The sequence below is a fragment of the Mesorhizobium sp. M0621 genome, assembly GCF_040320745.1.
Taxonomy (GTDB): domain Bacteria; phylum Pseudomonadota; class Alphaproteobacteria; order Rhizobiales; family Rhizobiaceae; genus Mesorhizobium.
In genome coordinates this window covers 1-50,432 of sequence record NZ_JAMYQF010000050.1, presented here as the reverse complement: position 1 = coordinate 50,432, position 50,432 = coordinate 1, and the positions used below count along the sequence as shown (strand labels likewise).

41 protein-coding genes and 6 pseudogenes are annotated in these 50,432 nt (G+C 61.3%); 34 read left to right on the top strand and 13 right to left on the bottom strand.

Annotation, left to right across the window (positions count from 1 at the left end; all coding sequences use genetic code 11):
• Positions 1-371 precede the first annotated feature (371 nt).
• From NKI38_RS26425 to NKI38_RS26410, 4 genes and pseudogenes are all read right to left on the bottom strand, one after another.
• The gene (locus NKI38_RS26425; RefSeq protein ID WP_352662740.1) at positions 372-1,553 is read right to left on the bottom strand and encodes a phosphorylase family protein; all 1,182 of its coding nucleotides are present in this window, start codon (positions 1,551-1,553) and stop codon (positions 372-374) included.
• Positions 1,541-1,996 carry a response regulator gene (locus tag NKI38_RS26420; protein WP_352662737.1) on the bottom strand — a complete coding sequence of 152 codons (456 nt, stop codon included), beginning with the start codon at positions 1,994-1,996 and terminating at the stop codon, positions 1,541-1,543. The genes NKI38_RS26425 and NKI38_RS26420 overlap by 13 nt, the downstream gene beginning before the upstream one ends.
• Before the next feature lies 1 nt (position 1,997).
• Positions 1,998-5,558, bottom strand: a complete 3,561-nt coding sequence (locus NKI38_RS26415) for a hypothetical protein (RefSeq protein WP_352662734.1) — start codon at positions 5,556-5,558, stop codon at positions 1,998-2,000.
• Between the two features lie 542 nt (positions 5,559-6,100).
• Positions 6,101-6,763, bottom strand: a pseudogene (locus tag NKI38_RS26410) (IS110 family transposase); the annotation flags it as partial.
• Positions 6,764-6,868: 105 nt separating this feature from the next.
• Between NKI38_RS26410 and NKI38_RS26405 the strand changes: the two are divergent.
• Positions 6,869-7,458, top strand: a pseudogene (locus NKI38_RS26405) (transposase family protein); the annotation flags it as partial.
• Positions 7,459-7,712: 254 nt separating this feature from the next.
• On the opposite strand, the pseudogene NKI38_RS26400 reads toward NKI38_RS26405, so the two are convergent.
• The 5 genes and pseudogenes from NKI38_RS26400 to NKI38_RS26380 all read right to left on the bottom strand — a co-directional run.
• Positions 7,713-8,120: pseudogene (locus tag NKI38_RS26400) on the bottom strand (transposase); the annotation flags it as partial.
• 398 nt (positions 8,121-8,518) lie between these two features.
• Positions 8,519-10,111: a hypothetical protein gene (locus NKI38_RS26395; protein ID WP_352662731.1), complete on the bottom strand. Its 1,593-nt coding sequence runs from the start codon at positions 10,109-10,111 to the stop codon at positions 8,519-8,521.
• Positions 10,098-10,691, bottom strand: a complete 594-nt coding sequence (locus tag NKI38_RS26390) for a hypothetical protein (protein WP_352662728.1) — start codon at positions 10,689-10,691, stop codon at positions 10,098-10,100. The genes NKI38_RS26395 and NKI38_RS26390 overlap by 14 nt, the downstream gene beginning before the upstream one ends.
• Before the next feature lie 259 nt (positions 10,692-10,950).
• Positions 10,951-11,238: an XRE family transcriptional regulator gene (locus NKI38_RS26385; protein ID WP_352662725.1), complete on the bottom strand. Its 288-nt coding sequence runs from the start codon at positions 11,236-11,238 to the stop codon at positions 10,951-10,953.
• 97 nt (positions 11,239-11,335) lie between these two features.
• A complete protein-coding gene (locus NKI38_RS26380) occupies positions 11,336-11,566 on the bottom strand; it encodes a type II toxin-antitoxin system RelE/ParE family toxin (protein WP_352662722.1) in 231 nt (76 codons plus the stop codon).
• A 208-nt stretch (positions 11,567-11,774) separates the two neighbouring features.
• On the opposite strand from NKI38_RS26380, the pseudogene NKI38_RS26375 reads away from it, so the two are divergent.
• Positions 11,775-12,014 (top strand): annotated as a pseudogene (locus NKI38_RS26375) (ABC transporter permease); the annotation flags it as partial.
• Positions 12,015-12,154: 140 nt separating this feature from the next.
• On the opposite strand, the gene NKI38_RS26370 reads toward NKI38_RS26375, so the two are convergent.
• The 4 genes from NKI38_RS26370 to NKI38_RS26355 form a co-directional block, all read right to left on the bottom strand.
• On the bottom strand, positions 12,155-13,372 hold the full coding sequence (locus tag NKI38_RS26370; RefSeq protein ID WP_352662720.1) for an MFS transporter: 1,218 nt from the start codon (positions 13,370-13,372) through the stop codon (positions 12,155-12,157).
• A gap of 57 nt (positions 13,373-13,429) precedes the next feature.
• The gene (gene rpoN, locus NKI38_RS26365) at positions 13,430-14,866 is read right to left on the bottom strand and encodes an RNA polymerase factor sigma-54 (protein ID WP_352662717.1); all 1,437 of its coding nucleotides are present in this window, start codon (positions 14,864-14,866) and stop codon (positions 13,430-13,432) included.
• Between the two features lie 69 nt (positions 14,867-14,935).
• Complete coding sequence (locus NKI38_RS26360; RefSeq protein ID WP_352662714.1) at positions 14,936-15,469, bottom strand: peroxiredoxin; 534 nt, start codon at positions 15,467-15,469, stop codon at positions 14,936-14,938.
• A gap of 1,177 nt (positions 15,470-16,646) precedes the next feature.
• Positions 16,647-16,907, bottom strand: a complete 261-nt coding sequence (locus tag NKI38_RS26355) for a hypothetical protein (RefSeq protein WP_352662711.1) — start codon at positions 16,905-16,907, stop codon at positions 16,647-16,649.
• A 201-nt stretch (positions 16,908-17,108) separates the two neighbouring features.
• Here NKI38_RS26355 and NKI38_RS26350 point away from each other — a divergent pair, with 201 nt between their 5' ends.
• From NKI38_RS26350 to NKI38_RS26195, 32 genes and pseudogenes are all read left to right on the top strand, one after another.
• Positions 17,109-18,311 (top strand): cytochrome P450, encoded by a 1,203-nt coding sequence (locus NKI38_RS26350; RefSeq protein WP_352662708.1) that lies wholly within the window; start codon positions 17,109-17,111, stop codon positions 18,309-18,311.
• A gap of 91 nt (positions 18,312-18,402) precedes the next feature.
• Complete coding sequence (locus NKI38_RS26345; RefSeq protein ID WP_352662705.1) at positions 18,403-19,692, top strand: cytochrome P450; 1,290 nt, start codon at positions 18,403-18,405, stop codon at positions 19,690-19,692.
• Positions 19,676-19,819 (top strand): annotated as a pseudogene (locus NKI38_RS26340) (ferredoxin); the annotation flags it as partial. The gene NKI38_RS26345 and the pseudogene NKI38_RS26340, both read left to right, overlap by 17 nt.
• 168 nt (positions 19,820-19,987) lie before the next feature.
• Complete coding sequence (locus tag NKI38_RS26335; RefSeq protein ID WP_352662752.1) at positions 19,988-20,830, top strand: SDR family oxidoreductase; 843 nt, start codon at positions 19,988-19,990, stop codon at positions 20,828-20,830.
• Positions 20,830-22,173 (top strand): cytochrome P450, encoded by a 1,344-nt coding sequence (locus NKI38_RS26330; protein WP_352662702.1) that lies wholly within the window; start codon positions 20,830-20,832, stop codon positions 22,171-22,173. Before NKI38_RS26335 ends, NKI38_RS26330 begins: the two co-directional genes overlap by 1 nt.
• A gap of 145 nt (positions 22,174-22,318) precedes the next feature.
• Positions 22,319-23,308, top strand: coding sequence for a polyprenyl synthetase family protein (locus tag NKI38_RS26325; RefSeq protein ID WP_352662699.1), 990 nt, complete (start codon positions 22,319-22,321; stop codon positions 23,306-23,308).
• A gap of 176 nt (positions 23,309-23,484) precedes the next feature.
• On the top strand, positions 23,485-25,002 hold the full coding sequence (locus NKI38_RS26320) for a hypothetical protein (protein ID WP_502899388.1): 1,518 nt from the start codon (positions 23,485-23,487) through the stop codon (positions 25,000-25,002).
• A complete protein-coding gene (locus NKI38_RS26315) occupies positions 24,999-25,901 on the top strand; it encodes a terpene synthase family protein (protein ID WP_352662694.1) in 903 nt (300 codons plus the stop codon). The genes NKI38_RS26320 and NKI38_RS26315 overlap by 4 nt, the downstream gene beginning before the upstream one ends.
• 28 nt (positions 25,902-25,929) lie before the next feature.
• On the top strand, positions 25,930-27,033 hold the full coding sequence (gene fni / locus NKI38_RS26310; protein ID WP_502899387.1) for a type 2 isopentenyl-diphosphate Delta-isomerase: 1,104 nt from the start codon (positions 25,930-25,932) through the stop codon (positions 27,031-27,033).
• Positions 27,034-27,614: 581 nt separating this feature from the next.
• Positions 27,615-27,941 (top strand): helix-turn-helix domain-containing protein, encoded by a 327-nt coding sequence (locus NKI38_RS26305; protein WP_352662691.1) that lies wholly within the window; start codon positions 27,615-27,617, stop codon positions 27,939-27,941.
• Positions 27,916-29,172: a type II toxin-antitoxin system HipA family toxin gene (locus tag NKI38_RS26300; protein WP_352662688.1), complete on the top strand. Its 1,257-nt coding sequence runs from the start codon at positions 27,916-27,918 to the stop codon at positions 29,170-29,172. Before NKI38_RS26305 ends, NKI38_RS26300 begins: the two co-directional genes overlap by 26 nt.
• 474 nt (positions 29,173-29,646) lie before the next feature.
• Entirely contained in the window at positions 29,647-30,540 is an 894-nt protein-coding gene (nifH, locus tag NKI38_RS26295) for a nitrogenase iron protein (protein WP_023763052.1), read from the top strand.
• Between the two features lie 98 nt (positions 30,541-30,638).
• Positions 30,639-32,141 carry a nitrogenase molybdenum-iron protein alpha chain gene (nifD, locus tag NKI38_RS26290; RefSeq protein WP_352662684.1) on the top strand — a complete coding sequence of 501 codons (1,503 nt, stop codon included), beginning with the start codon at positions 30,639-30,641 and terminating at the stop codon, positions 32,139-32,141.
• A gap of 125 nt (positions 32,142-32,266) precedes the next feature.
• Positions 32,267-33,808, top strand: a complete 1,542-nt coding sequence (gene nifK / locus NKI38_RS26285; RefSeq protein WP_352662681.1) for a nitrogenase molybdenum-iron protein subunit beta — start codon at positions 32,267-32,269, stop codon at positions 33,806-33,808.
• Between the two features lie 56 nt (positions 33,809-33,864).
• Complete coding sequence (nifE, locus tag NKI38_RS26280) at positions 33,865-35,355, top strand: nitrogenase iron-molybdenum cofactor biosynthesis protein NifE (RefSeq protein WP_352662679.1); 1,491 nt, start codon at positions 33,865-33,867, stop codon at positions 35,353-35,355.
• A 9-nt stretch (positions 35,356-35,364) separates the two neighbouring features.
• The gene (gene nifN, locus NKI38_RS26275; RefSeq protein WP_352662676.1) at positions 35,365-36,747 is read left to right on the top strand and encodes a nitrogenase iron-molybdenum cofactor biosynthesis protein NifN; all 1,383 of its coding nucleotides are present in this window, start codon (positions 35,365-35,367) and stop codon (positions 36,745-36,747) included.
• Positions 36,713-37,210 carry a nitrogen fixation protein NifX gene (gene nifX / locus NKI38_RS26270; protein WP_352662675.1) on the top strand — a complete coding sequence of 166 codons (498 nt, stop codon included), beginning with the start codon at positions 36,713-36,715 and terminating at the stop codon, positions 37,208-37,210. Before nifN ends, nifX begins: the two co-directional genes overlap by 35 nt.
• A 17-nt stretch (positions 37,211-37,227) precedes the next feature.
• Positions 37,228-37,707, top strand: a complete 480-nt coding sequence (locus tag NKI38_RS26265) for a NifX-associated nitrogen fixation protein (RefSeq protein ID WP_352662672.1) — start codon at positions 37,228-37,230, stop codon at positions 37,705-37,707.
• Positions 37,708-37,734: 27 nt separating this feature from the next.
• Positions 37,735-38,520 (top strand): response regulator transcription factor, encoded by a 786-nt coding sequence (locus tag NKI38_RS26260; protein WP_352545596.1) that lies wholly within the window; start codon positions 37,735-37,737, stop codon positions 38,518-38,520.
• 377 nt (positions 38,521-38,897) lie between these two features.
• Positions 38,898-39,500 (top strand): universal stress protein, encoded by a 603-nt coding sequence (locus NKI38_RS26255; RefSeq protein WP_352662669.1) that lies wholly within the window; start codon positions 38,898-38,900, stop codon positions 39,498-39,500.
• A gap of 827 nt (positions 39,501-40,327) precedes the next feature.
• Positions 40,328-40,615, top strand: coding sequence for a hypothetical protein (locus NKI38_RS26250; RefSeq protein WP_352662666.1), 288 nt, complete (start codon positions 40,328-40,330; stop codon positions 40,613-40,615).
• Between the two features lie 151 nt (positions 40,616-40,766).
• On the top strand, positions 40,767-41,936 hold the full coding sequence (locus NKI38_RS26245) for a TlpA disulfide reductase family protein (RefSeq protein WP_352662746.1): 1,170 nt from the start codon (positions 40,767-40,769) through the stop codon (positions 41,934-41,936).
• A gap of 524 nt (positions 41,937-42,460) precedes the next feature.
• On the top strand, positions 42,461-42,637 hold the full coding sequence (locus tag NKI38_RS26240; RefSeq protein ID WP_352662663.1) for a DUF269 domain-containing protein: 177 nt from the start codon (positions 42,461-42,463) through the stop codon (positions 42,635-42,637).
• Between the two features lie 25 nt (positions 42,638-42,662).
• On the top strand, positions 42,663-42,866 hold the full coding sequence (locus NKI38_RS26235; protein ID WP_352662660.1) for a CCE_0567 family metalloprotein: 204 nt from the start codon (positions 42,663-42,665) through the stop codon (positions 42,864-42,866).
• Positions 42,863-43,180: a ferredoxin III, nif-specific gene (gene fdxB, locus NKI38_RS26230; protein WP_352662657.1), complete on the top strand. Its 318-nt coding sequence runs from the start codon at positions 42,863-42,865 to the stop codon at positions 43,178-43,180. Before NKI38_RS26235 ends, fdxB begins: the two co-directional genes overlap by 4 nt.
• A gap of 60 nt (positions 43,181-43,240) precedes the next feature.
• The gene (locus NKI38_RS26225; protein ID WP_352662743.1) at positions 43,241-43,528 is read left to right on the top strand and encodes an exopolysaccharide production repressor protein; all 288 of its coding nucleotides are present in this window, start codon (positions 43,241-43,243) and stop codon (positions 43,526-43,528) included.
• Between the two features lie 287 nt (positions 43,529-43,815).
• A pseudogene (locus NKI38_RS26220) lies at positions 43,816-44,791 on the top strand (1-aminocyclopropane-1-carboxylate deaminase).
• 154 nt (positions 44,792-44,945) lie between these two features.
• The gene (locus tag NKI38_RS26215) at positions 44,946-45,557 is read left to right on the top strand and encodes a hypothetical protein (protein WP_352662654.1); all 612 of its coding nucleotides are present in this window, start codon (positions 44,946-44,948) and stop codon (positions 45,555-45,557) included.
• Between the two features lie 15 nt (positions 45,558-45,572).
• Complete coding sequence (locus NKI38_RS26210) at positions 45,573-45,836, top strand: SPASM domain-containing protein (RefSeq protein ID WP_352662651.1); 264 nt, start codon at positions 45,573-45,575, stop codon at positions 45,834-45,836.
• 489 nt (positions 45,837-46,325) lie between these two features.
• Positions 46,326-47,582: a diaminobutyrate--2-oxoglutarate transaminase gene (gene ectB / locus NKI38_RS26205; RefSeq protein ID WP_352662648.1), complete on the top strand. Its 1,257-nt coding sequence runs from the start codon at positions 46,326-46,328 to the stop codon at positions 47,580-47,582.
• Complete coding sequence (locus NKI38_RS26200; RefSeq protein ID WP_352662645.1) at positions 47,575-48,414, top strand: 2OG-Fe(II)-dependent halogenase WelO5 family protein; 840 nt, start codon at positions 47,575-47,577, stop codon at positions 48,412-48,414. The genes ectB and NKI38_RS26200 overlap by 8 nt, the downstream gene beginning before the upstream one ends.
• A gap of 564 nt (positions 48,415-48,978) precedes the next feature.
• Positions 48,979-49,824: a LuxR family transcriptional regulator gene (locus NKI38_RS26195; RefSeq protein ID WP_352662642.1), complete on the top strand. Its 846-nt coding sequence runs from the start codon at positions 48,979-48,981 to the stop codon at positions 49,822-49,824.
• Positions 49,825-50,432 lie beyond the last annotated feature (608 nt).

Below are 50,432 nucleotides of genomic sequence, written 5' to 3'. Positions count from 1 at the left end.
CCATGCTGACCTCCTTGCCCAGCATGAAGGTTGAATCAGATTTGCACGCCTAAGGGAATCCCAAGCCGATTCAGTCTCATTTCATCCCGCTCTAGACTAGAAGCCGCCATTCTCTTTCAGGTTCGATGAAGACACGCTGACCAAGAGCAGGGTGGTGGATATCGGCCCGTCCGCCTTCGAGCGCTGATCTGTGGAAGTGTTATTCGTTCATATCGCGGAGGAAGGAACTGAGCCGGGCCGCGCGGGAGCGGAAATCCAAAACGCCTCGTTACGGAAGCCTACCGTTTCGTTGGACACGTGACGCGCCGTCCCAGTATGGCGGCGGAAATGGCGTCGATCGGAGCCGGACTGCGCTTTCCGTACCGCCGGCGCTATCTCCTGCCAGTCTTTGCGCCGCCGCACTCGGCGAGAACAACCGGTATTGCCTTCGCTACGAAGCGCGCCGACAGTATCGCGCCGCCCTGTTGCAGTTTGTCGCCCTTCGCCTCGTCAGCGTGGTCTACCACGGTCTTTGCGGCAAAGCAGAGAACGCGACCGTGCAAGGCGGCTGCGCGATGGACGCCATAGACCTCCATGTCAACGCCTGAGACCTGACCGTGCTGCCGCTTGATCTCCTTCGCGTAGCCCTCCGACGCGATCACTGCGGAGCCGGATGTGACGGGCTTCATTTTCGCGCCGCCCTGAGGAACCTGGACCTCATGCGACTTCGACTTGAGCGCGGCGAGCTCCTTGTCGCGCAGGATAAGCTGATTCAGAGTCGTCTGGATGTCGTTGTTGAGCGGCTCTTGGAATCCACGAATGTCGAAGCCGTCGGCGTTCCACTTGCCGGCCTGATGCTCCCAAGTAATTTCGGGAACCAGTAGCGTACCAAGCGGCACCTGATCACTGAAGCCGCCGCAAATGCCCGCCATGCAGATCAGGCGCGGGGAAAAGGCGTCTAACGCACGCGCGGCAGTTATGCTGGCATCGACGAGACCCATCCGCGGCTGAAGGACGCAGAGGCCGCTCAACTCACTGATGCGGAGCTCGCGCCCGTCGAGACCGTGGCTGTTGACGAGTCCGCCGTACTCGAACCCGGGCTGCGAAACGGCTTCGAACGCCGAGCGCTCGAGCTCCAGCGCGCACACGATGACGAAATCGTAGACGGTCCGGAACGAGACCTTTTGCATGCAAATGTTGAGGCAGGTTCTCCAGTCGTCCGCGTATCGGACGAGGAAGATGCCCGCGCGCGCGAACATCGTCTGGCGCTGCGAGACCACTTCCTCGAACCGGGAGATCGCCACGACGGTAGTCAGACGGTTGGCCTCGCTTGCGCCGAGATGATCGATCAGCTCCTCCGAGACGTCGATCTCGTCATCGCCGCGCCGGCGCGGCATGAGTAGGTCGGTGACGATGAGGTCGTACGGCGTGCTGACGATCGCGCGCGTCGCCTCCGCGAAGGTTTCCGCCCGTTCTATCGTCGCGTCGCGCTCGAAGAAGGTCGAGATCGCGGCGCTGAACTGTTCGAACTTCTCGGTCTCGTCCTCAACGATCAGGACATTCACCTTCCGCATGCTAGCGCCTTTCTTAACTGGCCGCGCCAGGCGTCGTCCTGAGCGTTGAACTGGACCACGTCGACAATGTTTACGGGTATCGCGGCCCTGAGCGCCTGACGCGCCTTGGCCAGCGAGTGGAATCGGCTGTTGTACTCGATCTCTGGATACTGGGTGACGATGATCACGGGATCGTTCCGCGCGTCGTAGGCGAGCTCAAGGAGTACCTCGATACCTCCGGAGGGCTGCGAGATCGGCTGCGCGCCGCCTGCTCGGCTCTCGTGGCTCGGCAGGGCGATGTCGAGGACGATGCAGTCGTACGGACGGGACCGCAGCAATTTCACGGCCTGCTGGACCGAGCGTGCGAGGTGTACGACCGGGTCGGCGTGGACCTCGCGGATCGCGCTCTCGATCGGCTCCTGCTTGAACTGGTCGTCCTCGACGAGAAGGATGTGCGCCGCCATCTCAGGCCTTCAGATACCTCATGTCGATCGTGAAGATGACGGAGTCCCCCTCATAGCACCGGTCGAAGCCGATGATCTCCTCGACGTCGCCGACCATCTCACGCAGCTTTCGGATGCCGCTGTTCTTGTTCCTCATCATCGCGTCTCCGATCTCGGCGGCCATTGCGGCCTCGATCCCGGCGAGGTCGGCGTTGCGCGTGGCGCAGGCTAAGTCGGACTTCACCGAAACCGAGACGTAGTTGTACTTCTGCTCGCTGAAATCCGAGGCGATGTCTATTCCAAGCGCGCCGTCGCTACGGGCATGCTTCGCCGCGTTTCCGACGAGGATGAACAGCGCGTCGTAGAAGAAGTGGAAGCGGTGGCCGATGAGATCGACCTCGCTGTTGCCGGTGACGTCGATGAGCGGCTTGAAGTCGGGAAAGCGCTGGCGGACCTCGTCGCGCACCGCCTCGAACAGAAGACCGACGCTCGCGCTCGGGCTCTGATTGGTGGGCCGGGTGAACCAGGAGCGGACGATCTCGAATTTTTGCTGCATGGCCGAATTGATTCTTCGGATGCGCTCGCTCACGCGCCGGTCCATATCCCCCCGCTCGAAGAGATGGTCGTCGACGTTGATCACGAACTCGCGTCGCAGTTCTTCGACGGCCTCTCGCGTCCGCTTGAGGTCTGCTTCGAACAGGAGCCAGCAGTATTCGTGGATCAGCGCAGCGCTGAGTGCGAGCTGGGGTCGCTCAGCCATTGACTTGGCGACCTCCTCCACCATGCGGTTGGCCGTCTGCGTCTTCTCCGGCTCATCGAGCGTGGCTACGATTAGTCCGCGCGTCTTCTCCTTCGAGCGGACGTGGATGCGATCCGCGGCCATGACCTGCACGGCGGCGTCGAATCTCGCGAACCAGTTCTCGAGGAAGGCGGCGAACCGGGGGACGCTGTGGCGAAACTCCGCGATCGCAGAGTCGATCTCGGGCTTGAATTCGAGGACTAGGTGGCCGTGCAGCGTACCGTGGCGGATGCGTCGGCCGATGAAGGACGTGACGCCGTAGAGCTTGTTTGTGCAGAACTCCTCGTAGCACCGGTCTAGCAGCTCGATCAGCTTCATGCGCGGCTGCACCGCAACGCGCACGCGGTCCTTGAGGTTGATCGACCGATCCGAATCGTCGAGGATCAGGTTAGCCTGCACCGCCAGCGTGCGCAGTTCGCCCGTCATCGTCTCGCCGATCCAGGCGATGAAACGAAGCGGATCGACGTAGATGCGCGTCTCCTCGATCGCTCCTCGGACCTTGCGGAGCCTGAGCGTGAGCCGGTGGGACTTCGCGCGCAGCTGCGCATCCTCGTCGTTCGCTCTCGCACCCCACCATTCGAGGATGTTCGCATGGGCCTCGGTGACCTGGTCGGCTTCGTCGAAGAGGTCGTACAGCTCGGTCAGGAATGCCTCGGTGCACAGGTTATAGAGGTGTTTAGAGACGTGATGACGCTCGGTGTCGACGTACTCGAGCAGCTTCACGATGTCGCCGTCGAAGCGCGATATCACCGCCTGCTGCAGCGAACGGCGCAGCGCGTGGTTGCTGACTTTGCTCTCCTCCTGGTCGTTGACGACTGCGGTCCGAAGGAACTCGTAGAGATGGTCTTCGCGTCTGCGCGGCAGAAGCTGGGCGAGTTCGTCGCGCGAGAACATCGAGGCCACGTCTATCGTCTGGTCGAGCAGGGTGCTGAGCCGCTCTCCGTCGACCTCGCCGAACCCGCCCGCTTCCTGCGACGCGACCAGGGCGATGGTGCGGTGGAAGCCACCGCTCGTGGCGGGGTCGATCTCGCTTAGCGAGAGGCGGGGTTTGCCTCTGGCCAGTAGCTCGTCCACCCGGACGCGCGGTGCGGCCATGGCGCCGGCCCTCTTGGCAGTCACTGGGAAACGCCCGTCGAGTCGTTCCGACACGGCCGTCTCAACCCGCAGGCGATAATCGAACAGCTCCTTGTACTCGCTCCATGCCGGAAGATGGGAGAACAGGCTGCGGTCAAAGAACTGGTCCTTGATGCCGATGCATGCCTGGAGCCGCAGGATGTCGATGTTCGTGAAGGCCTCCTGCCAGGCGTTGCCGACCTCGTGAGGAATGATGGCGTCGATCGCCGCCGCCCCGTCGCGATGGCCGCCGAGTTCAAAGAGCCGGCGGATTCGGTACGTCGCGGCGAGACAGTCCAGTGCGCCCCAGCGGCCGTAGGCCTGGATGCGTTGGGCCGGGCCCACGCCTTCTGCAAGATGCGGCGCGAATAGGTCGCTGATGATGGCGGCGTCGAAGGAGTCGAGCTGACCTTTAGCAACGAATTTCAGGAACGTGCGTCGCACGCGGGTGTAGTCGCGCTCTTCGTCGATTGAGTCCTCGAAGGCCACTGCTATGGTCTGTCGACGGGGTGAGAGGAACGGGGCGATGACGTCGCCGTGTAGCGAGCGCCTGTCCCCGGTCGTGCCGCCGGAGTGGCGTAGGCTGAAGGCCTTCTGCGCAACGAGAAAGGAGATGCCGAAGCTCTCGCGGTAGCGGGCGAAGTGGCCTGAGGCGGCCTCGTGGTCGTTGTCGAGAATGCTTTCGTTGAGAGCCGCCACCTGCTGGATCGCGGCCACTAGGCGTTCCGCCTCCCGTGCGAACCTCAAGCCCTGTTCGGACACCTCGATCTCGATTGGTGCGGCGGAGTAGAACGGCGCCCGGTCGACATCCTGGCACGAGACCGGAAATGCCTTCGGCAGCGGGAGTTGGTGCGCCTCCGGAACGCTCTGGAGAATATCGAAAGCGATGGCCGCGTCGACCGGGCTCGCCTCGCCCCTCAGCCTCTCAAGCGTTCGCTTCGCCGCCACCTCGGATTCGGCCGCGAGGATGCCGCGCATGAGGTTGCGGACGCGTTGGCTGCGAATCGACCTAAGCGACACGCTGAGGCGGGAACGCGACGTGTTAGCGTCGTTGATGTCCCTGATCTGTGTGGCGCCGCCCAGAGCTGTTCCAGTCATCGGTCGCCGGCCCCCGCCCCGCCCCCCCCGGGGGGGGGGGGGGTGGGGGGGGGGGGGGGGGGGGGGGGGGGGGGCGACGGGGTCCTTGGGCGCTTCCCAGCTTATAGTGCCGCCTGCGCGCAGGCCGCAGATGACCGCCGCCGCCGCCCCGATTAGCGCCATTCCCGCGAAGGCAATGCGTAGCGAGCGGCCGAAGGTCCATGGCGCCGAAACACTCCTGCCTGCAGTGGTGGCCCGAAAGCTCGCCGGCTCGGAGGAGAACAGCCGCGCGGCGGGCGGGAGCAGTTGCCGCTCGATCTCAACGGAGGCGGCTTCGGAGTGCTTGACCAGGAAGGCGGCGCGCTGATCGAGTTTCCAGAACACGAACGACAGCAGCATAAGCAGCAGACCGAGGAGAATTCCCAGGATGGCCAATCGCGGCGGGCCCTGCATGGTCGTTCCGACTCCGGCCGTGATGAGGCCGGACAGCACGACGAAAAAGTTGAACATCATCATCCGCTGACCGGCATGAAGCTCGAAGTATCGCCATGCGCGATCCCAAGCCTGAGCATCGTACGATGGTTCTTCCGTCAACCCACATCCCCATGCGTGAGCCGATCAAGAGAACAATGACCGGCTGGCGCCCCAAGCCTGTCACCCGGGTATCTTAAGCGTCCCGTTGCGAACTGGTGTTTCGTTAATCTTTCCAATTACGCACTCGGCACGTGCGGTCAATCACAGTAGCGGCAAAAAGGTACCGCGGCTACCTTTCTGTGCTCCAATGGAGCGGAATATAGCGGTCCAGCTGCACCTGATTCGCAACCGGCCCCAAATGCGGCACATTTGGTCTCGGCTTGGAAAGGTCGCTCGTGGCGCAACTGAGTCCATTACGAACGGCGAAGCTGCGGCATGAGAGCGAAGCCGCTATGGCGATGTTCGATGTTTGTTCGCATAACGTCGCATAAGAGTGCAGTGTGGAGCTCAACGGCGACCTGTGCCGGGGTCGCCCCGTCACAACGTCTGACCCTTTCACGACTCTTTCTTTCGCGGTCGCCCAACGGCAGACAGGTATGAAAGCAGACACAGGGCAGTGATCAAGGAGAAGTGGTGGTTTCGGGACCGAGGTGACATCAGGGGATTTGCCCCTTCAGATGTTCTGGTAGTGCGCGGCCGTCGCCGGTCCTCAGTTCCTCAAGCCGATGTCGCCGGTCACGACGCAGCGGCTCGTAGCCGGTGATGCCTTGAGCAAACAGCAGGCCCTTGATCCGGTTGACATGGCAGGTCCGCTCACCAACCAGAACCTTGCGTTCACGGCCGATGCGCCGATGGTCCTCCTCCTTAACGCTCGGTACCCTAACCATCGCGCACACGCGCGGCTCGCCTCGTTTGTAGGCGAGCAGCGCACGCACCAATGCCTCTCCATCGATCTTGTCGGTCTTGGCACGACGCCGCCGGCGCGACGTGTCAATCGAGGCGGCGTCGACGACATGGCTTTCGATCCCCTCGGCTTCCAGGACACGATGTATCCAGAAGCCATCCAGACCCGCCTCGTGAATGACCACAAGCGCAAAGTGCCGGCCGGTGCGCGCCTGTGCCTTGTCCTGGAGCAGGGCAAAGCGTGCCAGCAGTCCCGTGATATCGCCGCCGCGTACCGCATGTTTCGACATCTTCTCCCCACTGCCCGGCGACAGCGAAGTGATCAACCAGGTCGATTTACTGAGTTCCAAAGAAACGAGGATCGCGCCAAGATCGGTGCGGATAGCGGCAGGCGCCGCAAATCGATCGGCTACAACACGCATGATTGGCCTCCACAGAGTTGTTGGTCAGCAACCCCACTCTGCCAGAGCGCAGACCGCTTTCCACTTTGATGGGGCATCCTTGTCTTCCGAATCAAGGGATGCGCTATGGGCCAGGTTCTGCATGGGAGCGCCACGACGACAGAGGCGATCCGTCGAGCGATACAACATAGTCAAGAGAGCCTGAGAGCGCTGGCCAAGCGTTACGGGATCAACCAGAAGACCGTTGCCAAGTGGAAGGGACGGACCGCGGTCGCGGACCTGCCGACCGGACCGAAGGAGCCGCGGTCGACGGTGCTCTCCGTCGAGGAAGAAGCGGTCATCGTCGCCTTCCGCCGCTACACTCTGCTGCCGCTCGACGACTGCCTCTACGCGTTGCAGCCGACGATCCCGCATCTGACGCGCTCTTCCTTGCATCGCTGCCTGCAGCGTCATGGCATCGGCCGGCTAGCGGATGTCGAGGGCGACAAGCCGGCAAGGAAGAAGTTCAAAAGCTACCCGATCGGCTATTTCCACATCGACGTTGCCGAGGTGCGCACCGAACAGGGCAAGCTGCATAAGTTCGTCGCCATGACCGCACCTCGAAGTTCGCCTTCGTCGAGTTGCACGAGAAGGCCACCACCGCCGTCTCGAGAGACTTTCTGCTCCGGCTGATCGCAGCCGTTCCCTACAAGATCCACACCGTGCTCACCGACAACGTCCTAAGAGCGGAAGAAAATGGAGGAGACAGTCAAAGTCTCTCTGTTCGTCAGCATGCTCTCGCCGCATGACGCTCGTCAAGTTGGGTGGTCGAACCAGGCGACTTCCACCGCAAGGGAAAAGGTCTCGTCCATAGCAAACACAGGGTACGTTGATAGCGGCCCTCACCGTCCTCAACACGAGCTTCTGATCCAGGTGGAAGACCCAAACATTATCTACAGGGTCATCGCAGCGATGCCCTCACGGCCCTAGTCTAGCTGACAGAGGTTCTTCCGCCTGGCACCCGCCCCTCAACGAAGGGCCGGTAATCGGAACCGCCTTTGACGACGGCGTGTACGACGCGCGCCATCTTGGCGGTAATAGCGGTCATCGCCTTGCGGCGCAGATCTGGATTGTCGCGATCTCTTGCGATGTAGCGTTCGAACTTGTGTCGAAAGCCATTCTCACGCTGACGGATGGCGACTTGCCCGGCGATCCACAGAGTGCGGCGCAGCCGCGCATTGCCGAACTTGGAAAGGCGGGTCTGGCCGCGATATTGACCGGACTGCTGTGTCGAGAGATCCAGTCCGCAGAACTTGAGAAACTGGCGATGATGGTGGAAGCGGCGAAGATCTCCGGCTTCAGCGATGATCGTCAGTGCATTGATCGGTCCGATGCCTGGTTAAGCTTGAGGAGGTGCGGTGCGGAGACCGGGGTCGGGGAAACACGCGCATAAAACGAGCTCGGCAGCCGAGCATAGCTGTTGTCAAATGCAAAGCGTACCGTCATTCACACTCCTCAAACATCAACGGCAGTCGCGAGACGCTTCGTCGGTCCCAAAGATTGTTATCAATGACAATAGTGCCATTAGACTGCCGGTCCGAATGCTAATGTGGCGATGCTCGAACTTCATTTCCAGCTACGTGCCAGAAATGGATGTGTCAGTGCCTTCGGGCAAGTAGCCCTTCGAGCGTAACGGCTACGACGCTTCTCGCGCCAGCGAACGTCTGGTCTTCGCGAATCGGTAGCTTTAAGCCGCCTGACTGCTTTCGGCCCCCCTTCCTGACCATAGAGAGGCGCTCAGACATCATCGTCCCAGCCGCGATCCCACACCCCGTCACACTCCATCCAGCCAAGGAGCCGGCGGATCGTGAAGACGATCTCGCACAATTGCACCGGCTCGACCGGGCGGCTGTGCATCGTCGGGCGACGATTGGCGTTGAGGCGCTCGAGATCGACCTTCAGCCATTCGGCGCGGTCGAACACCGCTTCGAACAGCTCACCCCAATTGTCCTTGCGCAGGATCACGCCGATCAGATCGCCAAGGTCAGTATAGTGGATTAGCGGAAGCTGCGCTTCGCCCGTCCGCATCGCCTCGCGGCGGCGCTCCTTGGCTCGGGACATGACATCGCCGGGCACGCGCTGCTTGAACCAGTTGGGCCCGGCGAGAGTTTCGAGCTTGGCCGAGATGAAGGTCCGCAACGCATTCTCGAATGCGTCGATCGCGCCGAACGCACCCATCTTCGGGCGGCTCGCCATGATGCGGAGCTTGACCGGTCCCGCCTCGACCACGGCGGTCATCGTTCCCGCGCGGGTGCGTCGTCCCTCGACCACGCCGCTGTCGATCAGAACCGCCACGGTCGCAGCATTGTCGGCCTCGATCAGCCCGTCATCGACGTCCTGATCGCGATAATAGCGCGCGCGTTCGCGCGGATCGCGCCAATAGGGGCGATCTAGCATGTCGGTCGAGCTGTAGCCGCCGAGCAGCGCGGCATAGGCCGCCTGGGCCCCGCCCGCGCCCGGCCCCAACACGTCGATCGCTCCGGCGAACAGCGACATCTTGGTGCTGGTGACATCGAGCCCAGCGAAGCGGCTGCCGAGCGCCGCATCAGCGAGCGCGGCAATGGCCGTAAAGCCGGCAGTTACCTCGGCGATGCTGTCGGCTGCGAGGTTCAGTGCCTCGAACTGCTTGCGATATTTCTCGCCGGTGCCGAGCAGCGCGGCGTAGTCGCGCGCGGTCGATACCGTGAGCGTGTCGGCCCAATGCCGGGCACGCGACATGGCGCTGAGCGCTTCTCGTCCGATGCCCAGCGCGGCGCGCACGCTGGCGGGGAGCGCCCCATAAGGCTCAGTCAATTGCTTCATGACCTGACTGAGGCGGTCGTCGAGGGGATTGGCGAGCTTCAGCCCATCGAGCAGCGAGAGCTTCGTCGCCGTGCTGTGCGCCAAACCAAACGCAGTGGTGTCGATACGCCCGATCTTGCCCATCGCCTCTTCGATCGCGCTGCGCGTCGCCCCGAAGTTCTTGAACGGGTCATCGAGCATGAGCGCGTTGCGCTTGAGCTGGTCGAAGACCGAACCCGTCTCGAACAGCGGGTCGAGCGCTACGATTTTGCCGCTCGCGCTCGCCATCGCTTTCTCGACTTCGGGCGACTGTAGCCCTCGCGCTGCGCGACTCACGGGATCGTCGCGGAAGATGCCGAAAGCCGTCAGCTTGTCTAACGAGCTCTGAGTCTCGAGCGCGCGCTCGAGCGCACTAGAAGTGCCGAGGCCGAGCGAGCGGCCCGCCAGATGGCTGAGTGATTTCCCCGAACCTGTCATGGTCGTCCCGCCCTTTGGTTGAACTTGCGCCATAATATGGGATGCGGGATCGCATATTTCACCCGGCGTCATGACGTCTGTTGCTTCGACCAAAGCCGGCCGCCCCTAACGAGCCGGCCGACCCTGTTATGACCTCGCCAGTGGCGAACATCAGCTCGCGCTGGGCCTCGAATGTTTCCTGGATACGGCGTTCCCATTCTTGTCGTTGATCCTTCTTGAACTTCGTTGCTTTCAGCGCGGCAAGCAGGGACTTTGTGTCCACCCCCTTAGGGTTGTGGGCGCTCGAAAGCGCATGCTTCTGGCGGCGGCTTAGGAAGCTCAGGAACTCGTCTTCGTCGACCGTCCCCGCAGCTGGGTGTGCGATAGAGAAACTGTTGCGTGTGGCCCTGCACTGGTCGAGGAAGAAGAAGTTGTCGTCACCGATCAGGTTGAGCTTACGGCAGAGGTCGAGCAGCTCGGCGTCCTTGAGGTCGAGGAGCGCGTCCTCGTCGAAGGACTTGTCGTCGAGGATCTGAGGGACGACGTTGATGCCGAACCGTCGAACCTTGTCACGCAGTTCCACCACGGACGCGTTCCAAACATAGTTGATGGCTGCGTCGAACAGACTGCTGGCGACGGCGACACACATTTTGACGATCCGGTCATCGCGCACGTGCGGAGGGATCTCTTGATCAGGCGTGGGAGCTGGGACCAAGCATGGGCGATCTGGTCGTCCTCGGCGAGCACATTGCGGGGGACTCCTACGCGGCGGTAAGTTGGGCTAGCATGGGCGAGGAGAGAGGGGTCACGTCGGGCAGTGTGACGGCGGGCAGATCGGTCTTTGGCTTAACTGGGACGTTGCTCACACCTACTCCCTGCATCGAGGAGACCATCTCGCCCCATCGTTAGTCTTTAGCCGAAACAGAGTGAGGTCAGCCGGCGCGTGCGGCCTTTGTGCGATTACGTCCACCTGCCGCTCTTTTAACGCTACGCATGGAGACGGCTTTGGGAGCCACGACGTCGCCGAGCCGCTCTATACGGAGGGGCGCGCGCGACGGAAGGCGAACGACGAGTTCGAGTTGCCCCCCGATCGCCTCGACGTAGCTTTTAAGGGTAGACAAGTACATGTCGGCTTGTTTCTCGATCTTCGAGACCGAAGGCTGCTTGATCTTGAGGACCGAAGCGATTTCAGCCTGGGCCTTTCCAGCGGCACGCCGCAACTCGCCGAGACTCTCGACTACTCTTCGAAACGCGCGTCGACCCGCTCCCGACGGTCCTCGGGGAGCGCAGCGATTAGGTCGTCAAGCTTGCGTCCCATCACTTCTTCTCCTTCTTCGCCGCCGCCAAACGGTCGAGATGCCCTTGATAGCGCTTGTCCGCCTTGGCGATCAGACTTTTATAGAAGCGCTTCTCACTCACGCCCGACTTATCGCCGGCGACGAGCAGGATCGCCTTCCGCTTCCAGTCGAATGCGAACGCAACCCGCCAGACACCATCATCAGCGTCGAAGCGAAGTTCTTTCATGTTCGCGAACGACGAGTCATTCAAGGTATCCGCATGCGGTCGCCCCAGCTGGGGCCCGAACACCGAGCAGCTTAGCCGAGGCCAATAGCTCATCTTGGACTGTCTGGGGCAACGCCTCGAACTCCCATCGAACTCATCGCCAAAAACGACTCCCCAAGTCATATATAGCTCCGAGGCTATGTGGTCAACATCATCAAGCTGCCGAAACGCTAGTCCCCTCATCGGCCGAAACAAGGTACGCGCGGTCGACGATAATCCGGTCGCCGTTGACACGACGGGCAATTCGCGACCTGTCTGCGCTATCGAGCGGCATCGTCACCGGCGTTCTGACGGGCGTAGCCGGCGCGTAGCTGTCGCTTGCCCAGAATGCCGGCTTGTCGTGAAGGATATGACCGCCAGCAAGCGTTCCATCGCGCCGGCAGCGCTCACCGTAGCCAAATGGAAACCGGTGCCGGCGAGGTTCGCTTGTCTGGCGGTGTCGGTCGCCATGGCCCGGAGGTGAAGCCGGCGAAACGCTTCCGCGGGTCCATGCAAGCAGAGGATCGCGCCGCGCCGTGCATGCGATTGGACCTCTCGTCCGCTGCGCTGCCGAGATCTCTGCTGTCAGGCGGTCTAGGTTTCGCGCTTCGGGCCGAGCAGGAATACTATGAGGGCAGCGACGAACGTGGCAACAGCACTGTAGGCAATGGCACTGGTAACCCCGGCATTGTCCACCAAAAGTCCGCCGAAGATCGCGCCGGCAGCGATTGCCACTTGGAATACTGTGACCAGCAGCACACCGGCGCTTTGGGCCTGCTCGGGAACGGCCCTCCGTACCATCCACGTCTGCAATCCCACTGGCACCGCGCCGAAGGCAAACCCCCACGCGGCAACAGCAATCGCCGAGGCCAAGGCCGATGCTCCCGCCGTCAGCAGCGAAACAGCGGCTATCGCTATGAGCAGCGGTGCAAGGGCCGCGACTGCCTTGAGACTGTACTCGGCCAGAAGCCCGCCGGCCAAATTGCCGAAGAATCCGCCGATGCCAAAAGCAAGCAACACAAGCGAGATCGTCTCGACGTCAAGCGCGGGAATCTTCTCTAGGAAGGCGCGGATGTAAGTGATTCCGGCGAAGTGGCCGGAAGCGACCAGCAGGACGACCAAAAGCGCAACCTTGACCATCGGAATCTTAGCCACATCCAGCAGGCTGCGGAAGCTAGCCACTCCAATCGGAGGCAGTTTCGGAATGGTTATGAGTTGCACCAGCAGTGTAGCCGCGCCGCCGACTGCGGCGAGTATGAAGGCGCTTCGCCATCCCCAGATATCGCCGACATAAGCACCGATTGGAGCTGCGCAAACGGTAGCCACCGAAACGCCGGTGAGGATGATCGACATAGCGCGCGCCAGGAGGTGGCTTGGAACGAGCCGCATCGCCAGTGCTGCCGACATCGACCAGAAGCCTCCGAGCGCTATGCCGAGCACGACGCGTGCAGTCAGGAGAACCGCCAGCGACCACGCGCCGGCCGCCAGAAGGTCGGACAGGATCAGCAGCAGCGTCATCGTCCACATGACGGTCCTGCGGTCCAGGCGCTTTGTGATGATGGCCACCGTCGGCGCCGAGATCGCCCCGACGATAGCGGTCGCCGTCATCGCCTGTCCAGCGGCTCCCTCGCTGATACCGAGATCATGAGCGAGGGGCGTGAGCAGGCTGACAGGCAGAAACTCTGCCGTGACCAGCCCGAAGGTGCCCAAGGAAAGCGAAATCACCGCACCCCATGCGGGACCAGACGGTGGGACGGGTTTTTCTGGGTCGTGCAGGACAGCGTCCATGACGCATGCCGCGGATTGGGTCATGAACGAAGTCTCCACTTTGATGCAATGCAACGTGATGTTGGCTGCCCTGACCCAAATTCAAAAACACAAGCGCATTTCCCGGCGGCGTTGCACGGAGGAGGGGATGTTCATTGCTTCGCGATATTTTGTGACGGTGCGGCGCGCAACATCGATGCCGGTTTCCTTCAGCCGGACAGCGATGTCCTCATCGGAAAGCACGTCGCCGGGAGATTCTGCGGCAATCATCGCTTTGATCCGATGCCGGACAGCTTCGGCGGAGTGCGCGTCGCCGCCTTGGCAGGACGCGATCGCGACGGTGAAAAAATACTTCAGTTCAAAGACTCCGCGCGGGGTAAGCATGTACTTGTTCGAGGTCACCCGGCTTACCGTCGACTCGTGCACTCCGATCGCGTCAGCGACGGTTCTAAGATTGAGAGGCCGCAGGTGGGCGACGCCATGTTCCAAAAAGGCATCCTGCTGACGCACGATTTCAGCCGCAACCTTAACAATCGTCTTGGCGCGCTGATCGAGGCTGCGGATTAGCCAGTTCGCGTTTTGCAAGCATTCGTCGAGAAATGCTTGATCTTTCAAATTTTGGGCAGTTTGACGCGTGACTTCGGCATAATAGGTTTGGTTGATCAGCAGCTTTGGCAGCGTGGCGGGATCAAGTTCGATCTGCCACCCGCCTTGCGGCGAGGGCGTGACCCAGACGTCGGGTATGATTGATTCAGACGCACCGGATTGGAATCTGTTCCCAGGCTTGGGATCGAGCGCCCGAATCTCATGCATCATGTCGAGAAGGTCTTCTTCATCGACGCCGCAATGCTGCTTCAGTGCCTCAAAATCGCGTCGTGCAAGCTTTTCAAGATGGGCAACCAAAGCTGCCATTGCCGGGTCGAGCCGATTTCGCTGGCGCAACTGAATCTCGAGGCATTCTCTGAGACTTCGCGCAAAAACTCCCGGTGGATCAAATTGCTGCAAGGTTCCGAGAACCCGTTCCACAACAGCCTCACGGACATTCAGGCTCTCGGTCAGCTCCAAAAGGTTTGCCCGAAGATAGCCAGTGTCTTCCAGATCGGCGGCAAGCTGGCCAGCGATCAGCCGCTCCTGTGGTGTGAACGCAGTGAGGGCGATCTGACGAGCGACATGGTCGTGCAATGTTTCGGCGAGGGTGGCAAACTCGTCGAGGGAAGGGCCATTGCCGGACGGGTTGTTGGTCGTGTTGCGAAGTGATTTCCATTGCCCGAGCCGTTCAGGCGAACCTCCCCCGGTCGGACCTTCAACGGCGTTTGCCCCAAAGCCGACAGGCTGATCCGCTCCCGAAATCGAAGCATCGTCAAAAGGCCCGCCATCGTTTGACGCAGATTCCAAGAGCGGGTTCTTCTCGATTTCCCCCTCCACGAACTGATGCAGTTCGGTATGCGCCAGTTGCAGCAAGCGAATCGACTCAATGAGTTGAGGCGATGCGACGATGGATTGCTTCTGGCGCTGAAACAGGCTTGCTGAAGATTGCATGGTGAGTGCGATAATCCTGTCGAGGAGCCTCTTGGGGCCTGCAATGGCGCCAGTGAGACGTTTTCTAGGTCATGCGGCGGCTTTCAGCGTTTCGAGAACGTTTTGCGGGGATGAGACGCCATACGGGTCGGCCTCGCAGTTGTCGGAGAAACCTTCCTCCTCGAACCAGTGCTCCACCACGCCATTGTTGATCAGGGCGGCGTAGCGCCATGAGCGCATCCCGAATCCGAGATTGTCCTTGGCAACCAGCATGCCCATCTTGCGTGTGAACTCGCCTGAGCCATCGGGGATGAGCTGGACCTGCTTCAGGCCCAAGGACTTCCCCCACGCATTCATCACGAAGGCATCGTTGACTGAGAGGCAGTAAATCGCGTCAATTCCCTGCTTCGCAAACTCATCATAGAGCTCTTCGAACTTGGGCAATTGGTAGGTCGAGCAGGTCGGGGTGAAGGCGCCAGGCAGCGAGAACAGGATGACCCGCTTGCCGGCAAAGTAGTCGTCAGATGTCTTTTCTTGCCAGCGATATGGATTTGGCCCTTGGACTGACTTATCGTGAACACGCGTGAGAAAGGTGACGAAGGGAACTTTCTTTCGAACTGTCATTAATTTGCTCCTGCAAAAGTAGAAACTGGCGCGCTGAATTCTGGCAGAGGCTGGCGCAATACCGAGCTAGGGCTCGTATGCCGGGCACGGAGTGAGGACCTCGCGGCTAGCAGGCTCCTTTTCCATGCCGGGGAACGTCTTGGCTGCTGGTCTTTGCCACCCGAACGCAATCGATCTGAGCGAGCTGGAGACCGTCGAGCCGCATGCTTTCCACGGCTATGGCGCCGCAAGCGGGATCGATCACTCGCGCTCGTTCCCGGGGAAAAGTGATAGCGGCCGGAAGTAGCCAATATCGCAAGCATGTGCAGGCCTCGAATGTATTACGCAACAGACCCGCGTTACTGGACTGGTACAGCGTGTTGTCGATATGTGGCAGTGACCCGCCGACCTTGGCTTGGGTGACCCTTTGAGGACTCTTCGGCACTCACATGCTGAACAGAACCGGGAAACGGCAATTGCGCCAGCGCCCCGTGTTGGCGTGCCGGCATCGGACCAGCCATGCGCAAAGCGGCTACCCAGCAAGGACCTCCGGAGGAGACGATGTCCCGATGTTCAACGGGCGCGGGCACCGTCTCCTCAGGCCACGGTCTAGAGCTTCGCGTGTCGGGCATGGTGCAAGTCGCTTTCATCGTTTTTGACAGTGCTCTAACCAGGAGCAGCAAGCGGCGTGCCATTTCAAATAGAGGTGCTGTCGGACCGCCCCTTCTTCTCGGAGGCCGTGTCTTAGAAGATCGGGCGCGCGCTATGCCGCCTCGTGTCATAGGCAACAACGATGCTGTATGGTGCGGATATTTGGCGCTTCAGCCCTAGCTGGGCAAAGACGAACCGGAAGCCGAGCCGATGCACTACCTGAGGCTGGCGGGCACTCCAGTCATTGCGTAGCGTGTGCCGCTAGCGTTCTTGGGTGCGCAGGCACGCCTATCGCGAACATGCGCCTGTCGCGGCAACCATGAGCGCGCGCTCTTGGGCAAGCGCCTTGGCCCCGTGAGGATCGAATTCCCCAATCGTGTCTGTTTGCCGCCCTCTTATGTTCGAAACTGGACCAGAATGTCGCAAGCCCGACCGAAAGGTCGACCAGCGCGTACTATCCGACACGTTCTGTCGCCTTCGTTTCGTCCGCGACGCCGGCCTATTTCGCCGAGCTCTTCTCCGGCCTCAGGCTAAGCCGCTAAAAGCATCACAAATTTTTTTCTTCGGTCGGCCAACTTGGCACGAGTTTTGAAGCACCTTCGTTGCGGGCCGGGAGCCGCCGACCGACTTTCATTTCGTGGATGGCACGAATGGAACGAAGAAAGAAAAGCAAAATGTCAAATCCGCGTCGGATAGCGTCTATGGGCAGGGGGTCCTCGGCGAAACCGCCCTTACCCAACAGCTCGCCGCCCTTGTCGACCCTTGCGCAGGAAATCTTGGCCGGCGGCGGCTCAAAGGCCCACCACACCGACCTTATCCTGAAATCGATGGTGCAGGATAAAGTTCTGCATCTCGCCGCGCGGTGTGCCTAGACAGTTACACGTTGGCCGATCTTGATAATCGGTCTGCTTTCGGACGACGTCGTCTACATGCCGTCTTAGGTCTTCGCTGCCGCAGCACCCGCCGGTCACCTTCCGCCCTTCCCATCGCTATAGAGTGAAGTGCCAGCATGTCCGAACAACCTTTGCCGACGCTGCCGATGTGGCGCGTCGATCACATTGAGCCCTCGCCCGAGATGTTGGCGCTACGGGCCAACGGTCCGATCCACCGCGTGCGCTTCCCGTCCGGGCACGAAGGCTGGTGGGTGACAGGCTATGACGAGGCCAAGGCGGTGTTGTCCGACGCGGCGTTCCGGCCCGCGGGAATGCCGCCGGCGGCATTCACCCCGGATTCGGTGATTCTCGGTTCGCCAGGATGGCTGGTCTCGCACGAGGGGGGCGAGCATACGCGGTTACGCACGATCGTGGCGCCGGCCTTCAGCAACGGCAGGGTGAAGCTGCTCGCGCAGCAGGTCGAGGCGATCGCCGCGCAGTTGTTCGACACGCTGGCGGCCCAGCCCCAGCCCGCCGATCTGCGGCGCCACCTGTCCTTTCCGCTTCCGGCCATGGTCATCAGCGCGCTGATGGGCGTGCTCTACGAGGACCACGCCTTTTTCGCCGGGCTGTCCGACGAGGTGATGACGCACCAACATGAAAGCGGCCCGCGAAGCGCGTCGCGCTTGGCCTGGGAAGAACTCCGCGCCTACATTCGCGGCAAGATGCGGGACAAGCGCCAGGATCCGGGCGACAACCTGCTGACGGATCTGCTCGCGGCGGTCGACCAGGGCAAGGCGACCGAGGAAGAGGCGATCGGCCTGGCCGCGGGCATGCTCGTGGCGGGTCACGAGAGCACCGTCGCGCAGATCGAATTCGGCCTGCTGGCCATGTTCCGCCATCCGCAACAGCGCGAACGCCTGGTCGGCGATCCATCCCTGGTGGACAAGGCGGTGGAGGAAATCCTGCGCATGTACCCGCCGGGCGCGGGCTGGGACGGCATCATGCGCTATCCGAGGACCGACGTGACCATTGCGGGCGTGCATGTTCCCGCGGAAAGCAAGGTGCTGGTCTGCCTGCCGGCGACGTCCTTCGATCCGCGCCATTTCGACGACCCGGAAATCTTCGACATCGGACGTGACGAAAACCCGCACCTGGCGTTCTCCTATGGGCCGCACAACTGCGTCGGCTTGGCGCTGGTCAGGCTGGAACTCAAGGCGGTGTTCGGTTCAATCTTCCAGCGCTTTCCCGCGCTACGCCTGGCCGTGGCGCCCGAAGAACTGAAGTTGCGCAAGGAGATCATCACTGGCGGGTTCGAGGAGTTCCCGGTGCTCTGGTGATGCGGGGACGCCACCAGGAATCGCGACGTTCTCGAGTTGCCGGCGCGCCTGCCGCGCGCCGATCAGATCAGCCAGCCAACAGGTGACCAAGATGGACGTGCAAGAAACCACGGTAGCATGCCGGGACGCCTTCGCCGAACTGGCGTCGCCAGCGTGCATTCAGGACCCGTACCCATTCATGCGGTGGTTGCGCGAGCACGATCCGGTACATCGCGCGGCGTCGGGCCTCTTTCTGTTGAGCCGCCACGCCGACATCTACTGGGCGCTCAAGGCCACGGGCGATGCTTTTCGGGGGCCGGCGCCAGGCGAACTGGCGCGCTATTTCCCGCGGGCGGCGACCAGCCTGTCGCTAAGTTTGCTGGCGTCCACTTTAGCGATGAAGGAACCACCAACGCATACGCGTCTGCGCCGGCTGATCTCGCGCGATTTCACCATGGGCCAGATCGACAAGCTGAGGCCGACCATCGCTCGCATCGTCGCAGCGCGCCTGGACGGCATGGCGCCCGCGCTGGAACGCGGGGAGGCGGTGGACCTGCATCGGGAATTCGCGCTGGCCTTGCCCATGCTGGTTTTCGGCGAACTGTTCGGCATGCCCCCGGACGACATTCTCGCGCTCGTCACCGGCATCAGCGCCATTCTGGAAGGCCTGAGCCCGCACGCCAGCGATCCCCAACTCGCCGCGGCGGACGCGGCCAGCGCCAGGGTGCAGGCCTACTTCGGCGACCTCATACAGCGCAAGCGTACCGATTCCCGCCACGACATCGTGTCAATGCTGGTCGGCGCACACGACGACGATTCCGACATGCTGTCGGATGCGGAATTGATCAGCATGCTCTGGGGCATGCTGCTGGGCGGCTTCGCCACCACTGCCGCGGCCATCGGCCATGCGGTCCTGGCGATGCTGGCGTATCCCGAACAGCGGCATTGGCTGAAGGGAGATGCCGTGGGGGTGAAGGCATTCGTCGAAGAAGCCCTGCGCTACGACGCGCCCGCCATGTTCAGCTCCATTCCGCGTATCGCCCAGCGCGACATCGAACTGGGCCGCGTGGTGATCCCGAAGAACGCGGACGTGCGGGTGCTCATCGCGGCCGGCAATCGCGACCCGGACGCCTTCGCCGATCCCGATCGCTTCGATCCCGTGCGGTTCTACGGCACCAGTCCTGGCATGTCGATCGACGGGAAGATCATGCTGACCTTCGGCCACGGCATCCACTTCTGCCTTGGTGCGCAACTGGCCCGGGTGCAGTTGGCCGAGAGCCTGCCGCGGATCCAGGCGCGCTTCCCCACCCTGGCATTGGCCGAGCAGCCGACCCGGGAGCCCTCCGCGTTCCTTAGGACGTTCCGCGCGCTGCCGGTGCGGCTGCATGGGCAGGAGGGCTGAGATGCGCGTCGTGGTCGATCAGGATCTGTGCGGAACGACCGGGCAGTGCGTGCTGACGCTGCCGGGCACCTTTCGCCAGCGCGAACCGGACGGCGTGGCCGAAGTGTGCGTGGCGACGGTCCCGCAGGCGCTGCACGCCGCCGTGCGGCTTGCGGCCAACCAGTGCCCGGTCGCCGCCATTCGTGTCATCGAAAGCGACGCTGGCCATGACGAGCGCGCCAGCGCCGACCCTGCGCCTTCTCCGGTGGAGGCCGAGCGGCATGCTGCGAAAGACCAATGCAATTCAGGAGACACGATGGGACGGTTTGAAGGCAAGGTGGCCGTGGTGACCGGCGCCGGCGCCGGCATCGGCAAGGCATGCGCTCTCGCCATCGTGCGCGGGGGCGGCAGAGTGGTGGTGGCCGACATTGATGGCTCGGCGGCCATCGCCTGCACCGCGCAGATCGCGGCCGAAGCAGGCCACGCGCTGCCCATAGCCATGGATATCGCTGATGAGCAGGCGGTGGCAGCGCTGTTCGAGACGGCGGAGCGGCACTTCGGGGGGGTCGACCTGCTGGTGAACAATGCGAGCGCCATGCATCTGACCCCGCGCGACCGCGCCATCCTCGACTTGGACCTGGCAGTATGGGACCAGACCATGGCGACCAATCTGCGCGGCACGCTGCTCTGCTGCCGGCAGGCCATCCCACGGATGATCGCCCGCGGCGGTGGCGCGATCGTCAACATGTCGTCGTGCCAGGGGCTCAGCGGTGACAGGGCGCAGACGTCCTACGCCGCGTCGAAGGCGGCGATGAACATGCTGTCGGCCTCGCTCGCCACCCAGTACGGTCACTCTCAGATCCGCTGCAACGCGGTTGCGCCGGGTCTTATCATGACCGAGCGTCTCCTCGCCAAGCTGGACGAGTGCATGCAACGGCATCTGCGCCGCCACCAGCTCCTGCAGCGCGTCGGCCGCCCCGAGGACGTGGCCGCGCTCGTGGCGTTCCTGCTCTCCGACGATGCTGCGTTCATCACCGGCCAGGTCGTGTGCATCGATGGCGGCATGCTGGCGCATGTGCCGACATACGCCGACGGTGGCAACAGCTGCGCCGCGCGCCCTGCCGGCGACACCCAATCGGCGACGGCGGCGCGCTGCTGATGGACATGCTGCTCAACCCACTCAACCGCCGGCACCGGCTGCGATGCGACATCCCGGTCATGCCTGGCGCTTTCCCCCTGGTCGGGCATCTTCCCGCCATTGTCTGCGACCTGCCGCGCCTGCTGGAGCGCGCAGAACGGACGCTGGGCAGCCACTTCTGGCTGGATTTCGGCCCTGCCGGACATCTGATGACCTGCGTGGATCCGGACGCATTCGCACTGCTCAGGCACAAGGACGTGTCCTCGGCGCTGATCGAAGAGATCGCGCCCGAATTGCTTGGCGGGACGTTGGTTGCCCTGGACGGCGGCGCGCACCGGCAGGCGCGCGATGCCATCAAGGCAGCGTTCTTGCCCAAGGGGCTAACCCAGGCCGGGATCGGCGACCTGTTCGCGCCCGTCATCCGGGCGCGGGTGCAGGCATGGAGCGCCCGCGGCGAGGTACCCATCCTGCGCGAAACCGGCGACCTGATGCTGAAGCTCATCTTCAGCCTCATGGGAATCCCCGCGCAGGACCTGCCGGGATGGCATCGCAAGTACCGGCAATTGCTGCAGTTGATCGTCGCGCCACAGGTCGACCTGCCCGGACTGCCTTTGCGGCGCGGCCGCGCCGCCCGCGACTGGATCGACGCGCAGTTGCGCCAGTTCGTCCGCGACGCGCGCGCGCATGCCGCGCGCACCGGGTTGATCAACGACATGGTGAGCGCCTTCGACCGCAGCGACGGTCCGCTCTCCGATGACGTCCTGGTCGCCAATATTCGCTTGCTGCTGCTTGCCGGTCACGACACCACTGCCTCAACGATGGCCTGGATTGTAATCGAGTTGGCGCGGCAGCCTGTGCTGTGGGACGCCCTGGTTGAGGAGGCGCAACGCGTGGGCGCGGTGCCGACCCGGCACGCGGACCTGGCGCAGTGTCCGGTCGCCGAGGCGCTGTTCCGCGAGACACTGCGCCTGCATCCGGCGACCACGCTCCTGCCGCGTCGCGCGCTGCAGGAATTGCAACTCGGCCAACGGCGCATTCCCGCGGGCACCCATCTATGCATCCCGCTGCTGCATTTCTCGACCTCGGCGCTGCTGCACGAGGCGCCTGATCAGTTCCGCCTAGCGCGGTGGCTGCAACGCACGGAGCCGATCCGGCCGGTTGACATGCTGCAGTTCGGTACCGGCCCACACGTCTGCATCGGCTACCATCTGGTATGGCTGGAAATGGTGCAGTTCTGCATCGCCTTGGCGCTGACCATGCACAAGGCCGGGGTGCGGCCGCAGTTGCTGAGCGACGTCGCAAAAGGCCAGCGCTATTACCCGACCGCACATCCGTCCATGGCAATCCGCATAGGCTTCTCATGAGCTGGCATCGCATGCCCTTGGCAAGGCAGCGGCGCCGGCGGGGTGCGGCATTGCTGCACTCAGCGCACGCATTCGTGTGACGCCGGCAACACCGTGACGGCTTGCGCTCGCCGTGGCCGTCTCAGCTACAAGGACATGACACAACATGCAGACCGGTTCCACTCCACGCGACCGAATCGGCGTTTCCGCATCCGGCGGATTGGGCGCGCAGGCGCGCGGCGCATCTGGCGGGCTGCTCCCCGAGATCTGGATGCAGGACGGCGCAAAGCGGGTCGAACAGGCGCTGGCGCGTCTGCTCTGCGCCGAAGACGACGGTAAGACAGAGCTGATGGCGGCCATGCGCTACGCCACCTTGCATGGCGGGAAGCGCACCCGCGCCTTGCTCTGTCTGGCTGCCGGCGCACTGGCGGGCACGCCGGCGCACATGCTCGACGACGTCGGCGCCGCCATCGAGATGATGCACGCCTGTACCCTGGTCCACGACGACCTGCCCGCGATGGACGACGACGTGCTTCGCCGCGGCCTTCCGACCGTGCACGTAAAGTTCGGCGAAGCCACTGCGATCCTGGTCGGCGATGCGCTGCAGGCCCACGCCTTCCTGACGCTGGCGAGCCTGGATGCGCCGGGCGACAACCGTATCGCGCTCGTGCGCGAACTGGCGCAGGCGGTGTCCGCCGAGGGTGCCGCAGGCGGGCAGGCCATCGATCTGTCGTTGGTCGGAAAGCATGCCGGGCTGGACAGGATCCTGGCGATGCATGGGATGAAAACCGGAGCGCTAGTGCGCGCGTCGGTTCGCATGGGCGCGCTATACTCCATCGCGGAGGATGCCGCGCACGCTGCGCTGTATGCTGCGCTCGATCGCTACACCGCCTGTTTTGGCCTGGCTTTGCAGGTGGCCGACGACATTCTCGACGCGACGGCGGATACCGCGACTCTTGGCAAGACCCCCGGCAAGGACGCGGCGGCGCAGAAGCCGACCTGCGCGTCGATCATGGGGCTGCAGGCTGCGCGCCAGTTCGCCCTGTACTTGTTGCACGACGCCGGGGAGGCCATCGCCCCTCTGGGGCCGCGTGCGGAAGGGTTGGCGCAGATGCTGCAGCGGGCCAACCTCTATCTGTCCGCGCCATACGCATGAGCGTGCGCATCCGTAAGGACTCGCCCCTGTGCTGCTGCGATCGGCCGGCGGGCGCTGCATGCTGCACTGTGTCCGTGTCGGCGGCGACGTGCGCGGCGTCTGCCCGTTTCTGTTCTCGTTAGCCTTCTGCAGAAGGAACATCCCGCGTGAACTTGTCCGAACAGATCCTTTCCGAAATGCGCCACCTGCTGAGCGATATGAGCGACGGCGGCAGTGTCGGTCCGTCCGTCTACGACACGGCGCGAGCTCTGCAGTTCCACGGCAACGTCACCGGTCGGCAGGACGCATACGCGTGGCTCATCGCGCAGCAACAGGCCGATGGCGGATGGGGAAGTGCGGACTTCCCGCTGTTTCGCCATGGGCCCACCTGGGCGGCGTTGCTGGCATTGCAGCGTGCCGATCCTCTTCCTGGCGCTGCCGACGCAGTCCACGCTGCAACCCGGTTCCTCGAGCGCCAGCCCGATCCCTACTCGCATGCGGTGCCGGAAGACGCGCCCATCGGCGCGGAGCTGATCCTGCCGCAGTTGTGCGACGAGGCCGCATCCTTGCTGGGTGGCGTGGCGTTTCCGCGCCACCCGGCGCTGTTGCCGTTGCGGCAAGCACGCCTGGCCAAGCTGGGGGCAGTTGCGACGTTGCCGAGCGGCCATCCATTGCTGCACTCCTGGGAAGCCTGGGGGACGTCGCCGGCCACCGCATGCCCGGACGACGACGGCAGCATTGGCATCAGTCCAGCGGCCACCGCCGCGTGGCGTGCGCACGCCGTGACACAGGGAAGAACGCCGCACGTCGGGCGCACCGACGGGTATCTGCAGGCTGCATCGCGGGCAACGCGCACCGGCATCGAAGGCGTCGTTCCCAACGTCTGGCCGATCAATGTGTTCGAGCCATGCTGGTCGCTGTACACCCTGCATCTGGCCGGTCTGTTCGCGCATCCCGCGCTCGCCGAGGCGGTGCAAGTGATCATCGCGCAACTCGACGCCCGCCTCGGAGTCCGCGGTCTGGGCCCTGCCTTGCACTTCGCGGCCGATGCGGACGACACCGCCGTTGCGTTGTGCGTCCTTCGCCTTGCAGGCCGCGACCCGGCGGCCGACGCGTTGCGCCAGTTCGAAACCGGCGAGCTGTTCGTCACCTTCCCGGGCGAGCGCAATGCCTCGGTATCGACCAACATCCATGCCCTGCATGCGTCGCGAATGTTGGGAAAACCCGCGGCCGGCACCAGCGCCTACGTCCAGGCCAATCGCAACGCCCACGGTGTATGGGACAACGAAAAATGGCACGTTTCGTGGCTGTATCCAACCGCGCATGCGGTCGCTGCGCTCGCGCAAGGCAACCCCCACTGGCGCGACGAGCGCGCGCTGGCCGGGCTGCTGCGGACGCAGCGCGACGACGGCGGCTGGGGCGCCGGTCGCGCGTCCACATTCGAGGAAACCGCCTATGCGCTGTTCGCGTTGCACGTGATGGACGGGAGCGAAGCGCCGGCAGGGCGCCGGCGCATCGCGCAGGCGGTGGCGCGTGCGCTGAAGTGGATGCTCGCCCGCCACGCAGCGCACGCACTGCCCCAGACACCGCTGTGGATCGGCAAGGAACTGTATTGCCCCACTCGGGTGGTGCGCGTGGCCGAACTCGCCGGGTTGTGGCTGGCGCTTTGTTGGGGGCGGCACGTCTCGGCCGAGGGAGCAGGAGCGGGGCCATGATCCAGACCGATCGCGCGCTGCAGCAGGTGCTGGAATGGGGGCGTTCCCTGACCGGGTTCGCCGACGAGCATGCCATAGAAGCGGTCAGGGGCGGCCAGTACATCCTGCAGCGCATCCAGCCGAGCCTGCGCGACACCAGCGCCCGCACAGGCCGCGATCCGCTGGACGAAACGCTGATCGTGGCGTTCCATCGCGAACTGGCGCTGCTCTTCTGGCTCGACGATTGCAACGACCTTGGCCTGATCGCGCCGGAGCAGCTCGCCGCGGTGGAGCAGGCGCTGGGGCAGGGTGTGCCGTGCGCGCTTCCCGGATTCGAGGGCTGTGCTGTGCTGCGCACTTCGCTCGCCGCGCTCGCCTACGATCGTCGCGACTATGCTCAGCTTCTCCATGATACCCGGTGCTACTGCGCGGCGCTGCGGGCCGGACACGCGCAGGCGGCAGGGGCGCAGCGCTGGTCGTACGCCGAGTACTTGCACAACGGCATCGATTCGATCGCCTACACGAACGTGTTCTGTTGCCTGTCCTTGCTGTGGGGGCTGGACATGGCGACCTTGCGCGCGCGTCCGGCGTTTCGCCAGGTTCTGCGGCTCATCTCCGCGATAGGGCGCTTGCAGAACGACCTGCATGGACGCGAAAAGGATAGATCGGCCGGCGAGGCCGACAACGCGGCGATCCTGCTGCTGCAGCGCTATCCGGCCATGCCTGTGGTGGAGTTCCTCAACGACGAGCTGGCCGGCCACACACGCATGCTGCACCGGGTGATGGCGCAAGAACGCATTCCCCCGCCGTGGGGACCGCTGATCGAAGCCATGGCGGCCATCCGCGCGCAGTACTACGAGACCTCAACCAGTCGCTACCGCAGCGACGCTGCGGGCGCAGGCCAGCGTGCGCCGGCCTGAACGCGCGGGAGACGGCGGCGTGAGCGCGCTGCCGTCGGTCCGATCCGACGCAACGCCGTCGCTCGATGACGCGGAAGGAGCGAGCATCAGCGACACCAACCTGAGCCGGCGCAAGGACGACCACCTGGACATCGTGCTGGATCGGCGAACGGCACGGGCCAAGGCCGCTGGCTGGGAGTACATTCGTTTCGAACACTGTGCATTGCCCGAGTTGGACCTGACGCAGATCGACCTCAGCGCCTCGCTGCTGGGCAAGACCATGCGCGCGCCTCTGCTGATCAGCTCCATGACCGGCGGCATGCCACGCGCCGAGGCCATTAACCGCCATCTGAGCGAGGCAGCGCAAGCCTTGGGGATCGCCATGTGCGTCGGTTCGCAGCGCGTAAGCCTGCAATCCCGCAACTCCCAGGGGCTGACGCGCGCGCTGCGCCGCCTGGCCCCAGACGTTCCCTTGCTGGCCAATATCGGCGCCGCGCAACTGCGCCAGCCCGACGGCCTGGACCTCGCGCGCCGGGCGGTGGACGCACTGGAGGCCGATGGACTCATCGTCCATCTCAATCCGCTGCAGGAAGCAGTACAGCCGGAGGGCGACCGCGACTGGCGCGGCGTCCTGGCGCAGATCGCTCGCGCCGCGCGCAGCGTCGGCGTGCCGATCGTGGCCAAGGAAGTGGGGTCGGGCCTGTCCGCCTCGGTGGCCTGTGCGCTCGTCGAGGCGGGCGTGGCGGTGATCGATGCCGCCGGCGCCGGCGGCACCAGCTGGGCCGCGGTGGAGGGCGAGCGCGCCCCCGATGCCGCCGACCGCGCAGTGGCAATGGCATTCGCGGATTGGGGGATTGCGACCCCGGCCAGCGTGCAGGCGGTCCGTCGGGCCCTGCCAGCGGTGAAGCTGATCGCGTCGGGCGGGATCAGCGACGGCGTCGACGTGGCCAAGGCCATCCGCTTGGGCGCGGACATCGCCGGGCAGGCAGCCGGCGTGCTGCGCGCGGCTACGCAATCCAGCGAGGCGGTTGTCGCGCATTTCGAGATCGTTATCCGCCAGTTGGCCGTCGCCTGCTTCTGCACCGGCTCGGCTGATCTGGTGGCGTTGCGTCAGGCGCGCTTGTTGCCCTCGGCGCACCTGCCCACCGGTTGACGCCGGCGGCGCCCGTACGTGCGGCGGGCGCTAGTCTTACTGAGTGAGAAAGTCTCGGAAGCGGGAGGATTGCCTGGTCGCGGGGTTGTTCGGGTGCTGCATCGTGATCGGGGAGGCACCCCGCCATGCCCCGAACGGACAGCCGAGAGTAAAGCGGTATTCGACGGCTATGTCGATGCTTGATCAGGGTGACCGGTCACGCAGAGCGAGAAGCCCCTAAAAGGGTCGGAACACCAGGTGCGGCGGGGACCGGCAGGAGCAGATGGTACAAAGCCATTGCCATCAAGGAGTGGCGATCACATTGACCCCCAGTCAGCGCGGCCGGCCGTATGAACGAGAAGAGACGAGCGATTTCAGCCGCCGGACCCCCTTGATTTAACATTCCGATGATTTCAAGGGCTGATCGGGCGTCAGTTTCGGACGGCGTCACCGTCGGGCGGCGCTAAACGCAGTGATTGATCTCTGTACATATCATAAGGCTGATGCATGATACGCGAACAGATCATATAGTGTTGACTCAATCACTGGATAAGATACTCTGCCATATCATCTAGCGTTAGAATGGATCGTTTACGTATCACATGGACCCACAATCGGAAACTCTACGCGAAATCGGTGGGCTTTTCAGGCAGGCGAGGCTGGCCGCTGCGATGACGCAGGAGCAGGTCGCTGATTTGGCGGGTATATCCCGTCCCCGGTACCGCGACATCGAAACGGGAGCCGCAGCCGCGCGTGCAACAACGCTCATGAATATCGCTCGCGCGCTCGGCCTGGAAATGATGCTGGTTCCGCAAGTCATGGTGCCAGCTGTCCAGGCTCTATTGCGTCCGCATGATGATGACGATCGACCCGCCTTTGTTTCTCAACCTGACGATGACGATCATGGCCCCAGTATTTCGCGCACCTAAGACGATCCCGTCGCTGGACGTGCTCTTGAACGCAGTGAAGATCGGCACGATCGTCAGGACGCCGGGCGATTTCAATGCATTCAACTTCGATGAGGCCTACCGCGCGACGGGCGGCTTTCCGGTTTTCAGCCTGTCGTTCCGGGCAGCGACGGGAGGATTGCGGAAAGATCCGAAGCCTCTGGCAAGCGCCTTGCCCGCTTTCTTCGCGAACCTCCTGCCCGAGGAGAAATTGCGCGAGGCGATGGAAAGGCACCACGAAGGCAATGTGCGGCCAGGCAATGATTTCGACCTTTTAGCGGCACTGGGCGCCGATCTGCCGGGAGCCGTACGGGCGTTGCGCAGTGACGGCGCGATAGCGGTTTCGCAGGACTCTTCAAAGGATCAGCCCAAGGCACGGTTCTCGCTTGCCGGCGTGCAGATGAAGCTGTCGGTCATGAAGAACATTGGAAAAGGCGGCGGCCTTACCTTGCCGATGGACGACGAGCAGGGCCGGTACATTGCCAAGTTCCCTTCGACGGCCTTTCCGGGCGTTTCCGAGAACGAATTCGCTAACCTGGCGCTGGCAGCAGCAATCGGCATGGACGTTCCTGAATGCGAACTGGTCGAGAAGTCCGATTTTGAGGGCGTTCCCGAAGAATTCAACACGCTGTCTGACGGCAAGGTTCTTCTCGTCAAACGCTTCGATCGCGGCGCCGGTGGCGAGAGGATACACATCGAGGATTTCGCTCAGGTCTTCGGTGTCTACCCCTCGCGCAAATATGAGGGGGCCGCTTATCACGACATAGCCTTGGCTCTTGGTGTCGCCGTCTCGCCTACGGCGGCTCTCGAGTTCGTCCGCCGCCTGGCACTGACCGTCATCACCGGCAATGGCGACATGCACCTGAAGAATTGGTCTTTGATCTATCCGGGTAACGGCGACAAGCCGGCGCTTGCACCAATTTACGACGTCCTGTCCACCGTGCCATATATTGCCGCCGACGCCATGGCGCTGTCGCTTGGAGGAGAGCGCTCGTTTAAGGCGCTAGCAGCACCGCGATGGAAAGCATTTGCGAACCGTGCACGGCTCCCGGAGCCAGCAGTCCTGAAGGCAGTGGTCGAGACGGTCAAACTCGTCAACGAACACTGGTGGCATCTGCCTGAGCGTGATGTCGTCGCAGCGAAAGTGCTCGAGCGGATCGACGAACATGTGAAGGCGATGACGCCGATACTGAACTCCTGTGCCGACAAGTGAGCCGAGACCCCTCGAGTTGCTGATCTAACGGACTATCCGCCCTGGCACCGGATGAGTGGCCGCGGACGATGGTATGGCCAGCGTCGCGCGCAGGATTCTACGCAGTCTCGACGAGGACACGCGAGACGAAGCACGTCAGCTCGCGGGCACAGAAAGTTTAGCAGCTTCCCGCAAGTAGGTTGAGATGCTGTTCGTCCACTTCAACATAACGATGCGGTTCAAAATGCGGTGACTGAGGATCGCGATCCGACGCTTTGTGTCGCCAATGTCGCGTCCGCTACACGGGCTGTTCCGACGATCCTTTCTTGGAACTCAAGCTAAACCACTGAAAAACCACTATGAAATTATTCTTCGGTTGGATCAGCCAAATTGGCATGAGTCTTGAGATCCTTAGGTGCGAGGCGGCTAGAGCTGCCCGACCGGCATTCAAGTCGCGGCAGCCGCGATGAATGGGAACGAAGGAAGGAAAGCTACATGTCAGGTTTGCGTCAGATCGCCTTTTACGGCAAGGGCGGCATCGGCAAGTCCACCACCTCCCAAAATACGCTCGCCGCCCTGGTCGACCTCGGGCAGAGAATCCTGATAGTCGGCTGCGACCCCAAAGCCGACTCCACCCGCCTGATCCTGAACGCGAAGGCGCAGGATACGGTCCTGCATCTCGCGGCAGAGGAAGGTTCGGTGGAAGACCTGGAACTCGCGGACGTGCTCAAGGTCGGCTACAAAGGCATCAAATGCGTGGAGTCCGGCGGCCCTGAGCCAGGTGTCGGCTGCGCCGGCCGCGGCGTGATCACCTCGATCAACTTCCTCGAGGAGAACGGCGCCTACGACGATGTCGACTATGTCTCCTACGACGTGCTCGGGGATGTGGTGTGTGGCGGTTTCGCGATGCCGATCCGCGAAAACAAGGCCCAGGAAATCTATATCGTCATGTCCGGCGAGATGATGGCGCTCTATGCCGCCAACAACATCGCCAAGGGCATCCTGAAATACGCCCATTCGGGCGGCGTGCGGCTCGGCGGCCTGATCTGCAACGAGCGCCAAACCGATCGCGAGCTCGACCTCGCCGAAGCGCTGGCTTCCAGGCTCAATTCCAAGCTTATCCACTTCGTGCCGCGCGACAACATCGTCCAGCACGCCGAGCTCAGGAAGATGTCTGTCATTCAGTATGCGCCGGACTCCAAGCAGGCCGGGGAATACAGGGCGCTGGCCGAGAAGATTCACGGGAATTCGGGCCAGGGCACCATCCCGACCCCGATCACCATGGAGGAGCTCGAGGACATGCTGCTCGACTTCGGCATCATGAAGACCGACGAGCAGATGCTTGCCGAGCTTCAGGTCAAGGAAGCGGCCAAGACTGCCGCACAGTAGCGACTGCTGCCGACATGAGGCGCCGCCTGACCTGGTGCGCCTTTCAAAGAACGGCGCCTCGTCGGTGAGGCGTCACCCTGAACCTTGAAAGGGGTCCCATGAGCCTGGAATACGAGAATGACGGTGGCCTCCATGCGAGGCTTATCGAGGAAGTGCTGTCGCAATATCCTGACAAGTCGGCGAAGCGCCGCAAAAAGCACCTCAGCGTCGCAAGGAGCGGCGACGAGGCTGGCGAGGAAAGCGAGGTCCTTTCCGAATGCGAGGTCAAATCGAACATCAAGTCCATCCCCGGCGTGATGACGATTCGCGGCTGCGCCTATGCCGGCTCGAAAGGCGTGGTGTGGGGTCCAGTCAAGGATATGGTCCATATCTCCCACGGCCCGGTCGGCTGCGGACAATATTCCTGGTCGCAACGCCGAAACTACTACGTCGGCACGACCGGCATCGACACGTTCGTCACGATGCAGTTCACCTCCGATTTCCAAGAGAAGGACATTGTTTTCGGCGGCGACAAGAAGCTGGAACGGATCATCGACGAGATTGAGGAACTGTTTCCGCTGAACAAGGGCATGACTGTGCAATCCGAATGCCCGATCGGGCTGATTGGCGACGACACCGAAGCTGTGTCCCGCAACAAGGCCAAGGAGCACGGAAAGACAATCGTGCCGGTGCGCTGCGAGGGCTTCCGCGGCGTCTCGCAATCCCTTGGCCACCACATCGCCAACGACGCGATCCGCGACTGGGTGTTCGAGAAGAAGGACGTCGAGTTCGAGGCCGGCCCGTACGATGTCAATGTGATCGGCGACTATAATATCGGCGGCGACGCCTGGGCTTCGCGCATCCTGCTCGAGGAGATGGGCCTGCGCGTGGTCGGCAACTGGTCGGGCGACGCTACCCTGGTCGAAATAGAGCGGGCGCCAAAGGCCAAGCTCAATCTCATCCATTGCTACAGGTCGATGAACTACATCTGCCGGCATATGGAGGAAAAGTATGGCATCGCCTGGATGGAGTACAATTTCTTCGGCCCCTCCCAGACTGAAGCCTCTCTGCGCAAGATAGCCAAGCACTTCGGGCCGGAAATCGAGGCCAAGGCCGAGGCTGTCATCGCCAAATACCGGCCGCTGGTCGAAGCGGTGATAGCCAAGTACCGGCCGCGCCTCGAAGGCAGGACGGTGATGCTCTATGTCGGCGGGCTGCGCCCCCGTCACGTCGTCACGGCATATGAGGACCTGGGCATGGTGATCGTCGGCACTGGCTACGAATTTGGCCATAACGACGACTATCAGCGCACCGGCCACTACGTGAAGAAGGGCACCCTGATCTATGACGACGTGACTGGTTACGAGCTGGAGAAGTTCATCGAAGGGATCCGTCCTGATCTCGTTGGCTCCGGCATCAAAGAGAAGTACCCGGTCCAGAAGATGGGCATACCGTTCCGTCAAATGCATTCCTGGGATTATTCCGGCCCGTATCACGGCTACGACGGCTTCGCCATCTTCGCCCGCGATATGGACCTGGCCATCAACAACCCGGTCTGGAACCTCTACGACGCTCCCTGGAAGAAAAAAGCCGAGCCGTCGGCGGCGATCGCAGCCGAATGAAACCCTGGCCTCCCGGAAGCCGGGAGGCAGTGAACGCCTGTGGCCGCTTGTCCGCGGGAGACCTGAAACGTTTCGACGTCCCTGTGCCGCCCTATGGCGGGCCAGATGGAAAGAGGTAACCACCCATGCCGCAGTCGGCTGAAAAAGTTCTCGACCACGCGCCCCTGTTCCGCGAGCCGGAATACAGGCAGATGCTCGCCGAGAAGAGGCTGAATTTCGAATGTCCTCACCCGGACCAGATCGTTACCGACCAACGCGAATTCACCAAGACGTGGGAATACCGCGAAAAGAACCTTGCTCGCGAAGCGCTTGTCGTGAACCCCGCCAAGGCCTGCCAGCCGCTCGGCGCGGTGTTCGCGGCCGCAGGCTTCGAGCGAACCATGTCCTTCGTCCACGGCAGCCAAGGCTGCGTCGCCTATTACCGCTCGCACCTGTCGCGCCATTTCAAGGAGCCTGCTTCGGCGGTTTCCTCCTCGATGACCGAGGACGCGGCAGTGTTCGGCGGCCTGAAGAACCTGGTCGATGGGCTCGCCAACACGTACCAACTTTACGACCCGAAGATGATCGCCGTCTCGACCACTTGTATGGCGGAGGTCATTGGCGACGACCTGCACAGCTTCATCGAGAACGCCAAGGACGAAGGCTCGGTCCCGCGCGACTTCGACGTGCCCTTCGCCCACACGCCGGCCTTTGTCGGCAGCCATGTCGACGGCTATGACGTTGCGGTCAAGGGCATTTTGGAGCACTTCTGGAAGGGCGAGGAGCGAACGGAAGCCGAGGGAACCATCAACATCATTCCGGGCTTCGACGGGTTCTGTGTCGGCAACAACCGGGAACTCAAGCGCCTGCTCGATCTGATAGGCGTGTCCTATACCTTCATCCAAGACGCCTCTGACCAGTTCGACACGCCGTCCGACGGCGAATACCGCATGTACGACGGCGGCACGAAGATCGAATACGTGAGGAAGGCACTCAACGCCGAGGCGACGCTGTCGCTGCAGCATTACAATACCCGAAAAACACTGGAGTATTGCGAGGGGGTAGGGCAGGCGACTGCCTCGTTCCATTACCCTCTCGGAGTCCAGGCAACCGACGACTTGCTGATGGAGGTCTCCGCGATTTCCGGCAAGCAAATCCCCGAGGCAATCCGCCTGGAGCGCGGCCGACTTGTTGACGCCATGGCCGACAGCCAATCCTGGCTGCACGGTAAGAAATACGCCATCTACGGCGATCCAGACTTTGTCTACGGCATGGCCCGCTTCATCATGGAGACGGGCGGCGAGCCGACCCATTGCCTCGCCACCAACAGCACGTCGGCATGGGAAGCGGAGTTGAAGGAACTGCTTGCATCATCGCCCTTCGGCAAGGATGCTCAAGTCTGGGCGGGCAAGGACCTCTGGGCGATGCGCTCGCTGCTCTTCACCGAGCCGGTGGACCTGCTGATCGGCAACTCCTATGGCAAATATCTGGAGCGCGACACCGGCACGCCGCTGATCCGGCTGACGTTTCCGATCTTCGACCGCCACCATCACCATCGGTTTGCGCTGATGGGCTACCAAGGCGGGTTGCGCGTCCTGACGACGATCCTCGACAAGATCTTCGACAACCTCGATCGCGAGACAAGCGAGACGGGCGTGACGGACTATTCGTATGACCTCACCCGCTAAGCGTGACGGTCGGCTTTGGCCGGTCGTCTTCCCGAGGGACTTTGGAGACCGACGCAATGTGCTTGCTCAGAGCCAAAATCCAGGATGTCTTCAACGAGCCCGCCTGCGAGCAGAACCGCGGCAAGGATGCCAAGGCGCGCAAGGAGGGCTGTTCGAAGCCACTGACCCCGGGGGCGGCGGCCGGCGGCTGTGCCTTCGATGGCGCCAAGATCGTGCTGCAGCCGATCACCGACGTTGCGCATTTGATCCATGCGCCGCTCGCCTGCGAGGGCAATTCCTGGGACAACCGCGGTGCGGCTTCGTCCGGGCCAACGCTGTGGCGCACAAGCTTCACGACCGACCTCACCGAACTCGAGGTGGTGATGGGGCAGGGCGAGCGGAAGCTTTTCAAAGCGATCCGCGAGATCAAGGAAGCGTATGGGCCGCCGGCGATCTTCGTCTATCCGACCTGCGTGACGGCGCTGATCGGCGACGACATTGAGGCCGTGTGCAAACGCGCTGCGGAAAAGTTCGGTTTACTGGTGGTGCCGGTCAATGCGCCGGGCTTCGTCGGCTCCAAGAATCTTGGCAACAAGCTTGCCGGCGAGGCGTTGCTCGAGCATGTCATCGGCACGGTGGAGCCCGACGATGCCGGCCCTTACGACATCAATATCCTTGGCGAATTCAACCTCTCGGGAGAATTCTGGCTGGTGAAGCCGCTCCTTGATAGGCTCGGCATCCGGGTGCGCGCCTGCATTCCGGGCGACGCACGTTACCTCGACATTGCTTCCGCGCACCGCGCCCGGGCGGCTATGATGGTATGCTCGACCGCGCTCATCAATCTGGCCCGCAAGATGGAGCAGCGCTGGGGCATCCCGTTTTTCGAGGGCTCCTTCTACGGCATCACCGACACCTCGGAAGCGCTCCGACAGATCTCTCAGCTGCTGGTGAAGAAGGGTGCCGATCCGGAGATCCTCGGCCGCACCGAGGCGTTGATTGCAGAGGAGGAGGCGATCGCTTGGAAGAAGCTCGCCGCCTACCGGCCGAGGCTCGAAGGCAAGCGCGTGCTGCTCAACACCGGCGGTGTGAAGTCCTGGTCGGTCGTCCATGCGCTGATGGAGATCGGCATCGAGATCGTCGGCACCTCTGTCAAGAAGTCGACCGTCGAAGACAAGCAGCGCATCAAGCAGATCCTCAAGGACGACAACCACATATTCGACCAGATGGCGCCGCGCGAGCTTTACGCCATGCTCTCAGAACACAAGGCCGATATCATGCTGTCGGGCGGGCGCACGCAGTTCATCGCCCTTAAGGCCAAGACACCCTGGCTCGATATCAACCAGGAGCGCCAACATCCTTACGCCGGCTATCACGGCATGGTGGAACTCGTACGCCAGATCGACCTCGCTATTCATAACCCGATCTGGCGCCAGGTGCGGGAACCGGCACCATGGGATTGCCAGCCTGCGGTGAGGCAGGAACTGCCGCGCACGAAAAGCGAGACCGCGACCTTGCATGTTGTCCAGGAATTCGCCGGCACGACGGCCGGTGATTTCGGGGATTGTTGAGGAGAGCCGATGGTCCGCATCCTTCCCAAGACCAAAGCGGCGGCGGTCAATCCGCTGAAGTCATCGCAGCCGCTGGGTGCCGCCTTGGCCTTTCTTGGCGTCGACGGCGCGATGCCGTTGTTCCACGGCAGCCAGGGGTGCACCAGCTTCGCGCTCGTGCTGTTCGTGCGGCATTTCAAGGAAGCCATTCCCTTGCAGACAACGGCGATGGATGAGGTGGCGACGATCCTTGGCGGGGCGGACCATCTGGAACAGGCGATCCTCAACCTCAAGGCCCGCACAAAGCCAACGCTGATCGGGGTTTGCACGACGGCGCTGGTGGAAACCCGGGGCGAAGACTGCGCAGGGGATGTCGCCAATATCAGGCTGAAGCGCAGGGAAGAACTCGCGGGTACGGAGGTGGTGCTGGCCAACACACCGGATTTCGACGGCGCGATCGAAGAGGGCTGGGCCAAGGCTGTCACCGCGATGATCGAAAGGATTACGCGTCCCGGCGAGCAGGCGCGGCAGTCGAAGAAGATCGTGATCCTGCCTGGCTGGAACCTCACTGTGGCTGATATCGAGCATTTGCGTGAGATGGTTGAAAGCTTTGGACTCAAGCCGGTGATTCTGCCGGACGTCTCCGGCTCGCTCGACGGTACGGTGCCCGACCGCTGGGTCACCACCACCTATGGCGGCACAAGTGTCGAGGATATCCGCGAGCTTGGCACGGCCGAGCAATGCATCGTCATCGGTGAGCATATGCGCCGCCCGGCCGAGCTGCTGCAGAGGCTGACCGGCGTGCCATACGTGCTGTTCCGGTCGCTGACTGGATTGAAGGATGCCGACCGGTTCGTCTCGCTGCTGTGCGCGATTTCGGGCGCGGCGGCGCCGGCTGGGGTGCGCCGTCGCCGGGCGCAGTTGCAGGACGCGTTGCTCGACGGACATTTCCACTTTGGAGGCAAGAAAATTGCGATCGCTGCTGAACCAGACCAACTCTACCAACTCGCGAGCTTCTTCATCGCCATGGGCTCCGAAATCGCGGCGGCCGTCACAACGGCCGCTATGTCGAAAATTCTGGAGGAAGTGCCGGCGCAGTCGGTTCAAATTGGCGATCTCGGCGATTTGGAAGCTCTTGGCGCCGGCGCTGATCTTTTCGTTACTCATTCCCAGGGCCGCCAGGCGGCGCAGCGCCTCGGCATTCCGCTCATGCGGGTCGGCTTCCCGATCTTCGACCGGCTCGGGGCCCAGCACAAGCTCACAATCCTCTACCAAGGGACCCGCGACCTGATCTTCGAGGTTGCCAACATTTTCGAAGCCAACGGGCACGCGCCGACGCCTGAGGCGCTTGATCCACTCCGTAAGCGAGAAATGCCAGATGAGCTCCGTCCGTCGCCTCTCGCTCGTCACTGACGAGGTTCACGCACCGACGCCGGAACGCCAAGCCGGCGCATTGCGCGTGGCAATCGCCACGCAGGACATGAAGAACATCAACGCCCATTTCGGCTCGGCCAGGCGCTTTGCTGTCTACGACGTGATGCGCGAGGAGTGGAAGCTCGTCGAAGCCGTGGCCTTCGATGACGTTTCCGACGAGAGCGGGAAGCACCGAACTGAGGGCGATGACCGCATCACCCCGAAGGTGGAGGCGCTGAAGGGCTGTCATCTCCTGTTTTGTCTGGCGATCGGCGGACCTTCGGCAGCCAAACTTGTTTCCGCAAAGATCCATCCGATCAAAGTGCCGCAGCCCCAGACCATCCAAGAGGTGCTGTTGCGCACGCAGATGATGCTCAGGACGTGTCCTCCCCCGTGGCTGCGCAAGGTGCTGGCGCAGGCAGGTGTCGCTGAACAGAAACCCTCCTTCGAGGACGAGGGCTGAAATGAGGAGTGAGCGAAATGTCTGATGCCGAGGTTAGCCCTGCCGCCACCGAAGACGAGGCGGCCCTTGCCACCCCGTTCGTCAAATGCCTCGTGCGGCTGATCCGTGCCAATGATTCCCACGGGTCATGGGAAGGGAAATCGGACGCCGAGTTGCTGGGCGACTTCATCATCACCAGGGAACAGCGCCGTGCAATTCCAATCATCGGCGATCCCGATCCGGACGTGCTGTGGAGGCTCGATAAGTTCTACACCGCCGTCGGGCTTGCGATTGAGGAGCGCACGGGCCTGATGGCATCGCCGATGATGGAGATGAGCCATGAGGGCTTCGGGCGCGTGCTCTTCACAGCCGGGCGGTTGGTCGTTCTGTCAAAGACCCTGCGCGACGTCCACCGGTTCGGTTTCGAGACGTTCTGGAAGCTCGCCGCGGCCGGTACCAAACTGGCCGGCGATGGCACCGCAGCCATTGAGGCTCATCCCGAGGTGGCGCGGGCGTGATGCAACCGACTTTCGATCGAGGGGATCATGTCAGGTCTTGAGGACATGCGGTGGCCAGCCCTCTCAATTGAGGCGGTCCAGGCCGATATGGTTCTTGGGGTAGCGCTGATGAAGCCAGGGGTACTGATCTGTTCGCAAGATGCGGAGTTGTATCTGTACTACAGCCACATTCTGGGGGTGGATGGCTTCAGGATTGAACTGGCCAGAAGCGTGGAGGAAGCGCTGGCATTAGCCAGTGAACGGGAGCCGCAGGCCGTGGTGCTGGACTGCCAGCCGGCAAGCTCGACAGGGTCTACCATCTGTGCCCAGCTCAAGGCGGAGTTCCGGAACAGAGGCCTGCTGGTTATTGCGCTGATCGCGCCCGGCGCCGAAAACCAGCAGCTCGATCTCTTGAAGGCAGGTATTGACGAGAGCTTTGTGCGGCCCTTCACGCCGGCGATGCTGCTCGACTATCTACGCACGAAGCTGGCGCTACCGAAGCCGGGTTCAAACGGGATCGAAAATGGCAGCTGGCTCTGCTGCGGCAGCCTTGAGATGAAGCTCGATGCCCACCGAGTTCGCGGCAATGGCCACGACATCCATCTCGGACCTCTCGAATTCAACCTGCTGCGGCAATTTCTTGAGGCTCCCGGCAAGGTCTTCAGCCGAGACGAGCTGATCGACGCGGCCTGGCCGGACAATATCCATGTCGGTGAACGCACTGTCGACGTCCATATCAGCCGGATCAGAAAGGCGCTGAAGGCGGCCTCGCCAGGTAGCGTCATTCGTACTGTCAGGTCTGCCGGCTACTCGCTCGAGAAGCTGGACGACTGAATCGCGAACGGATGGTGTGCCACTCTCCGTCTTCGTTGGAAGGCAAGTCTTGCGGTTCGAAACGCGCTACGGGCCCGACATCTCAGGGGGAAGCAGTCAGATGGCCTTCAAGAAAATACTCAGTGTGACGGGAGCTGACCATTCCGATCAGGACGTCGCAATAGCTGCTCGCTTGTGCGCCGAGGTCGGCGCGTATCTTTCCGTACTAATTATATCGCCTCCGCCGCTCCTGATGTCGCCTCCGCTTATTGGGTCCCCTCCGCCGTTGGGCGGTGGCATCCCCGAGTGGTCTAGACATCGCACACCACATTGCCGCACGGGAACAATTTTCACAGGAGATGGCCAACCTGGAAAAGACATGCAGGGAAATTCACAAAGTGCTGAGAGCCACGTGGCGCTGCTATGATGTCGACACCGAACACTGCGACAAGGCTGGCGTCGGTGACGCGGTGCGACAGCGGGCGCTCTGCACCGACCTGACAATCGTCGGCCCCGCACTTCTCAACGAGACTAGTCTCGGACCCCTTGTTATCAACGGCAGCTTGTTCGACACGGGAAAGCCGGTGCTTGTCGTACCGGAGGGCGCTGAGGCGACTCTGTCTCCACGGCGCGTGCTGGTCGGCTGGGATTCGCGAGTCGAGGCGTCCCGTTCGATTCGAGAAGCGCTGCATCTGCTAGCCGGTGCTGAGGAAGTTCGTGTCGCAGTCGTCGATCCGGAGGCGACCTGCACCGGAAACGGCGCCGAGCCGGGAGCCGACATCGCTGCCTATCTCACTCGGCACGGTGCTCGGGTTTGGGTCGACCGGCTGGCGAGCCGCGGCAAACCGGTGGCCACGGTGCTAGCGCAGCACGCAATCGACACGTCTGCCGACGTGATCGTCATGGGCGCTTATGGCAGCCGCTGGTTGCGCGAGCGGCTCTCCGGTAGCGTAATAAGATGGATAGTTGGCACGCCTTTGCCGCTGTTTTTGGCCCGCTGACGGGTTCTGAAGTAGCACCGATGCTGTTCAACGCTCTACTCCGCTGGCCACCTACCCTGATACCAAGTTGGAGGAAGGTCGCCGCAAACGAGCAGGTTTCGCGAAGCTCATGAGCAACTTGCAAGCGCCGTCGCAAAGAACATTCCCCGGACGCCTCTAACGCGCTCGGTGTCTGCTCGTCGGGACAACCCGTAACGCGCAGACAAACGGCCGGGCAGAAGCCCAGGCACCCTCAATGCGCTCGAAACACCAATACTCGAGCCGGCGTCAGGTCGAGAAAGAGAGTCGTTTCAGCGCGGCAGGGCGCGTTCGGACCATAGCCTCTTCGTATTAGCGTTATCACGATTTCCCTCACCACTGGCCGGGAACTGAACACGGAAACGACTGTGCAGCGGCGAACGCACCGACCTTCAGTCCGACGGTCGGGCTCTTGCCGGCCCTCGGCGCGAACGGTGGCATCAATCACGTAGCATCGCCTGAGATGGTAGCCGTCAGCGGCGAGGGCGGCCTCATCTTCGGCGTTTTCAGTCTGCCTTGGCCCATCGCGTGGCGACCTAGCGGCATTCCGACAACGCTCGCATTCGCACCAGGTGGTCCCTGTAGGGCTTGCGCACAGGGACACAGAACAACAAAAGTAGGATCCGGGAGAGTTCACCGGCCCGGCACATGCCGGCAGATCCCGGCTCTCTTCGGGCCGATCACCTCCTCGATCTGGCGTTATTCGCGACCCGCAGCCGGACATAACCGGCGTCGTCGTGAAGAACTCCTGCGTCGCCACCAGGAATTCAAGCGCAAAGCGGAAGAGGTAGGGCAGAGGCGATGCTCGGATGGAGCGGCGCCTGCAACTCGCAATGGCGTTGCGCTACCACCTGAGCGACCGAAACGACAAGAAGCTCAAGCAAGGGTTGAGGCGGACGATGATGACGAGGCTGGCGGTAGCCAAAGCGGTCATGCATCTGCTCGGGAAGCGGGTGATGCGTGTCCAAGACCCGACAGTGGCGAAAAATATGTCGCGTCCAATACAACCGGCGATCTTGGGCGCCACAGAAATTTTTCAAGGCATAATCAAGCGTTTACCGCACGCTGAGCGCGTTGGCACGGCCTTTGCGAATTGAGATTCAGCAACACTGAGTGAAGGCTGACTGCACGCAGATGCGCAAGACGAACAATGCTCTCCCTTCGTTGAACCCTCGTGCCCCGTCTCAAAAGGGGAACAAGCTTGCGCATAAGGTCACGCAACCTTTGGCAACAGCTTTGGAGGGCAAGATGATGTTGCGGATGGGGTCACCGGCTCCTTCGATCCAAGTGGAGGACTGGCTGCGTGGCGAGCCCCTTGCGGACTTCCAGCCCGGCAAAGTCTATATCGTCGAATTTTGGGCAACTTGGTGCGAACTATCTGCGGCGGAGATGCTCGAGCTGATGCAGCTACAGGAGAAATACAGGGACAGCGGACTTGAGGTCGTCGGGATCGCGGCTGATGAAGACGCTCAAACGGCCGTCGAGGCCCGGACCAAGTTGGACGCGTGGTTGGCCGAAAAGTGCCCGGATCTGAATCATCGGATTGGGTTCGACTTCACAGGCGAAATGAAGAAGCTTTGGAGGGAACCCAGCTTTTGCGTCGGGATTCCGACCTCGTTCGTAGTCGCCCGAGACGGCTGCATCGCCTTTATCGGTCATCCGAGCCAACTCGGTGAGGTTTTGCCGAAAGTGTTCAACGGCAGCTGGCCTACCAGCAACAAAGCGAAAGCCGCCGATCAGCAGCGGATTGCCACAAGCGAACCCCTGGCGCGTGAACAAGCGCTGAAGAAGCCGATCGATGACAGGTTCTGGGCGGCGGTGAAGCTGGAAGATTGGAAGACCGCGCTCTGGGCGATCGAAGAGGGCATCGCCTTGATGCCGGACGACCTCAATTTCCGCCTGGCCCATGCACATCTGTTGCTTCACAAAATACAAGACATGTGGACCGGCTTGCCCGTGATGCGCCAGTTGGTTCGCGACGCGATCGACAAAAATTCCGAGGATTGGATGGTTTCGGCGCTAGAGCAACTTTTCCATCCGGCCAATGACCATTCGCGCCTTCCCCCTGCTGAGCGCTTCGCGATGGGCAAGGAGCTGTCCGAACACATCCTGGCGATGAATCCCCCGCAAGGCGACAGTCCCAAGTTCCGATCCTATCCCGCGGTCGCCCGGTACTATCACGAGAACGGCAACAATGATCGCGCCATCGAGTTGGTCGAATTGGCACTGACGTCGCTGGACGATCCGGAGCCTATCCCGGCCGAATTGAAAGAGCAGCATCTGCCGGATTTGCTGCAGGCCCTCGCCAAGTACAGGGGTGCGAAGGCTTGTTGCGGCGCTCTCTTTGCCGCTGCGCAAAATAGTTTCCCGAAGGTGCCAAAGCGCGGTCGGCCGAGGAAGAAAGATAAAAAAGGGTAATTGGTCGAAATGGCTTACTGGCCAATTCGTCCATTTCCCTGCCGTGACCGCAGCAAGGAGGGTCGATGCAGCACTTGGTTGATCGTTTGCAGCAGGATCGAGGCTCAAATCTTCATGACCAGTGGCCGCATTGCCGCGGAAGTGATGTTCGACGCGAATTCGCGTGGAAGACTTCGCAGTCGAGGACGTGTTCAAGGTCGGCCCGAGGACATCAATTGCGTGGAATCAGCGGCGCCGAGCCAGGCGTCGGTTGCGCAAGTGTGACCGAAGTAGCCGGCTCAGAAAACAGACATCGTACTTCGAGGAAGAGGACTGAAATGAGGAGAAGGCGAAATGTCTGATGCCGCGCCAAATCGGACGCCACGCTGCTGGCCGACTTCATCGGCACCAGAAAAAAGCGCCAAGCGATCCGTGGCTGGGCTACCCCGATCCGGTCGTGCTGTGGAGACTCGATATGTTTTACACCGCCCTCGCACTTTGCGATTGCGGAGCGTTTCCGCCCGGTGACATCGCCAATCGGGGAGATGAAAACCATAAGGACTTCGGGCCCGAGCTTTTCACGGTCGGGCCGTTCGTCTTTCTGTCAAGACGTCCATCGGTTCGGCTTCGAGACGTTCCGGCAACTCGGGGAGGTCGGTACGAACCTGGTCGACGATGCGACCTCAGCCACTGAAGCCTATCGCGACGTGGCACGGGCGTGAAGACACCGATTTCGAGGAAGGATCTATGTCAAAGCTGGATGAGATGGGAACGAAAGTCCGAAAGCTTCAGCTGCGCGCGGCAGTTGCCAAGATGAAATTGCGCGACCTTGCAGAGGATCTCCCGGGAAAATGGACGGAGATAGAGGAAGTTGCGGAGGAAACGTTCGCCGTTTTTGCCGAGTTGGATGGTGCCAGGAGAGAGCTCGCTGCAATGAAGAAGTTACCATGAGGAGCACATTCACCACCCGCGACGGCTCCGGATGGATGCCGGAATATCTCACGGCGATACACGGCGCGACCTGCATCGGCTGCGGCCGCTGTTTCAAAGTCTGCTCGCGCGAAGTCATGCATCTTTGCGGCGTCGATGACGCGGGTGAAATCCTCGGCGCCTGCGACGGCGAAGACGACGATTTCGATGGCGAGCTCAATCGCATGATCATGGTCGTCGACCATCCCGGCCGCTGCATTGGCTGCGGAGCCTGCGCCCGCGTCTGCCCGAAGAACTGCCAGACCCATGTTGCGGCCGACAATGCCGCTGCATGATCTGGTGGACAATCCAGGAGAACGGCATTGCCCTTCAGAATCTTCTGCCCCGTCCTGGGAATGGTCCTTTGCAGCACAGTTCTGACCGCCTACTTCGCTTCTCATTCCATCGGCACAGCAATCGTCACGACGCTGGCTTGTTCGCTGCTCCTTCAGCTGGCGTATTTCGCAAGCGTGCTCTTTCTTATCTGGCGGACTGGCTGCGTTAGCCGAGCTGGCCAAAGGGCTGAGCATTTCGACAGTTGCAAGGAAGTTATATCCGAGCCAGACCTTGATGAGGTGACGAATGGGTCCGCAAATTTGCTCCAGCGCGATAAAATGCTGGCCATATCGCTGCTGCTGCCTTAAGGCGCCATGACAAGGTCAGTGCTCAAGCTGGCAAAATTTGGACCAAAGGAATACTGATGACCGCAATCCGGTCATTGTAGTTAACGCAGGAGATGCAGTTCTTGAATCCCATACGCATTGGTTCTCTCGCAGGCCGGCGTGCGGTTGCAACTCTCAAGGCCGAACGAGGCGCTGGAAAAGTAAACGGGTCTCTTAGCGCCGGAAATGCAGATGACGTCAAACCAAAGACGCCTCCATATGAATCGTGGATGGCTCATTCAGCTCCATCGCGTGTTGCCGGAGAAGAAATGCTCGAAAAGTTCGGACACTATCCGCTCACATTGGCCCCACTCTCATCGAGAAGCTCGACAGCCTCTCCAGGCAGGCAAGGTGGAAACCTGCGTCAAACGCGCGGACTACAACTCCGGTCTCGCGTTCAGCGGAAACAAGCTCCGCAAGCTCGAATACATCATCCCCGACGCAATCGCGTCAAATGCTGATACGCTCGTCACCGTCGGCGGCGTGCAGTCCAGCCACACGCGCATGGTCGCCGCGGTAGCCGCCAAGATTGGCATAAATGTCTCTTGGTTCAGGAGAGATGGGTACCCCATGAGGATGCCGTCTACGACCGGGTCGGCAACATTCTCTTGAGTCAGATCATGGGAGCAGAAGTACGCCTCGTCGACGAGGCCTTCGATATCGGAATCCGCCGCAGTTGGGAACAGGCGCTCGATGAAGTCAAGTCAGGGGTCTTATGCGATACCAGCTGGAGCGTCTGTTCACCCGAACGGCGGCCTGGGCTACGTGGGGTTCGCGGAGGAGGTGCGCGCTCAGGAAAAACAGCTTGCGTTTTCCTTCGACTTGTATCGTTGTTTGCACGGCCACAGGTTCAACGCGCCGGCATGCTCGTTCAATTCGCCCACCACGGTCGACAGCGCAATGTGGTCTGTATCGATGCCTCTGCCCCCTGCAAAGACCAAAGGCGCAGGTGCTAAAGATTGCCCAACATACAGCGGAGCTCGTCGATCTCGGAACGGAACTTGTCGAGACGACGTGGTGTTGCTCGAGGACTACGCATACCCGCACTATGACATTCCGTCCGAGGAAACGAAGGAGGCCATCCGCCTGTGTGCGCGGCTCGAGGGAATCATTACTGATCCCGTCTACGAGGGCAATCGATGCAAGGAATGATGGACCTCGTCCAGCAGGGCTTGTTTCCGGAAGGGGTCGAGGATCCTCTACGCGCATCTCGGCGGCGCGCCGGCCATCAACCGGTATGGTTAGCACTTTCCGCAGCGGCTGACGCTCGACAGATTGCAATTTAGTCGTCCTGCCGTTCCGGCGATGCGCTCAAAATTCGTTTGAGAGTCCGCTCGGCAAAAAGAGGAAGCTGGCCGTTGACTGCCGCCAACGCGAAGATTGGGCCGAGTTCATTCGCATGGTCCTAACGGGCGGTGTCAATAAGCCGAACGACACCATTCTGGACGTTATGCAGGACCAGAGAGAAGTGGGAGTCATAACAGATGATTTTACCGGAACTGCGCTCTGCCATCCCAGCCGGCAGAATTTTGGAGATAACGACGACCACATGATGCATCGTCGGATGTTCATATTGTCCGCAGGACACGTTCGCGGACCGCAAAGAAAGGTATCTCATTCGAAGCATCTTAGTCTAGAACATTTCAGGCGGTGTCTGGCGCGCGTACCAACTTCCGTCGACATTATTTTCGCCGGATACTCCGAGCCTAGGCTCAATCCGGACTGCACCGAAATGGTCGAGCACGCTTCCGCCATAGGCGACGGCACCAGGATTTTCACGATGCTTGGGGGAATGAAGGAGCGGGATCTACAACGCTTGCAAGCGCTGCGCTTGCGGGTATTCGTGGTCCATGTTTTCGACGATGGCGCCTACATGGATAGCCGCCTCGTCGGAGACAAGTTTCGCGATTTGGTTCGTCAACTCGTCGACGCGGACATCCCCTCAATTCGATTCGCGGTTTTGGGAGAGGCCCATCCCGACTTCGTCGACATTATCCCTGCCGAAGCGTAAGTTCGCGCGCGACCGGTGAGTAGCAGGGGTGGAAGCGTCGACCCCAAGATCGTTGAACCAGGGCAGCCAGTGGTCGGAGCGTTGACATGCGTGGACGAAGGACAATATCGGAATGTTCTTCTTCCAAACGGCGACGTCACTCTCTGCTCCATGGATTTTGAACGGCGTCACGTATTGGGCAATCTTCTATGCGACGAATACGCCGATCTGTTTGAAAGCCCAGTTTTTTGCCGCCGATGCAAAGGACCGGATGCGACAGGATGCCGGCCGACCGCCTGAACCGCCGAGCCAGCGAGGCGAATTGCTTTGGACCGCCAATGCCTTCCGCCGAAGTCATTGTCTTTTCACGTCAAGCGAGCGTGATCCCGTACGCGCGGCCTCCATCGGCGTTGGCGCCAAGCTATTGATTTTATCAACGTCAGGCGCTTCGTGGGCGATGAGCAGATGCGTCAACTACCAGATGCTGTAGTTTCGGTGTTTGCCCGACAACTGTAGAAAAGGTTTTGTTTCGGCGCATAGAGGTATCGGGCATACAGAGCAACGTTACGACCCTGGAGGTCTCGAAGTGAATCTGTACAGCAGACTGAGCCACCACGCAAGGCCAGTCTGAAGTAATCTGTGCAGCAGACGCAGCGCCCCAATCCGACTCAACCTGTCGTCCAGTATAACATGAAAGATCAGAACAGCCCGGGCGGAAGATCCGCCTGCCAAAGGCATCAAATCGCTCTCTCGCTCGACGCGACCCCTACGTGCAGAGGACCAAAAAAAATGAATACAGACGCCTTCACGGCCTATGAGTCAAACGTTCGTCGCTATGGGCGATCGTTTCCAACTATCTTTACGAAGGCCATCGGGGCGACAATCTGGGACGAGACCGGTAATCCATATATCGACTTCCTTGTAGGATCCGGCGCACTCAACTACGGGCACAACAACCCGAATATTATTGCACCCGCCATCGAATATCTCGTTGGCGAGAACATTCTTCTGTCGCTTGATATGTATACAGCGGCGAAGCGTGACTTCATTGAAGCGTTTGTCGATTCGATCCTGAAGCCCAGGGGCCTTTCTTACAAGATACAGTTTCCTGGGCCGACCGGCACAAATGCCAACGAAGCCGCGCTGGCGTTGGCGCGAAAATATACCGGCCGCTCGAGCGTGATGGCCTTCACAAATTCATTCCACGGCATGTCACTCGGCTCTCTGGCGGTGTCCGGTTCGGCGTCAACCAGGGAACTAGGCGGTGTTGCGCGCCACGATGTGATCCGCGTCCCCTATGACGGCTATCCGACCCAAGCTTTTGATTCCGCGGGTTACATCGACTACGTTTTGGCCGACCCAGGGAGCGGCATAGAAAAGCCTGCCGCGATCATTCTGGAGACCGTTCAGGCAGAAGGCGGCATGAACGCCGCACCCGCAGCTTGGCTCATAGAAATTCAGCGCATTTGCCGTAAGCACGGCGTTGTTTTGATCGTCGACGACATCCAGGCAGGTGCCGGCCGAACCGGCGATTTCTTCTCCTTCGAGTTCGCGAAAATCGAACCCGACATCGTGTGCCTTTCCAAGTCACTGAGCGGTTCAGGTAGTCCATTCTCCATTGTTCTTATTCGCCCCGACATAGATGTATGGAATCCCGGAGAACACAGCGGAACCTTCAGAGGCAACAATTTCGCCTTCGTGACTGCAGGGGCCATGTGCAAAATGTGGTCCGACAGGCAGTTTACTGCAAGCGTCGAGCAGACGGCCGTCAAGCTGCAGGGACACCTTGACCGCATCGTTGCGAAATTTCCTAAGTGCATCGAACAAAAGCGCGGCCGCGGTCTGATGGCAGGCCTCAAGTGCCGTTCGCAGGCCGTTGTCGGTCGTGTGCATGATGTCGCGTTCGAAAATGGCCTGCTGATCGAATCCTCAGGGCCAAATCGCGACGTTATCAAAGTCCTGCCGCCGATAACCATCACCGATGTCGAACTTAATCATGGCATCGCCATCCTTGATCACGCACTACAGGAGCAAGCCAATGTCTAACCCGGTATTTCAAACGTCAGCCATCTCGCCCGTTGCGATCAGAGAGCGAACCGGCTCGATCAGCACTGCGGAGATCCTCTCAGTCCTAAAAGGTGAGATCACCGCTCTGCACGTCAAGCAAGCTTTCAGTACGCAAATAGCCGAAGAAATCACCGCGAACTTTGTTGGCAGCCCCGGTCTCAGGGAGCGCAAAGATGGCGTCCCCGGACAATATGTCGGCGCATCCCATTATAGGAAGGATGCGGCCACTTATTTCGCAGAGTCAGAAACTGCGCGACCGTACGTCGATGCCCTTTTCGGCAATTTGGTTGATCCGGTCCGAGCATTATTCGACGCGTTGAAGCGCGAGCTTCACAACCAAGGCATTGAATTGCGGTTGGCTCGCTCGGAGCAGGGTCAGGCCAATGTCTGTCGCGCTCTGAGTTGGTCTGACGGGGGCACGTATTCTCTCGACCCCCACGACGATGTCGCTCAAGTCCTGTCTGCCGGGAGCGAATACGAGCTTTCTGCGGTGGCGAACAACACCGTCGCAGCACTCAACTTTTACCCCAGCATCGCCGAGGAAGGTGGCAATCTGCGGCTGTGGTATCACAAGCCGACAGTCACCGACCGAAAGTCGCAAGGTGTGGAAACCACGGGATATCCCTATTCGGACTCCTATCTTGAAGACGTTCCTTGTCGCGAGTTCCAGCTCAGGGCCGGCGACATCGCCCTGATCGACGGTGGTTTCGTGCATGGCGTTACCAGACAATCACGGAATGGAAAGCGACGCCTGGTGCTGAACAGCTTCTTCGGATTCGCCCGGCAGGATCTAGTTCTCTGGTGGACCTGAAGTTGGATGTCACGGCGACCGACCGACCTCCGCTGACAATGAAGTTGTCACATCCCCCGGGGGCTTTTCAGTCACGGCGAACCGACATTACCATGAAGCTCTTGGCGCTCCAGGTGCTACCGGTCTCAGACAGGATGGCCAATTATTCGAGCTGGCCCCGAATCAGCGCACCACCGCACGGACCAAGCAGGTTCAAGAAAATTCTTGGCCACCGATGTAGTAGCTTGACACGCCGATCTGAGGCCGGATTTTGACCTCTTTCTCGCCAATGTGTTTGCACGCGCCGACTAAAGATGCGGTTTGTAAAACGCTCCACAATACTGATGTCATATAACGACATAGGGATACAAAAATCTTACGGTACTTATGTTTTAGCTATGTTGCGTCCGTATAACGATAGCATAAAATAAGTGCAAATAAAAATAACTACGCTGATTGCATTGAGATGCTAGAGCTTGACGATGCTGGCCTGCTGAGGACTGCGCGCGAAGCCGTAGCCTTATAGCCCGCAGCTTTGGTGCGCCAGTGACAACATCCAGCGCAAATGGCTAGGGAGCAGAACCCATGGAACGTCTGCGGATGACTGCTGTCTCTCAACTTCGAGGGCTGTCAACCAGAGTGTCCGACCAGTTTTCTTTGGCCCCTGCGATGCATTTCCCTGAGGCTGCCAAGGGAGCGTTTGCGCTCGAGTTTGGCCGATTTCTCGACCAAACCGATCGTGTTGCAAAATCCGAGCATTTGTTCGACCTGTTATCTGATTTTGCCCTGAATTTTGATTGTCCGTGGATCGCGTATGGCTCTCTTGGACCAGACCAAAAAGGCTTAAAGCCGGTCCGAGGCGATCCGGCGGTCATGCTGAATTATCCCGATGAATGGCAGGAGCGCTATTTCGAAAGGGGTTATCACAGGATAGACCCTACCATCAAGAGGAGTCGAAGGCGAGCGGAAGCCTTTCGGTGGAGCGAGGTGTATAACGATGAAAGCACGACTGAAGACGAACGGCGCATTTTCGACGAGGCGGCGACGTTCGGCTTAAGATCGGGCATTAGCGTTCCATTGCACGGCCCCTGCGGCCGCTTGGCGATCATGAACTTTGCGCAAGCCTGGGACGGCGAATTCCAAAATAGAGCAATCATGTACTTGCAGCTGGCGGCTTTACATTTCCATCTGAGAGTTGGCAAGTTCGCTAATTCGAGGAGCATCGAGGAGATACCTAAGCTTTCTCCAAGAGAAAAAGAGTGCATACTATGGACTGCGAAAGGCAAGTCATCGTGGGAAATAGGTAAGATTGTAGGGATATCTGTAAACACCGTTAATTTCCACGTAAAAAACGTAATGCGCAAAATGGATGCTGTCAGCAGAACAACCGCAGCTATAAAAGCGCTGAAGTTCGGAATTATTGAATTGTAAAATGTGGGTTTGTAAAACTCTACTTCCAAATGCCGAGCGAAGCATAGGAAAGACTAAGTCAACGGTTTCATAATCAAAAACGAATCATTACAATTTGGCTGTCTTGAAGTTGCGTGCACAAATAAGCTTGCCGTCGGTTGGACTCGTGGGAGTTCGGGATCGCGTGCTTCTGTCCTACCACCAATTTCTGTCACCGGCGTACCGTGTTTACCCTGCTTGAACGAACGCCTTCTGCGCGAACGAAAACTGCGAGCCAGGGATCGTCACCGCCAACTTGGCTATCGACTTCAGCAAATGGCGCAGCCTCGAGTGGTGCCGCGTCCCATACGCCGCTCGCGATGAAATGGTGCAGTTGGTCATAGCTGACACCTGTGCCGGACGGCCATCGGCTGCATGCTCTCGCGAGCGCCTAGGCCGATTAAACCGCGCTCTTCGCCGGCTCTGACAGCGGTGCCGAACACTGGGCGGTCATTGCGTCGCTAGTCGAAACCTGCTTATGCACTCGCGGCATAACGCGGTTTATGCCGACAGCCAAATTATGCCGAGTGTGCGAGTTTGACCAACACTTCCTCCACTTAGCGGTAGCTGGATCGGCATAGCTTAGGCTC

What these genes read in the sequence shown, in the direction of transcription:
- NKI38_RS26305 (WP_352662691.1), top strand. Translation starts at nt 27,615, where the DNA reads ATGGACCCACAATCGGAAACTCTACGCGAAATCGGTGGGCTTTTCAGG.
- nifN (WP_352662676.1), top strand. Translation starts at nt 35,365, where the DNA reads ATGGTCCGCATCCTTCCCAAGACCAAAGCGGCGGCGGTCAATCCGCTG.
- NKI38_RS26300 (WP_352662688.1), top strand. Translation starts at nt 27,916, where the DNA reads ATGGCCCCAGTATTTCGCGCACCTAAGACGATCCCGTCGCTGGACGTG.
- nifX (WP_352662675.1), top strand. Translation starts at nt 36,713, where the DNA reads ATGAGCTCCGTCCGTCGCCTCTCGCTCGTCACTGACGAGGTTCACGCA.
- NKI38_RS26250 (WP_352662666.1), top strand. Translation starts at nt 40,328, where the DNA reads ATGGAGCGGCGCCTGCAACTCGCAATGGCGTTGCGCTACCACCTGAGC.
- NKI38_RS26330 (WP_352662702.1), top strand. Translation starts at nt 20,830, where the DNA reads ATGGACATGCTGCTCAACCCACTCAACCGCCGGCACCGGCTGCGATGC.
- NKI38_RS26350 (WP_352662708.1), top strand. Translation starts at nt 17,109, where the DNA reads ATGTCCGAACAACCTTTGCCGACGCTGCCGATGTGGCGCGTCGATCAC.
- nifH (WP_023763052.1), top strand. Translation starts at nt 29,647, where the DNA reads ATGTCAGGTTTGCGTCAGATCGCCTTTTACGGCAAGGGCGGCATCGGC.
- NKI38_RS26195 (WP_352662642.1), top strand. Translation starts at nt 48,979, where the DNA reads ATGGAACGTCTGCGGATGACTGCTGTCTCTCAACTTCGAGGGCTGTCA.
- NKI38_RS26360 (WP_352662714.1), bottom strand. Translation starts at nt 15,469, where the DNA reads ATGACAGTTCGAAAGAAAGTTCCCTTCGTCACCTTTCTCACGCGTGTT.
- NKI38_RS26260 (WP_352545596.1), top strand. Translation starts at nt 37,735, where the DNA reads ATGTCAGGTCTTGAGGACATGCGGTGGCCAGCCCTCTCAATTGAGGCG.
- NKI38_RS26265 (WP_352662672.1), top strand. Translation starts at nt 37,228, where the DNA reads ATGTCTGATGCCGAGGTTAGCCCTGCCGCCACCGAAGACGAGGCGGCC.
- NKI38_RS26235 (WP_352662660.1), top strand. Translation starts at nt 42,663, where the DNA reads ATGTCAAAGCTGGATGAGATGGGAACGAAAGTCCGAAAGCTTCAGCTG.
- nifK (WP_352662681.1), top strand. Translation starts at nt 32,267, where the DNA reads ATGCCGCAGTCGGCTGAAAAAGTTCTCGACCACGCGCCCCTGTTCCGC.
- NKI38_RS26245 (WP_352662746.1), top strand. Translation starts at nt 40,767, where the DNA reads ATGATGTTGCGGATGGGGTCACCGGCTCCTTCGATCCAAGTGGAGGAC.
- NKI38_RS26370 (WP_352662720.1), bottom strand. Translation starts at nt 13,372, where the DNA reads ATGACCCAATCCGCGGCATGCGTCATGGACGCTGTCCTGCACGACCCA.
- NKI38_RS26335 (WP_352662752.1), top strand. Translation starts at nt 19,988, where the DNA reads ATGGGACGGTTTGAAGGCAAGGTGGCCGTGGTGACCGGCGCCGGCGCC.
- fdxB (WP_352662657.1), top strand. Translation starts at nt 42,863, where the DNA reads ATGAGGAGCACATTCACCACCCGCGACGGCTCCGGATGGATGCCGGAA.
- nifD (WP_352662684.1), top strand. Translation starts at nt 30,639, where the DNA reads ATGAGCCTGGAATACGAGAATGACGGTGGCCTCCATGCGAGGCTTATC.
- NKI38_RS26225 (WP_352662743.1), top strand. Translation starts at nt 43,241, where the DNA reads ATGGTCCTTTGCAGCACAGTTCTGACCGCCTACTTCGCTTCTCATTCC.
- NKI38_RS26240 (WP_352662663.1), top strand. Translation starts at nt 42,461, where the DNA reads ATGAAAACCATAAGGACTTCGGGCCCGAGCTTTTCACGGTCGGGCCGT.
- NKI38_RS26200 (WP_352662645.1), top strand. Translation starts at nt 47,575, where the DNA reads ATGTCTAACCCGGTATTTCAAACGTCAGCCATCTCGCCCGTTGCGATC.
- NKI38_RS26320 (WP_502899388.1), top strand. Translation starts at nt 23,485, where the DNA reads ATGCGCCACCTGCTGAGCGATATGAGCGACGGCGGCAGTGTCGGTCCG.
- NKI38_RS26425 (WP_352662740.1), bottom strand. Translation starts at nt 1,553, where the DNA reads ATGCGGAAGGTGAATGTCCTGATCGTTGAGGACGAGACCGAGAAGTTC.
- NKI38_RS26395 (WP_352662731.1), bottom strand. Translation starts at nt 10,111, where the DNA reads ATGACGCCGGGTGAAATATGCGATCCCGCATCCCATATTATGGCGCAA.
- NKI38_RS26420 (WP_352662737.1), bottom strand. Translation starts at nt 1,996, where the DNA reads ATGGCGGCGCACATCCTTCTCGTCGAGGACGACCAGTTCAAGCAGGAG.
- nifE (WP_352662679.1), top strand. Translation starts at nt 33,865, where the DNA reads ATGTGCTTGCTCAGAGCCAAAATCCAGGATGTCTTCAACGAGCCCGCC.
- ectB (WP_352662648.1), top strand. Translation starts at nt 46,326, where the DNA reads ATGAATACAGACGCCTTCACGGCCTATGAGTCAAACGTTCGTCGCTAT.
- NKI38_RS26315 (WP_352662694.1), top strand. Translation starts at nt 24,999, where the DNA reads ATGATCCAGACCGATCGCGCGCTGCAGCAGGTGCTGGAATGGGGGCGT.
- NKI38_RS26325 (WP_352662699.1), top strand. Translation starts at nt 22,319, where the DNA reads ATGCAGACCGGTTCCACTCCACGCGACCGAATCGGCGTTTCCGCATCC.
- NKI38_RS26345 (WP_352662705.1), top strand. Translation starts at nt 18,403, where the DNA reads ATGGACGTGCAAGAAACCACGGTAGCATGCCGGGACGCCTTCGCCGAA.
- NKI38_RS26215 (WP_352662654.1), top strand. Translation starts at nt 44,946, where the DNA reads ATGGTCCTAACGGGCGGTGTCAATAAGCCGAACGACACCATTCTGGAC.
- rpoN (WP_352662717.1), bottom strand. Translation starts at nt 14,866, where the DNA reads ATGCAATCTTCAGCAAGCCTGTTTCAGCGCCAGAAGCAATCCATCGTC.